Here is a 54,315-nt window from a genome sequence, read left to right as displayed (position 1 = left end):
TCGGTCGCGTCCCACTTCATCTCGTTCTCGGGCACGACACTGTTGAACTCGCGGTTCAGGATCGTCGTGTAGGCGCTGGTGGAGAGCTTGCCCGTCGCGACAGCGGCACCGAAGTAGCGGCCCTTCTCGGCTGCGGCCGCCTTCAGGGTCGTGCCAGCACCGGCTGCGGGAGTCAGCGCCACCGTCATACCAGTGGCGAGGGCGGCGGCGATGGTCGCCGCCGCCAGCATCGTTCTCATGGGTTTCATGGCGTTCCTTTTCAGTGGTTGCATCGGTGGTGGTGATGTGCCACTTCGCTCGGGACCGCTGACCGGGACGGCCGTTCCAGCCATCCGGCCTCAGCACGGGAACTGCCGGGTCCCGAGGTGACGTCCGCTTGCCCTGGAGGACGTCGTGATCGGAGGTACGACCCGTGCGGCTCGCCCGGTGAGCCACGGGGATGCATAGACCTCTATATCGAGAGTGAGCGATAACATGCCGTTCGTCAAGTCGTAACGAGCCGTTCACGCCGATCTCCCGGAACGCCGCGTTTCGCCCGGTACCAACCGCTCACAGCAACCGTGCTCAGCCGATGCGCGACCAGCGGACGAGCCGTACCACCGCGCTGCCGGGTCGTACCGGAGGGCGACCCTGTTATCGCTCACAGTTGTCGGCCGGTGTCGACCGCCGACTCCTCGTGGTTCAGGGCCACCCACACCGGCAACAACGCCCCACCGTCCTCGTGCACCCTCGACGGCGCGTCCTGCACGGTCGCCTGAGACCGATCGACGTCCACGCAAGCGTGCGCCGGTCACCAGGAGATGGTGACCGGCGCACGCTTCGTTCGGGCGCTGCCAGGGTCAGCGGTAACCGGCGGTCACCACGTTGGCCTGCACCGCGTTCTCGGTCGCGTCGGACGGATAGCCGGCGACCATCGCCCCCTCGTAGAAGGTGCCGGCGCTCAGGTTGGCGCCGCCGTCGGGCTTGCAGCAGTCACCGCCGCTGCCGAGGATGATCGCACCCTGCTTCTTCATCGGGCTGTATCCCGGCGGAAGCGAGCCGTCCCACAGCGTGTACAGGCTGCCGGACTGGGCGTCGCTGCCCTTGATGGCGAAGCGGGACGTGCCGTTGTTCTTGAGCGTCGCGGTGACGAACTTGCTGGTGAAGGCGCGCTGGTTCGGGTTCCACGAGCTGCTGCCGCCCGGGAAGAGACCCCATTCGAGGTCCGCCTGCACCCACGGGCCGCTGCCGGAGCAGCCGCCGAACCAGCACTGTTTGCCGAAGTTGATGGCGTCCATCGCCCCGGCGGCGTCGGCCTTCCTGGTCGTCTCACTGTTGCCGTAGTCGAAGCAGCAGCCGCTGTTGACGTGGGTCCCGCTGGTCACCATGTACATGCCCTCGGGAGCCGCACCGGTCGGCACGCCGGTGAGGTGCCCGTCCCGCCAGTAGCTGTTGCCGGGATTGATGTAGAGCGAGTACGCCTTCGCGCCACCGACGGTCAGCGATTCCGTCGTCGCGATCGCCGGCTTGCTCTGCGGTGAACCCGGAACCACGCTCGACCCCTGGTACCAGAGGTCGTTTCCGCGCCCGGACTGGTCGAAGACGACCGTGATCACGCAGGTCGTGCCGGCGCAGAAGGAATCCTGCGTCGCCGCGTTGGCGGTGCCGCCCGTACCCGTGAGCCCGATGTTGCGGGTCGTGTTGTCCGACGAGCGTCGGACCTGGTAGAGGTTGCCGGCGTACGTCGCGGAGAGCGCCCGGGTCGTGCTGTGGGCCGCGATGCACGGGGTGCCGCCGGAGGCGTAGATGTCGCACGGACGCGCGCCGGTCGGCGGGGTGGTCGTAGGCGGCGTGGTCGTTGGCGGCGTGGTCGGCGAGGCCCACTGCTGGTTGGCGCCACCGTTGCAGGCCCAGAGGATGACCTTGGTGCCGTTCGCGGTGGCGGCGCCGTTGGCGTCGAGGCAGAGGCCGGACTGCACGCCGGTGATGGTGCCGTTGCTGTTGACGTTCCACTGCTGGTTGTTCTGGCCGTTGCAGTCCCAGATGATCGCCTGGGTGCCGTTGGTGGTGCCCCGGCCGGAGGCGTCCAGGCACTTGTTGCCGTACACCTGGATTTGCTTGCTCGACGTCCAGGTCCAGGTCTGGCCGGCGGCGCCGTTGCAGTCCCAGAGTTGTGTCTGGGTGCCGTTTGTGGTGCTGGAGTTGGGAACCTCGAGGCAGCGACCGGACGGCGTGCCGACGATCCGGGTGCTCTGCCCCGGCTCGATGGCAGCCGCCGCGGCGGCCTCGGCGGCGAAGGGCGAACTGGCGGGGTTGGTGCCGACGCCGATGCCGACGACGACGAGCACCCCGGCCAGGGCACCAGCCAGGAGGGTCAGACGTCGGACGCGTTGGCGTCTCGGGATGAGGTCGCGGGCTGTTCCTGGCCCGCTGCGGGACGGGGTTCGCACGAGGTGCTCCTCGGAGTCGTGGAAGCGCGGGGGGATCGTCGACGCGCCACGGGCGGGTGGTGGGCGATGGCGAATCGATTCGCAGCGAATCGTAGGACCTTTGTTTTATTCATGTCAATGAATGCGGTTACGGGTGGCGCGCTGGCCGTTGGGCGGACGGCCAGCGCACCACCTCCCCGGGACGCCTACCGTCCCAGGAGCCGCCACGTCTGATTCAACGGGCTGCCCTGGTTGACCGCCTTGCAGGTCCACTGGTGGACCGGCGCGCCGGCCGCCGTGGAGACCGCGTTGACATCGACGCACTTGCCACTGTGGCGAGCGACGAGTTGGTAGTCGTGTGAGTCGTTGCCCGAGTAGGTCACCTTGCGCAGGGTGAACTGCTGGTTGAGGCCGTTCAGGCAGGCCCACTGGTGCACGGCCGCGCCGTCGGCGGTGGAGACGCCGCTGACGTCGAGGCACTTGCCGCTCTGCTGGTTGACCACCGTGTAGGTGTTGGCCACGCCGGCGACCGGGCGGAAGTTCCAGAGCTGCTGGTCACCGCCGTCGCAGTAGTTCTGCTGTTGGACGTTGCCGTCGGCGGTGCTCAGGCCGGGGTTGTTCAGGCACTGCTGGGAGTGCTGGGCCACCGCGACCGACTGGAAGCCGCCGTCCGACGGGGGCAGCAGCGTGACGGTGTAGGTGTCGGTCTGGTTGGTGTACGGAAGGGTCACGGTGGCGTTGTTGTTGGACACCCCGACCACGCTGTTCGAGACCGTGACCGGCCCCGCCACCGCACCGCCACCGTTGTGCGGGATGCGTTGGGTGAGCACCCGCACCTGGTTGTTCTGCACGATGCCGCTAGTGGTGTCCAGGCGTTGCAGGTTGACGGTCAGGTTCCCGGTGGTACGACCGCCACCGACCAGGATCTTCGCCGTGCCGGTCGTCTTCGTGGCGTAGGCGTCGTACGACTGGCTGGGGGTCACCGCCGCGATCTGACCGGTCTGCGAGGCGTAGTAGCGGTAGTTCCACCACTCACCCTTGGGCTGGTGCTGGCCGGCCGAGTTACGGATCAACAGGTTGCCGAGGTCGTTGTGCAGGCTGCCGCCGCTGGCCCAGTTCGCCCGCAGGCCATCGGCCCGGGCCCGCTCCAGACGGGCGATGTACCAGGCGCCGTCGGCCGGGTTCTGCTCGTCGGGGGCGCCGTACTCGTTGATCTGGTACGGCCGCGGGTGCGCGATGCCGCGCGGGTCGAGGGTCGCGTTGGCGGCGGCGACGTTGGCGACCGGGTCGCCCGGCAGCGAGTGCCAGCTGATGATGTCCGGAACCGTGTTGGTCGAGCGGACGAAGTCCAGGTACTGGTTCCAGAAGGCGTGGTTGGTCGACGGGACGCAGGCACAGCTCGGCCCGACGATGAGCTGGTTGGGGAACTCCACCCGGAGGCGCTGGTAGGTGCGGCGCCACAGTTCGAAGTACTGCGAGATCGGGCGGTTCCAGAAGATGGTGATGTTGGGTTCGTTCCAGATGTCCCACTGCACGGACAACCCGGACGCCCGGACGTCGCTGATCAGCCGGGTCAGGAAGTTGTCGTAGTCGGTCCAGTTGCCGTTGTCGCCGGGGAAGCGGGAGATTCCGGCGCCGTCGGCACCCCACAGGTCGTGCGGCAGGATGATGAACTTCCCGCCGAGCGCGGTGGTCCGACGTGCCTGGGCGAGGGTGGAGTTCCACCGGCGGTCGTAGGTGCCGCCGACCCAGCCACTGCCCGGGAGTTGCGCGCCGCCGGCGCGCATGGACTGGAACTTGACGTCTCGGTAGAAGTGGTCGGCCGGGCCGCTGGCGTTCTCGGTCATGCCGTAGATCCAGCCGGACGCGCGGTAGGTCGGCGTGCCGTTGTCCGTGGCGAAGTTGACGCTTATCGACTCGTCGGCCGCCTGGGCCGGAGACGCGACGACGGTTACGGCGGCGGTGGCGGCGAGCAGGCCGACCACGAGTCGGGTGACGAACGCGTGCGCTCGTCGCGACCTGCCGGGGGACGGGGTTTTCACGGGCGGCTCCTTGGTGGGGCGCGGGGGGACGCTCTCCGGAGGGCTGCACTTGCGAATCGATTCGCACGATCGTAGGACCGGGAGCTGAACCATGTCAATGAAGTGACACCGCGGTAAAGCCCGTGTTTCCCAGCAGGACCTTCAGGACGGCCGTCCATCTCTTGACCAGCGGGCACGGACAGACCTATCTTCGTGCGAACCGATTCGTCGAATCGGTTCGCCTCATGGTCGGACCGCGTCCGACCCGCGACGGTCAACCCGCACCGCTCACCTGACAATCGACTTGAAGTGAGGCACCACATGACAGGACTCAGTCGTCGGCGGCGCCTGGCCGCCGTCGCCGTGATAGCGCTCGCCGCAGTGACAGCCAGTGCCTGCTCGTCGTCCGGCGACGACACCTCCGACGGCGGCGGCGGCGCCTACCTCGTCTGGGACCCGTATCCGCAGTTCGCCGCCGAATCCGAATGGGTGTCGCTGCTCAAGAAGTGCGGCACCACCGCGGGGGTGACGGTCGAGCGGACCGGCTACGACACCACCGACCTGACCAACAAGGCGCTGCTCGCCGCCCAGCAGGGAAACTCGCCGGACGTGCTGATCGTGGACAACCCGGTCATCTCGACACTGGCCGAGGCCGGCGCGCTCACCACCACCGACGACAACAAGCTGGACGTCTCCGCCATGGCGGCGAACCTGCTCGGCGCCGGCCAGAGCGAGGGCAAGACGTACGGGGTGCCGATCGGAGCGAACACCCTCGCTCTCTACTACAACAAGGACGTGCTGACCGCCGCCGGCGTCGACCCGGCCACGGTCAAGGACTGGACCTCGCTGACCGCGGCGCTGACCAAGGTCAAAGCCGCCGGGAAGAAGGGCATCACCTTCTCCGCGATCGGAACCGAGGAGGGCAGCTTCCAGTTCCTGCCCTGGTTCTGGGGATCGGGAGCCCAGCTGACCAGTTTGGACTCGCCGCAGGCGGTGTCCGCGCTGACGCTCTGGACGGACTGGCTCAAGCAGGGCCACGCCCCGAACTCGGTCATCAACAACACCCAGACCACGAGTTGGCAGGAGTTCGCCACCGGCGATTACGCGTTCGCCGAGAACGGCACCTGGCAGCTGGCCAACGCCGAGAAACTCGGCTTCTCGTACGGCACCATCCCGATTCCGGCCAACGCGGGCGGCCCCGCACCGGCGCCCACCGGCGGTGAGTTCGTCTCCATCCCGGTGCAGAAGAACACCGGCCGGTACGAGACGTCGCAGAAGCTCGTCGCCTGTCTGACCAACGCCGACAACCTCCTCGCCACGGACACCACGCTGTCCTACGTCGCACCCGTCACCGCCGTTCAGGATCGGCAGGCCACTGCCGATCCGAAGCTCAAGGTCTGGGTGGAGGCGGTCCGGGCAGCCAAGGGCCGCACCGGTGACAACCTCGGCACGAAGTACCCGAAGATCTCCGAATCCCTGTGGACCGCGGTGCAGGCGGCCCTCAGCGGCGGAAAGTCGCCGCAGGAGGCGCTGAAGGCAGCGCAGACCGCGGCGTCGACCAGGTAAGCGCGCCGACCCGACACCATGCTCTCCACGAAACGGACCTCCACCACGACACAGGACCAGGATGGGGCGGCGAAGGCCGCCCCACCCGGGCCTCCACCGTCCCGCGTACGCCGACCCAGCCGATGGCTGGCGTGGGGCTTCCTGGCGCCCGTGACCATCTACCTGGCGGCCTTCTACGCCTACCCGCTCTACCGCAACGTCGAGTTGAGCCTGCGCGAGTACACCGTGCGCTCGTTCGTGCAGGGTGGGGCGCCCTTCGCCGGCCTCGACAACTACCGAACGGTCCTCAGCGACCCGGCCTTCGGGCCGACGCTGTGGCACACCCTGATCTTCACCGGCGCGTCGCTCGTCTTCCAGTTCAGCATCGGCATGGCCCTGGCGCTCTTCTTCCACCAGCACTTCCCGCTGTCGCGCACGTTGCGGGCGTTGATTCTCGTACCGTGGCTGCTGCCACTGATCGTCTCGGCGTCGACCTGGTCGTGGCTGCTCAACAGCGACTCGGGTCTGGTCAACGCGGCACTCGGCGCGGTCGGCATCGACCCGGTCAACTGGCTCACCTCGCCGGGTTGGTCGCTCACCTCGGTGATCATCGCGAACATCTGGATCGGCATTCCGTTCAACCTGGTGGTGCTCTACAGCGGGCTACAGGGCATCCCGGTCGAGATGTACGAGGCGTCCGCGCTCGACGGCGCGTCGAGCTGGCAACGCTTCTGGCGGATCACCTTCCCGCTGCTGCGCCCGGTCTCCACGATCACGCTGCTGCTGGGGCTGATCTACACGCTGAAGGTCTTCGACATCGTCTGGATCATGACCAGGGGTGGCCCGACCGGCTCCTCGGCCACGCTCGCCACCTGGTCGTACCGGCTCGGCTTCGGCAACATGCTGCCCGAATTCGGCCCGGGCGCGGCCATCGGAAACCTGCTCATCGTGATGGCCCTGATCGCCGGGCTCATCTACATCCGGATCGAGCGGAGGCAGCACCTACGATGACCACCTCAACGCCTCGGGCCTGGTGGAAGACCGGCATCGGCCTGGTGCTGACCGGGCTGATGCTCTTCCCCGTCTACTGGATGATCAACGTGTCGTTCACCCGGGACCAGGACATGCGGGCCAATCCCCCGCACCTGTTCCCGATCAACGGCACCCTGGACGGGTACCGCGCGGTGCTCGACCAGCAACTGCCGTACCTCGGCACCAGCTTCCTGGTCGGCCTCGGCACGGTGGTGCTCACCGTGGCGCTGGCCGCCCCCGCCGGATACGCGCTGGCGAAACTCCGGCCGCCCGGCGGCCCGGCGCTGAGCTTCGTGCTGCTGATCGCGCAGATGATCCCGGGGATCATCATGGCAATGGGCTTCTACGCCATCTATCTCACTCTCGGCGTCCTGAACACGCTGCCCGGCCTGATCCTGGCCGACACGACACTGGCGGTGCCGTTCGGCGTTCTGATCTTCACGGCCTTCATGTCCGGGATCCCCGACGAGCTGATCCAGGCCGCCGTGGTCGACGGCGCGAGTCGGCTGCGGACCTTCTGGTCGGTCGTGCTGCCGGTCAGCCGCAACTCGATCGTCACGGTGTCGCTGTTCGCGTTCCTGTGGTCCTGGTCGGACTTCATCTTCGCCTCGACCCTCGCCGGCGGCGGCGACCACCAGCCGATCACCCTCGGCATCTACCACTACATCGGCAACAACAACCAGCAGTGGAACGCCATCATGGCCACCGCTGTCGTCGCCTCCATCCCCGCCGCCGTGCTGTTGATCCTGGCCCAGCGGTACGTCTCGATGGGCGTGACCGCCGGCGCCGTCAAGGACTGACCACCCGCACCACAGAAAGGCACCCGCCACCCATGACCGTCGCCCCGTCCGGTCCGGAGTTTCCCATCCAGGACATCCCGTTCAGCTACCGAGGATCCTGGTTCAACATCTCCCCGGTGGTAGCCGAGAAGACGTACGCCGACGACCTGCACCTGGTCTCCCACCAGACCGGGCTGCACCCCGTACTGCGTCTCGCCCCCGCGGTCACCGGCGCCACGGTCGTCGCCACGCCCGGGCTGCTGACCTGGCGCAGCGGCGCCGACCGGATCGAGGCCGTCTACGACGGGCCGGAGACCCTGCGGATCCGGGGCAGCCGGCTCGGGCTGCGGGTCGCCGCAGCGGCGAGCACCCTCACCCCGTTCAGCGGCACCTACCTGTACCTCGATCCGGTCGACGGGTCACACGTGTTCACCTCGTACGAGACCGGTCGCCGCTACCGGATCACGGTGCTCTCCGGTGCTCTCCAGCGGACCGACGGTGTCGAGGCGCTCGGCAAGGCCGACCGGTCCGTGGACCTCGCCGTCGACCAACCGTGGGAGATCGCGATCGAGGAGTACGCGACCGCCCGCCGCCCGTACACCGCATCCGTCACCTTCGACCAGCTGTGCCGCGACCGGATCGCCGAGTTCACCGCGTTCGTCGACGCGGTCGCACCGTGGCGGAGCGCGGAGACCCCGGCCGCCGAACTGGCCGCGTACGTACTCTGGTCCGCCACCGTCGCTCCGGCGGGCTTCGTCACCCGACCGGCCGTCCTGATGTCCAAGCACTGGATGGACAAGGTGTGGAGCTGGGACCACTGCTTCAACGCGATCGCCCTGGCCGGCGGCGAGCCGGAGCTGGCCTGGCACCAGTTCCAGCTGCCCTTCGACCACCAGGACGAGGCCGGCGCCCTACCCGACTCGGTCACCCACTCCGAGGTCCTGCACAACTACGTCAAGCCCCCCATTCACGGCTGGGCCCTGCGTCACCTGCGCCGGCGCCTTCCCCAGCCGCCGGACCGGGCGGCGCTGACGGAGACGTACCACCGGCTTGCCCGCTGGACCCGGTTCTGGCTCGACGCGCGCCGGGCCCCCGGCCACGATCTGCCCCACTACCAGCACGGCAACGACAGCGGTTGGGACAACGCGACCACCTTCGACGACGGCCGGGTCCTCCAGACGGCCGACCTCGCCGCGTTCCTGGTCTCGCAACTTCGCTGCCTGGCCGACCTCGCCATCGAGCTGGGCGAGCCCGCCGACCAGTGGTCCCGGGAGGCCGACCGGATCCACGGGGCAATGCTGCGGGACCTGTGGGACGGCGAACGCTTCACCGCCCGTAACCCCCACACCGGGAAACAGCGGGCGAGCCGCAGCCTGCTCGACCTGATGCCCGTCGCGCTCGGGGCCGACCTGCCGGCCCCCGTCGCCGCCGCACTGGCGCGGGGCGCCGAAACCCACCTGACCACACACGGACTGGCCACCGAACCGACGGACTCGACCCACTATCTCGCCGATGGCTACTGGCGTGGCCCCATCTGGGCACCGTCCACCGTCCTGGTCGAGGACGGCCTGCGGCGGGCCGGGCAGATCGGGATCGCCGACGAGATCAGTCGACGATTCCTCGCACTGTGTGAGAAGTCCGGGTTCGCGGAGAACTTCGACGCCGAAACCGGGGCCGGGCTCCGGGACCGCGCGTACACCTGGACTGCCAGCAGCTACCTCATCCTCGCCGCCGCTCAGGAGGAACGGCGGGTCACCGCTGGGTAGCCGCGTCGACCGCGCGGGCCCGGACCGGACCGGTGCTGGAGCGCAGTGAGATGGGCGGGCTGTACAGGCGGTGTCGTGGCACCGCCCCGGGGGCCGCGATGCTCTCCAGCAACAGCGACACCGCCTCGGCGCCCATCTCGACCATCGGGACGTCCGCAGCGGTCAACGGCGGGCGGAAGTCCTCCGCCCAGTGCTGGGCGGCGACACCGGTGACGGAGAAGTCGCCCGGCACGGAGAGGCCGGCGCCGGTCAGGGCACGCTGCATTCCGGGCAGCGCCGCCTCGTTGATGGTGGCCACGGCCGTGACGTCCGGGTGGGTCGCGAGCAACTCTTCCACGCACGCCTCCCCGGAGGCCGTGTCGTCGCCGGAGCAGACCTCCACGCCGGTCAGGCCCCGCTCCACCGCCGCCGCCCGGAAACCAGCCAGCGCCCGATGGCTGGGGCCGTAACCGGCGGCCACCAACTCGGCGGAGCGATTGACCAACGCCACGTGCCGATGCCCCAGATCGGCCAGGTGGTGCACGCAGCGGCCGATCAGCCCGGCGTAGTCGATGTCGATCCAGCTCATCCCGTGCGGCTCAGCGGTCCGCCCGATCGTGACGAACGGCAGACCGGCCTTGGTCAGCCGAGTCACCCGGTCGTCGTCCAAGCGGATCTCCATCAGGACCACACCGTCCACCCGACGCCCGGTGACGATCCGCTCGAACGACCGGTCATGATCGCCGCCGGACGGGGACAGCAGCACATCGAGGTCATGCCGGGCGGCCGCCTCGACGACGCTGGCGACGAAACCCAACTGCATGTCGGTCAGCCGCTGGCTCGCCGGAGGGATCACCAGCCCGAGGGTGCGGGTGCGTCCCTCCTTCAGTGCGCGGGCGCTGGCGTTCGGTCGGTAGTCCAGCTCGTCGATGACCGCCTGGATCCGCTGCCGGGTCGTCTCCGACACGGTCCGCTTCCCGCTCAGCACGTAGGACACGGTGCTGCGGGACACCCCGGCCCGGCGGGCGATCTCCCCGATGTTCATACCGCGCCCTCGAATCGATTCTTGCCCCGACACGGGGACGCACACTTCTTCGTTCCCAAGCATATCTGTCCGGACTCTCGGGCCCGAGTCCGAAAAATTCCGGAGCAATCACGGCGGGCAACCGACCATTTCGCATTCCGTCGGCAGGTGGGTGCCGCAGCGCATCCGGCGGTCGGTCGAGTCGGATGCGGTGGCGGGTGACGGTAGCGCAATACATGGACACGCATTAATGTCACAGGTATGACGTCTTACGTCAGTGCGGACCGCACCGCTTTGCCACACCGCCGAAAGGATCCGATGAATGTGAAGAGAAGGTTGAGTCGCCTCATGGCCGCAGTGGGGACCCTCTTGGTCCTCGTCGTCGGCGCCGGCATCTACGTGGTCTCGGACACCCCGGGCGTCGCCCGCGCGGCCGGCACGGGACCGTGTGACATCTACGCCTCGGGTGGCACCCCGTGCGTGGCCGCGCACAGCACCACCCGCGCGCTCTACGGCGCCTACAACGGACCGCTCTACCAGGTCCGTCGCTCGTCGGACAACACCACCCGCGACGTCGGCGTGCTGAGCGCCGGTGGCTACGTCAACGCCGCCACCCAGGACTCGTTCTGCGCCAACACCAACTGCGTGATCACCATCCTGTACGACCAGTCCGGCCGCAACAACCGCCTCACCCAGGCACCCCCCGGCTACTTCGTCGGCCCCGCTGCCGGCGGATGGGACAACCTCGCCGACGCGAAGGCGGCACCGGTAACCGTCGGCGGTCAGAAGGCGTACGGCGTCTACATCGCCCCGGGCACCGGCTACCGCAACAACAACACCAACGGCGTCGCCACCGGCGACCAGCCCGAGGGCATCTACGCCGTCGTCGACGGCACGCACTACAACCAGTGGTGCTGCTTCGACTACGGCAATGCGCAGACGAACAACCTGGCCGACGAACGCGCCATCATGGAGACCGTCTACTTCGGTGCCAACAAACAGTGGGGCTACGGCGCCGGCGCCGGACCCTGGATCATGGCCGACCTGGAGTGGGGGCTGTTCTCCGGGGTGAACGCGGGATACAACAACATCGCCCCCATCAACCACCGCTTCGTCACGGCCATGGTCAAGGGCGAGCCGAACCACTGGGCCATCCGGGGCGGGAACGGGCAGTCGGGCGGCCTGACGACCTACTTCGACGGGCCACGGCCCAACGGCTACCACCCGATGAAGAAGGAGGGGGCCATCCTGCTCGGCATCGGCGGCGACAACAGCATCACGGGTCGGGGCACCTTCTACGAGGGCGTGCTGACCTCCGGCTACCCGACGGCGGCCACCGAGAACGCCGTACAGGCCAACATCGCCGCGGCCGGTTACGCGACGGCTGGTGGCGGTAACCCCCAGCAGAACGTCCAGATCGTCGGCGCACAGTCCAACCGCTGCATCGACGTGCCGAACGGCACCAGCACCAACGGCACCCAGGTACAACTCTGGGACTGCCTCGGCAACACCGCCCAACGCTGGACCTACACCGCCAACAAACAACTACAGGTGCTGGGCAACAAGTGCCTCGACGCCAACGGCCAAGGCACCACCAACGGCACCCAGGCAATCATCTGGGACTGCCACAGCGGCACCAACCAACAGTGGAACATCAACGCCAACGGCACCATCACCGGCGTCCAATCCGGCCTCTGCCTCGACGCCAACGCCGCCGGCACCGCCAACGGCACCAAACTCATCCTCTGGGCCTGCAACGGACAACAGAACCAACGCTGGTCCACCCGCAGCTGAACACCATCACCGAGCCGGTGCCGTCTGCGCGAAATCCGCGGAGGCGGCACCGACCCGGTGAGGCCAGGTGCGGGGCCCGGTGCTGCTGCTACCTTTCATCCGTTCGCGGGGTCGGTCGAGACAACGGGAGTTCACGATGGACGAGACCATCCGCGAACGGACACCCATGATCGGCTCCGACCGGCGACGTGTCTTCGTGGCTGCCGCCGCGACGCTGCTGTGCAACTTCGTGATCGGTGTCCTGGCCGTCGTCCCGCTGGGCATGGTCGTCTCCCTGCTGGCTTACCAGCTCAACGGGCCCTACTCGCTGGGCACGAATCACACCTACGCGAAGATCGTCGGCCGCTATCCACCGTTCGAGGTCGACACGGATGAGGCTTCCCTCGTGGGGATGTTCGTCGTCGTCGCCCTGGTCATCCTCGGTGTGGCCTTCCTGGGGGTGAACGCCCTCCTCGTACGCCGCACGCGGAAGGTGGTTCCGGCCTACGTCGCGTGGCTCGCGGCCGCAGTCCTCGCGTGGTTGCCCGGGTTCTACTTCCTCGCCAACTGGTGGTTCGACAGCGCCCGGTAGGCCGAGTCAGGGGTCGCCCTCTACTCCTTCACCCCGATGTTGTCGATCGCAGAGGCGCTGAGCAGCCGCCGGACGGGCCACACCGTGGTGACGAGGTCCTGTCGATGGTGACACTGCTTCCCGAGGTCCGTGCGACACACAGCGGCGTGGAGATCCGTCCCGTGGTCGACCACGGATGAAGTGGCCGATCACGGATGAACGATGAGGTCGTCGCGGCGGTCGCGCAGGCGCACCGCCGCGACTGGGCACAGGTGTTCAGCACGACCGCCCATCTGACCCGAGACCTAGATCTCGCCGAGGAGTGCGCCCAGGACGCGTTCGCACAGGCCCTGGAGACCTGGCCGGAGACCGGTATCCCGGACCGGCCGGGGGCTTGGCTCACCACCATCGCGCGCAACCGGGCCCGGGATGCCCTGCGGCGTGAGTCGGTTTTCCGCCGCAAGATGCCACTGCTCGTCGCGGACGAGACAGCGCCGGGGCCCGAGGACGGGCTGGTCGACGAGCGGTTGCGACTCATCTTCACCTGCGCACACCCCGCGTTGTCCAGGCAGGCGCAGATCTGCCTGACCCTGCGTCTGGTGTGCGGGCTCTCCACACCCGAGGTGGCTCGCGCGTTCCTGGTGCAGCCGGCCACCATGGCTGCTCGGATCACCCGGGCGAAGAGGAAGATCGCGACGGCACGCATCCCGTACCGGGTACCTGGTCCGGATCAACTCGAGGAACGACTCGGTGCGGTACTCGAGGTCGTCCACCTCATCTTCACCACCGGCCACACCGCACCCGTCGGCACTCAACTGATCCGCCACGACCTGGTCGACAGCGCGATCAGTCTGGCCCGAATGTTGCATCTGCTCATGCCGACCGATACCGAGATCAGCGCGCTTCTCGCGCTGCTGCTACTCACCGGGTCTCGGCAGGGCGCCCGCGTGTCCGCCGACGGTCGTCTGGTGCTTCTGCCCGAACAGAACCGGGCACTCTGGGACAGGCAGCTCATCGCCGAGGGCCAGTCGTTGGTGACCGACGCGCTTCGCCGGCGACCACCGACCCGTTACGCCCTGGAGGCGGCGATAGCTGCCGTGCATGCCGAGGCGCCGACGTGGCACGACACCGACTGGACCCAGGTCGTCGGGCTCTACGACGCCCTGTTCCGACTGTGGCCCTCGCCCGTAGTCGATCTCAATCGCGCGGTCGCGATCGGGCTACGCGACGGCCCCGAAGCCGGACTTCACGCGCTGACGCCACTGCTCGCCGATCCGGCCCTGGCCACCTACGGATATCTCAGCGCCGCCCGCGCCGACTTCCTGCGCCAGTTGAAGCGGTGGCCCCAGGCCGTCACGGCCTACGAAGAGGCCCTGACCCTTACCGACAACGATGTGGAGCGCGCCTTCCTCACCGAGCGACTGACGGACGTCAAGCGGTATCTGTAATCGTCAGCATCAGGGCCAGGGACGGCCTTCAGGCATCCTGGTTCCTTGGTGCCGCCGCGGGCCGGGAAGCCGCGGTGGCTATCGCGGCCATGCCCAGCAGCAGGGCCGGGAGGACGAACCAGAGGCCGATGCCGAGGCCGAGGACGAGCGCCCAGAGCAGCATGACCAACGCCGCGACCGCTGTGGTGATGCCGACGGCGCGGTGGGTCAGGTCTGCGATGAGGGGACAGACGGCCACGACCACCGGCACACCCAGCAGATAGCTGGCGGCAGCGCCACTGTCGTCGATCGTGAAGGGCAGCAGCGCAACGACAATCCAGGCCGTGGCGGCCACCGCGAGCAGTCTCAACACCAGACCGACGGAACCAGGTGTCCCACCCCGCCCGCGTACGCTGACGAACGCCGCGGCAGCAATGAAGAGCGCGACAAGGCCGCCGGCAATGGTAGCCACGTTCATTCGATTCCTCCGTCCAGAAGACGTCGGTGAACTGGCGCAGGTGTTCGTCCCGACGGTACGCGCATCGATGCCGATGTGACACGGTAGGCCACCGCAGCGTCCCGAGCTACTGGCTTGAACGAGATGCGCCCGTCGCATCGCCGGCAGCTTTCGTCCTGCTGCGGGCAGGCACGACGTCAGCGAAGCTCGTCGATGCGAATCGGCCAGAAGCCCTGGCTGCGCCGGTGCTGTCGACGAACGAGGCCTCCTCGGTGGGCACCCAGCGCCGACCCGATCGGTTGAGCCTGTTATCGATAACATGCTATCTTTCGGCGCGGGAGCGAAGGGCACGCTCCCCATCACCTGAGTCGATCGACAAAGGCACACCGAGGGCAGCGCCCTCCCATCGCCCTTGCCTGTCGCGACCAGTCCGGGCAGCTCCGCCGATGCCAGGCGACCGCCGACGGTTGCCGGACGACCTCGGTCCGGCTGCATGCCCCAGCTTCCAATGTCCGTCGCGGACGACCCGGCAGCGACGGTACGGCCCGCACACCACCCGTGCACGCCGTCCCGCTACGGAAGGGGAGCCGTATTCCGGCACCAGGCAGCGCCACAGGCATCCGTGAACACCGCACCGCCCCGTCCTGCGGGCACGGCCGGCGGCCACCGGGCCGGCTTCGCGCACCACCACCGACACCGCACGATCAGTGGCAAGGAGCCAGGCAATGACGAGACACAGACACGTTCTTTCCTTCATCGCGGGTGCGGCGGTCCTCCTCGCAGTGACCGCCGGTAGCGCGCTCGGCGGTGACCTCCGCGGGGCGGCGGTGGCCGCGACGAACGGCACGCTCGCGGCAACCGCGGGCTGCGGTAAGGCACCCACGCTCACCAGTGGGACCCGCACCATTCAGAGCAGCGGACAGAGTCGCACCTACATCTTGCGGATCCCGGACGGTTACGACAGAAACCATCCCTACCGGCTGATCTTCGGCTTCCACTGGCTGAACGGCTCGGCCAACAACGTCGCGTCGGCCGGCTACTACGGGCTCGCGCCGCTGTCCAACAACAGCACGATCTTCGTCGCGCCCCAGGGCCTCAACGCCGGTTGGGCCAACACGAACGGTCGAGACCTGACCCTCTTCGACGACATCTCCCGGCAGATCGAGACCGACCTCTGCGTCGACACCACCCAACGCTTCGCCCTGGGCTGGAGCTACGGCGGCGCGATGAGCTACGCGGTCGCCTGCGCCCGACCAACCGTCATCCGTGCGGTCACCGTCCTGTCCGGTGCCAACCTCAGCGGCTGCAACGGCGGCACCCAACCCGTCGCCTACTTCGGCATCCACGGCATCTACGACAGCGTGCTGAACATCTCCCAGGGCCGGTCACTGCGTGACACGTTCGTGCGCAACAACGGCTGCACCGCGCAGAGCCCACGGGAGCCGAGCCGAGGCAGCCTCACCCACATCACCACCACCTATGCGGGCTGCCGGGCGGGCTATCCCGTGCAGTGGGCCGCGTTCGACGGAGACCACACCCCCAGCCCGGTCGACGGATCGTCCAGCCCGAACGACTCCAGGACCTGGACCTCGGGGGAAATCTGGAGATTCTTCAGCCAGTTCGAGTCGACCACGCCCCCCACGACCGCCCCGCCAACGACCACCCCGCCCACGACCGCCCCGCCGACGACGGCCCCGCCGACGACCGCCCCGCCGACCGGAGAACCGGGCACCTGCACCGCGACCTACAACGCGGTCAACAGTTGGCCCGGCGGCTTCCAGGGTGAGGTGACCGTGGCCAACAGCACCGCCGCCACCATCACCGGCTGGACCGTACGCCTGACTCTGGCCAGTGGCCAGACCATCAGCAGCCTCTGGAGCGGCACCAATACGGGCACCACCGGCAACGTCACCGTCCGGAACGCCGCCTACAACGGCACGTTGGGCCCGAACGCCTCGGCCACCTTCGGGTTCACCGCAACCGGCAACGGCGCGACCCCGCCCAGCAACATCACCTGCACCAGCCCCTGAGCGTGGCAGAACCGGGGCCCGGAGCCACTGGCTCCGGGCCCCTCAACGACGTGCCGTCAGAGGTACGACGATGAGGACGGCAATGCCAAGCGCGGCAGCGCCGACACCCCACCACCAGAAGAACCCGGAGAAGACCGAAGCGATCACGAGCCCCACGCCGAGGCCAGCCAGCAGGCCGAGTGCGAACAACGCCCGTGGGGGCAGGGCGAGGTGCGGCAGGCGTCGTACCACGAGCACTTCCAGCCAGGTCGCGCCCACCGCCAGCAGCGCCGCGCCGACCGCGTCGACGGCGGACAGTCCGTGACCCGCGCTGAGGGGCACGAGAACCCGGCCCTCGCCTCCGGCGGGGATGAAGAGGATGAGTACGCCGGCGACGATGAGCAGAGCGGTGATGGCGACCTGCGTACGCGGCGCATCTGCAGCATCTCGCGACATCGTTACAGTCTCGGCCATCCGCCATGGCCTGCACAGGAGCCGGATCGGTGAACGTTCCCGGAGTCTCGCGGAGGCCGTGCCGCTCACGGCAGGCGTGCTGGCCGTCCATGAAGTGCGGTGGCCCCCCGGTGGAGGGAGTGCGATCCACTCAGCCGGGGAGGATGAGTTGCCCGTCGCCGCAGACCATTGACTCATGGGCGTCGGCGTGGCCCCTTGGGCCTGCCCCGGTATGGCTGCGAGCCCGCTGCGCCGACCTGGCACCGCACGTAGGGGGCGACATGGCAGACCGTTCCGCTTCTCGGCAGCGACCCGCGACGGCCGACCGGGCCAGACCCTGGGCGGTGGCGTGCATCGTCTTCGTCGTCGGTGAGGTGGCTCTGCGCCTGTTCTGGATCGCGGGTGGCCGGTGGGGGTACACCGCCTGCGACCGAACTGATCTGGTCGACCCGGCGGGGGGATGCGGCGCCGACCGCGTCGAGGCGTTGCCGTTCTGGACGGGATGGGGAGCCGTGGGAATCGGCGTCGCCCTCGCCGTGGTCGTCGTGTGCGCGGTCCGGTTCGCCGGCCGCCCCGCCGCGACGGCCAGTTGGTTGGCGGCCGCGTTTCTCCTGCTCGTCGCGTTCCCGCTGCACCTGCTCTTCGAGATCCCGGCGGCGTTGACCGGGCGCCCCTCGGACTGGCGTGACCTGGCCGCCCGGCTCGCCCTGGTGATCGGCGGTGTCCTGTTCGCCGGGCTCGCGAACGCCGTCGGCCCTCGGCACGGACCGGTGACTCCCGGCTACCGGCCGGTGCCTCGGTGGACGCGCCTCTGGGCGTACGTGGCCGTCGCGCTGCCGGTGGTCGGCTGGGCCGTACCGCACGGGCTCTGGGTCCTCGGCGTGCCCTTCGGCATCTCCGCGTCGACACTTGACGACATCCAGCGGAACCTCTCGACGCAGACGGGCGTGGCGATCACTCTCGTCCCGCCGCTCGCCGGTCTGCTCGTTCTCGGTCTGGTGCAGCGGTGGGGGCAGCAGTTCCCGCGCTGGGTGCCGGGACTGCGCGGTCGGCGGGTTCCGCCGCTGCTGGCGGTGCTCCCGGCCGGGCTGGTGGCACTCGCGCTGGTCACCTACGGCGTGCTGAGCGTCGCGGTGTTCGTCGGCCAACTACGCGCCGGTGACCTGCGTTGGTCGGACGTCTGGGACGGGTGGGCGTCAACCGCGACGCTGCTGGTGTTCCTCGGCTGGGGAGTGTCGCTGGGCATCACGACCACCGGCTACACCCTCACCACCCGGCCACGTCAGGAGCAGCCGGCAGACGTCGGCATCTCGTCGTGAGCCACCCGGTTCGTCCACGGCCGAGCCTCTCGACATCTCTCGGCAGTCGAGGACCGAACGCCCCCTGACTGGCTGCGCCTGCTCTGGGTCGTCGGATGTCAGGGCTAGCATCGCCGCATCCGGCGAAGGGATGGGAGTACGCCATGACCCTGGACAAAACAGCCACGTTTGTCGACAAGGACCTGCGGGGTGCGCGGTTCAACAGGTCGACACTGGCCGGCGCGGTGATGCGTGGCGTCGACGTGAGCGGGCTGGACATCGACGCGCCGTGGCTGGCCGAGGGCACTCTCCTGGTCAACGGTGTGGACGTCGTGCCGATCGTCGAAGCCGAGCTGAACCGGCGGTTCCCCGGGCGCGAGCTGAGGCAGGCCCAGGACCCGGACGGGTTACGCACGGCGTGGGCGGCACTCGAACGGGCCTGGGCGGCCGCAGTCGACCAGGTCCTGTCCATGCCCGCGGGCACCGCCGACGTTTCGATCGACGGTGAGTGGTCGTTCGCGCAGACGCTGCGCCACCTCGCGTTCGCCACCGACACCTGGCTCGGGAAGGCGATCCTGCGCCTGCCACAGCCTTTCCACCCGCTCGGCCAGCCGCACGTCGAGTATGCGACCGACGGTTACGACATGTCGATCTTCGCCACCGGCCAGCCAACGTTCGCGGCGGTACGCGAGTTGCGTGCCGAGCGCCAGGCGATGATGCGGGACTTCCTCGCGACCGTCACGCCGGACCTGCTGGCCGAGTCTCGGCCAGCCGCGTGGTCACCTGAACACCAGCAATCCGTCCTGCGCTGCCTGCACGTGATCTTCGATGAAGAGTGGGCGCACCTTCGCTTCGCGCTGCGTGACATCGACGCACAGCGCTGAGGGTCCACCACTGCCGCCTCAACGCCTCGTAGGTGGCTGGAGGATGTGTGGGCCGCCGGTGTGCGGCGTCGGGTGGTAACCGGGGTGCGGCTGCGGCAGCGCCGCCACGCACGCCGCGGAACATGCGTTCACCAACAGGGGCAGCACGTCGGTGGCGACCAGGCCGGAGATCCAGACCTGGTGCAGCTCACCGTCGACCGGGCCGGCGCAGACGCTGCAGGCGCGCACGGTTTCGCAGCCCCACGTGCCTGGGTCGAGTGCGGCGAAGTCGGCCTCGGCCGAGGGGGTCAGCGCCCGTAGCGTCGGAAACGGCGGACGGAACTTGAAGTTCCCGTAGAGGGCGCGGGTGCTCACCGTGCTGTCGACGAGCCTGGCGCATCTGGTCAACTCGTACGGGTACCAGTGCAGCCGGTGGGAGGTGTACGGCTCGAAAGTCTCCAGACTGGTCATTGCCCCGATCTCGGGCGGGATCCGAACCAGGTTCGTGCCATAGAGCACCAGGTGTTTGACAGCGGTCAGCTTCGCGATCGTCGCCGGCAGCGTGACGATCTGCCGCCGCTCGGGAGCGCTCAGTTCGACGAACGGCTTGAACACCGCCCGCCCGTCCGCTGCGGCCTCGTCGATCAGCGCCAGCAGATGCCGCCAGCCGGCCGCCTCGGTGTCCTGGCGGTCCGCGTGGAAAACGACACTGCTCGGCCGGGTCGCCGCCGAGTAGCCGACGCAGTCGCAGTTGTCGCGGGCTGGACCGCCCGCGCTGGGCCCGACCGCATCCGCGAAGCGGTTGGCGATCAACTGCGGTTTGGTGTCGTTCGTGTCCACGGCGAGATGCTACCGAGCCTCGTCAACGGTGTGCGGTGGCTCGCGCCGCTGGTCGGCCGTCTCGTGGCTGCCTTGAAAAGCAGTTTCCGGGATGGTGTCGTATCGAGGCGCAACCGTTCGTGGAACTGGTGGGCGGCGGCTGACCGGGCCGCCGACACGAGGGGTCGGGAAGGTTCATCGTCCGGGCCGAGAGGAGACGATCATGACGGAGTACCTGATCACCTTCAACGATGAGTGGGTGCCTCCGCACACGGCCGAGCAGATCCGCGAGAAGAGCACGGCCGGCCGTGCCGTGATCGAGGAGATGCGGGCCGACGGCGTCCTGATCTTCAGCAACGGTGGGCTCGACCGGTCCACCGCGCTGTGCAGTGTCGAGTCGGTCGACGGCGAGCCCGTGTTCACCGACGGCCCGTACGTCGAGACGAAGGAGCACCTCGGCGGCTTCGCCGTCGTGGACGTGCCCGACGACGCGGCGGCCCGATACTGGGCTGGCAGGCTCGCGACCGCGCTCGACTGGCCGCAGGAGGTGCACCGGTTCCACGGCCCTGGCGAGGCCCGGCGGAACGGCTCTGGGGACGAGTGAGCGCGGTGCCCAGGTATCTGCTGTCCGTCTACGGACCGGCTGAGCGCGTCGAGGGACCGAGAGCGTGCCGCCGCAGCGTCGAGGCACGTCCCTTCCAAACCGAGGAACCCGTCGGAGCGCTGCTGAATCCGTGACCGGTCCCATTGTCGAGCAGACGATCACCCGTGCCCACCACGAGGAGTGGGCGCGGATGGTCGCCAGCCTCACGCGCCGTTTCGGTGACCTCGGCGTCGCCGAGGACGCGACGGCCGAGGCCTTCCTGGCAGCCGCGGAGCGGTGGCCGCGCGAGGGCGTACCCCCCAATCCCGGCGGTTGGCTCGCCACCACCGCGACCCGCAGGGCGATCGATCGACTCCGTCGGGAGTCGCAGCACGACGCCAAACACCAGGCGGCCCGGCTGGTGTACGACGACACCCCTCCCGAGCCGACCGGCCCGGTCGACGACGACCGGCTCCGACTGGTCTTCACCTGCTGCCACCCGGCGCTCGCGTTGGAGGCCCGGGTGGCGCTCACCCTGCGCCTGCTCGGCGGCCTCACCGTCGCCGAGATCGCCCGCGCCTTTCTGGTGCGGGAGACCACGATGGCGCAGCGGATCACCCGCGCCAAGGCAAAGATCAAGGCGGCGCACATCCCCTACCGGGTGCCCAGGGCCGCCGACATCCGCGAGCGCCTCACCGGCGTGCTCGCGGTCGTCTACCTCGTCTTCAACGAGGGCTACCTCGCCAGCGAGGGGGACGACCCGGTGCGCGTCGACCTCACCGACGAGGCGATCCGCCTCGGCCGCCTGCTCCGGACTCTCCTCCCGGACAACGGCGAGGTGGCCGGCCTGCTTGCCCTGATGCTCCTCACCGACGCCCGCCGGGCGGCGCGCGTCTCCCGCACCGGGGAGCTGGTGACCCTCGACCAACAGGACCGCAGCGCATGGGACCGGACCCTCATCGCCGAGGGCAACGCCCTGGTTCGCGAGCGGATCGAGGCGGTGGCGGCCGGCGGTGAACCACCCGGGCGCTACCAGTTGCAGGCCGCGATCAACGTGGTCCACACGGATGCCCCATCCGCCGGAGACACCGACTGGTCCACGATCGTCGCCCTCTACGGACGCCTGGTGCTGCTCGACTCCTCGCCGATCGTGCGGCTCAACCGGGCGGTCGCCGTCGCCGAGGTGGACGGCCCCGGGGCCGGGCTCGCCGAGATCGACCGGCTCGCCGAGGTCCTTGACGGCTATCACGCCTTCCACGCCGCACGCGCCGACCTGCTGCGGCGGCTCGGGCGCGGCGGTGAGTCGCGGACGGCGTACGACCGGGCCCTCGCTCTGGCCGGCAACCCGGCGGAGCGGGCCTTCCTCACCCGCCGCCGCGACCAGCTCGCCGGCTGACCGACACTGGAGCCAGCCGGTTCCCACACCGTTCGAGGCGGATGAGCACGCCCAGCGGCTCAGTCTGACCAGGCCGGCGCGGGGCGCGGCCCGTCCGACGGCGCCTCCGCCGGGGTGCGCCACCAGCGGCGCGACGCGAGCCCGGCCAGCACTGCGCCGGCGGCGTTGACCAGCACGTCGTCGACGGAGGACACCCGGTCCAGCCGCAGCACGTACTGTGCGATCTCGACCAGGGCCGAGCAGCCCGCGCCGAGCGCCAGGATCCGTGGCACGGATGCCAGCACCGCGAACCGCATCGGGGCGAAGAACCCCAGCGCCGCGAAGATCAGCAGATTGCCGCCGATCCCGACGGGCCCCATCGTGAGCAGGTCCCGCAGCGGGACCAGGCTCACCCGGCCGGGGACGATGCCGGCCCCCGGTCCCGGCATCATGGTGATCCACACCAGCGGCACCGTCCCGTAGACCGCGCCCACCTCGGCCAGCGACGTCCGCCATGCCGTCGTACCACCGGTGGCACGGCGAAAGCGCGCCAGAACCCACCCGACCAGTGCGGCAATCGGCAGCCCCACCAGCATCATGAGCAGCACACCGTTCTCCGTGTCGTAGCAGCCGTGCCATCGTCCGGCCAGGCACCTCGGAGCGGACATCAGAAGCGGTCGGCGTACGGCGAACGCGACGATCGCGACGCCGACGACCGCCAGGCTCAGGACCAGGGTCCTGCGCGTGCGACGGGTCGGTGCTGACAAGGATGCGCGGTGGTTCACTCCCCCATCCAAGCCGGGAGGTTGTCGGGGTGGCGTAAGCATCCGAGAACGGCGCGAAAGATTGCCGTCGCCCTACCCTCAGGCCCGGCAGCGGATAGCTAGGCTCTCTGCTCAGCAGGGCGTCCGCGTCAGCTCAGGGACCGCTCTGACGGGCGGAACGAGGGTCGGGGGATGGGCTGCGTCGCCGCGAGAGATTTCTCCGGGGCCGTGTCGATCTGCCGGCCACTCGTTCGACATGAGGGTGCGAGAGCCGAGAGGCGGCCCCGCCGAACGAGGAGAACGCGATGTCGAAGTACATGCTGATCATGCGGGGCACCGACGAGACGAACGCGGCCATGATGGCCAACATCGACGAGGCGATGGCCGCGACCGGCCGGTTCATCGAGGAGATGATGGAGGCCGGTGTTCTCGTCGCGGCCGAAGGGCTGGACGATCCGGGCCGGGGCGTCGTGGTCGACTTCAGCGGCGAGGCCCCGGTGGTCACGGACGGGCCGTACGGCGAGACCAAGGAACTGTTCGGCGGCTACTTCCTGCTCGATGTCGCCACCCAACAGGAGGCGGTCGAGTGGGCCAAGCGGTTTCCGGCGATCGAGTGGGCAAAACGGTTCCCGGCGGCCCGCGGGTCCAAGATCGAGGTCCGGCGGGTGGCCGAGGCCGACGAGGTCCCGCGAAGCAGCGAGAGCAACGGCCAGATCTGATGGGTACGGCCGACGTCGAGGCCGTCTGGCGGATCGAGTCGGCGCGGATCGTGGCCGTGCTGACCCGGTTCACCGGTGATTTCGGGCTGGCCGAGGACGCGGCCCAGGAGGCGGTGGCTGAGGCGCTGGTGGCGTGGCCGCGTGCCTCTCCGGCGAATCCGGCCGGCTGGCTGATGGCCACGGCCCGGCGGCGGGCGATCGACGCGATCCGCCGTCGGGTCGCCCTGCAGCACCGGTACGCCCTGCTGGCGGCCGACCCGACGGTCGACTCGGCCGTCGACGACGACATCGATCCCGACAAGATCGATGACGACGTGTTGGCGCTGATGTTCGTCAGCTGCCACCCGGTGCTCTCCCCCGAGACCCGGGTGGCGCTGACCCTGCGCGTGGTCGGCGGCCTGTCCAGCGAGGAGATCGCCCGTGCGTTCCTCGTACCCGTGCCGACCGTGCAGGCCCGCATCACCCGGGGCAAGAAGACGATCGCGGCGGCCGGGGTGCCGTTCGAGCTGCCGCCAGCCGCCGAGCGTCGGGAGCGGCTGGGGGGCGTGCTCAGCGTCCTCTACGTGATCTTCACGGAGGGGTCGACGGCCACGTCAGGCGACCGGCTGCTGCGCCCCGACGTCGCGTACGAGGCGATCCGCCTGACCCGCACGCTGGCCGCGCTACAGCCGGACCAGCCGGAGGTGCACGGCCTGCTCGCGTTGTGCGAGCTGACGGCCGCGCGCTTCCCGGCCCGGACCGGCCCGGACGGCTCGCCGGTCCTGCTCGAGGACCAGGACCGCCGGTTGTGGGACTTCTCGGCGATCCGCCGCGGGCTGGCCGCGCTGGCCAAGGCGTCGACTCGCGGCCTCGGCCCCTACGGCCTGCAGGCCGCGATCGCCGCCACCCACGCGTCGGCGCCCTCGGTCGAGGCAACCGACTGGGACCGGATCGTGGTGCTCTACGAGGCACTCGGCCGGGTCGCGCCCTCGCCGGTGGTCGAGCTCAACCGGGCCGTCGCCGTCGCCATGGCCTCGGGACCGGCGCAGGCCGTGGCCATCGTGGACGAGCTGATCGCCTCGGACCGGCTCCCCGGTTCGCATCTGGTCCCGACCGTACGCGGTGAGCTGCTGACCCGCCTCGGGCGGCGTCCGGAAGCGCGCGCCGAGCTGGAACTGGCCGCCCGGCTCTGCACCAATCAGCGCGAACGCTCAGTGCTGGTACGCAAAGCGGCCATGCTGAGCTGACTTCTCCAGCTCGGTCAGCCGGGATTCGAGCGCGGCCCGGATGCGGTCGGTCGGATCGGACGCGTGACTACGACGGCGAGGTCGAAGGCTTGGCCTTCTGGGGGTAGATCGTCTCGTGACGGGCCAGCATGGCGACGAACTCGGCGATCTTCCGCTCACGGGTCTGCGCCCGTTTGGCGGCATTGACGCGATGGATGAGACTGAACCGGTTGGTCTTGGTGAGGACGTCGAACATGGCCTGGGCGGCGGGGTCGGCGGCGATGGCGGCGAGCAGGTCGGCCGGCACCTCAGCTTCTGACGACGGCGCGTAGGCGGCCGCCCACCGACCGTCCGCCTGCGCGGCTTCTACCGCGACGCGGCCTGGCGGCAGCATTCGCCCCTGCGTCTCCAGCCGGGCCACGTTGGCGACGTTACGTTGCGACCAGGAGCTGCGGGGTCGGCGCGGGGTGAACCGGATCCAGGAGCTCTCCTCATCCCGTTTTCGGGCCTGCCCGTCGATCCATCCGAAACACAGGGCCTCGTCGACCGCCTGCTGCCAGGTCAGCGTCGTGACTGTGCCGCCCTTCCTGGTCAGGGCGAGCCAGACGCCGGGCGACGTCGCGTGGTTGGCCGTCAACCACGCACGCAGCGCCTCGGCGTCCACGACGACCAACTCATCCAGTTCCGCACTCGCCACCACGGCAGGCTATCCCGCGCCGTTGCCGCAGCCTCCGCCTGTGGGCGTTCCCCAGGAGCGATACCCGGATGACGCGGATCTGCCGGCGCTCCATTCGGCAAGCGAGCGCTCCCGTCCTGGTGGGACCTCCTTGGTACGCCTCGTCGGCGGAGATATCGAAGAAAGGTGTAGTCCCGGTTTCCCACGGGCAATAACCCGCACATGGCGGGAACGGCGGAGGGCGAGGAGCAACTGCTCGGCCGGCGGTACCAAGTCGGTGGATCAGACCGGGCACGACTCGCGACGCGACGGTCGGCAGCCCTCGGGTGATGCGGCTGAGGCATCGCCTGCCCGCGGCGGCGCTCGGTGCGGCTGCGCTCGGCGCGGCCCTGGGCGCTGAACCCACCTGCGCAAACCCGCCGATGCCGCTGCCGATGCCAACCAGCCTCCAACCGGTGGAAGCCGCAACGTCGCCGAAGATCGTTGAGGCTCTGTTGCCCGACGTGGTCGAGACGCCACCGGCCATCCCGCTGCCTCTGCCGTCGGCCAAACCTGTCGTGGCCATACCAACCTCGCTACCCCGACCCCGTACACCTCCGTCGTCCTCGCCGCCCGCCGCACCCGTCGCGTCCGCTTCGGCATCCCCAGCCGCGCGCCTCACCTCGCCGCCGCCATCGCCTCCGCCGTCGCCATCGCCATCGCCGACCGTCGTGACAGCGACGGTGTCCCGTGGCGGCGCCCACGGCGCTGCCGAGGACCGGGCGCCGGCTCGGGGTCCGGCAGCGCTGGCCGTTGTCACAGCGCCGACGCCCAGCCCGCCCGCCCGTCCCGCCTCGGGGCTACCGGCACTCGTGGTGGCGCTCGCGTCCGCACCTGCCGGTGCCGGCACCGGCGTGGTCGATCCACCGACGTCAGCAGCTGAAGGTCCGCCGCCCATCTCCCCGCCGCACCGAGGGCTGACAGTCACCGCCGTCGACATGCACGCTGCCAGCCGTCCCGTGGAGCGGGGCCCTCCGCCGCCACGGCAACTCCTGATCACCCACCCGCGTCCACGACGTTGATCAGGAGAGGTCATGGAGATAGCCGTCATCTGGATCCCCGCCGACATCGAGCCGTCGGAGCCCGCCGTCGCGGTGTGTCTTACGCACCTGCGCCGGCACTCGTACCGCTTGAAGGGGATCATCCGGGAGCCGTGGGAGACCGTCGAGCAGACGATGGTCGACGGGGAGGTGGACGTGATCGTCATCGCCGACCTGGCTCACCTTCCACCGGATCGGTCACCCCGCATCGAGGTAGCCGCCAGCCCCGTATCGCCGGCCGACGAGGACCGACCAGTTCCCGGGTAACTCGACTGACACGACGCAGCGCCCCGTCCGGTGCGAATGGGGCGCTGCGTCCACCAGTGCGTCAACGACGCTGACCCCGGCCTCAGCGGGGCGAGATCCTCAGGTCACGACTCGCCCGGAGCGTTGGCCGGCTGCTGCCCCGGCCAGAACGGCCACTCCTCGAAGGACCGACAGCGTCCGTCCTCGGCGAATCGCATGATCCACAGGTCGCGGTACTCCTGGTCGACCGGGTCGCCGTAGCGGACCTCCTGACGTGACACCGCGGTGTCGCCGTCGACCGCCACGATCTCCCCGGTCATCTGGAACACCTCGTCGGGGCCTTTGCGTTGCTTCTCCCACATCCGGGCGATGGCCGGCAGGCCGACGACCGGCGTCCAGTACGGCCCCTGCTGGTAACGAGCATCCTCGGTGAAGATCGTGACGAGCGCGTCCGTGCCCGGTGTCCGCCAGATGCGCTCGTAGGCGGCAAGCCAATCCGCGACATGCTCCCTGTTCATGACGTCACCCTGCCATTTGGCGGGCGGCAGGCGGCGGAAATCGGCAAGTCGCGGGTATTGGACTCGTCGACCCGACGGCAGCGGTCCACGCCGTGATCCCGGGCGATCTCCGGGCGATCTCCGGGCGCCAGGAAGCCGGACGACCACGCCCTTTGCGGGGACGTGCACGACGCCAACGCAGGGGTTGGATCAGGCAGCCAGGATCGCGGGTCAACAGCTCCGCGAGCAGGCGTTGCGCGTCCTCGGCGACGTCCTGCATGAAGGTCTGCCGGACGAACTCCACCGTCGGCGGGATGGCCCGGTCCGGCGTGGGCTCGATCAGCTCGCGGAGGAACGCCGCGACCTCCGGCGGATTGTCGTCCGCCAGCTACCCGCCGGGCCGCGTACTGCACTGTTTGTCCGTCCCTTCCTTGGAGGGACGGCCGCTTGTATCACGAGCGGCCGACCGGTGCCGGCTCCCACCAGGCGAGCCGATCACACTGTCGGACACAGTGTCCGACGAACTGCTACACGGACTCACGGACGACCCGGCACGACTCGGACGCCGGGTGGCTCACACCGGGACGGCGCCCCTCCCCGCGGCGCCCGCTCTACGAGGTGGGCGTACCCGTCCGGCTGACTGCCCGGGCAAGCAGCCGTCGCCGCCCGCCCCGACCCTCACCCTGGGAGACGTGCGTCATGCCACATCGCTACCTGCAGGAACTGACCACTCCGTCGGTGATCGCCGCCCAACAGCGCTATGGCAGCCGGCCCGCCATCGGACGCATGGTCGTCGGCTGGGACACCGACGCGATGCTCGGCACCGATGAGGCCGCCTTCATCGCCGAGCGGGACAGCTTCCACCTCGCCACGGTCGGCGAGAACGGCTGGCCGTACCTGCAGCATCGCGGTGGCCCACGCGGCTTCCTGCACGTGCTCGATCCGGTCGACGGGCACAGCGTGCTCGCGTGGGCCGACCTGCGCGGCAACCGGCAGTATCTGTCGGTCGGCAACCTCGGCACCTCGCCGCAGGTGTCACTACTCCTCATGGACTACGCCCACCAACGCCGCCTCAAAATCATCGGCACGGCCCAGGTCACCGACGTACGCGAAGCCGAAGGCCTGGTGGAAGGGCTTGGCGTGCCCGGACAACCGGGCAGGGTGGAACGGTTGATAACCGTAGATGTGCATGGCTACGACTGGAACTGCCCCCAACACATCACGCCACGCTTCAGCGAAGCGGAACTGTCGGACGCGCTCGCGCCGATGCGCGACGAACTCGCCCGCCTCCGCGCGGACAACCGCGTCCTACGCGAGCAACTGCACGGTCGCACCCGCCCCGCCCAGAGCCGAGACAGGGACAACCATGAGCACTGATGCCAACGACAGCGCACCGCGGCGACACCCGGTTCCCCCATTCACCGCCGACACCGCTCGGATCAAGGTCCAGGCCGCCGAAGACGCCTGGAACACCCGCGATCCCCAGCGGGTCGCCGCCGCCTACACACCCGACAGCATCTGGCGCAATCGATCCACCTTCCTCACCGGCCGCGACGAGATCGAAGCGTTTCTGACCGAGAAGTGGGAACGCGAACTCGACTACGTCCTGCGTAAACAACTGTGGGCGTTCCACCAGAACCGCATCGCGGTCCGGTTCCAGTACGAGTGGCACGACGCCGGCGGCCAGTGGTGGCGAAGCTACGGCAACGAACAGTGGGAGTTCGACGAGCACGGCTTCATGAGCCGCCGCGAAGCCAGCATCAACGACGTCCCCATCAGCCCGGATCAACGTCGCTTCCACGGCCCGAGGCCCACGGGGGACGACACCGACCTCCCGCTCCGGTGACGGAACTGGACGACCACCGGTAGCCCGGCGAGAACTGACCGGCCCGCACACCCCCGAGGACCTCGGCCAGGTCGATGTGGTGCTCGTGTCGCACGAGCACCACATCGACAACCTCGACATCTCCGGGCGCGAGTACGCGCGCCGTGCCCCACGCGTGCTCACCACCGTGGCGGGAGCCCCGAAGCTCGGTCCCGGCGCCATCGGCCTGCGGCCGTTCGAGCACACCGAAGTCGGCGGTATCCGCGTCACGGCGGTTCCGGCGCTGCACGGCACACCGGAGATCGGCGTGGTCAACGGTCCGGTCATCGGATTCGTGCTGGAGGCGAGCGGCTGGCCGACCTTCTACGTCAGCGGTGACAACGCCTCCGTGGATGTCGTGGCGCTCGTCGCGGAACGGTTTCCGGCGACAGAGATCGCGATTCTCAACCTCGGCGCGGCCTACATCGCGGTACGCGGCGACGGTTTCCTCACCCTGACGGAGGAGTTGGCGGCACGAGCGGCGGCCCTCCTCGGCGTCCGGGCGGTGGTCCCGGTGCACCAGGACGGCTGGGGGCACTACACCGAAGGTGCTGACGACGTGGTCCGTGCCTTCGCGGAGGCGGGCCTGACCGACGTGCTCGTCGACCTGCGGCCCGGCGACTCGGCGACCGTCTGACGAGGGCTCCGCCGGTCACCGCGAGCGTCGACACAGGCGGCGGACAGCATCTCGTCGCCCTGGCCACCGGCCGCCGCGGACCGGTGGCCCTGTCGGCGGGCCCGAGCGCATTGACATCGATGGGGTCGCGTACCGGCTGTCTCCAGCCGATGGCGTTGGCGGCGATCAGAAGGGAGGTGCGTCCTCGCCCATCAACGCCAGCACGACGCCTCCCTTTCCGCTCTTGAGGCTCTGGACCACGACCTTGCCGGTGCTGCCGTCGGGCAACTCCAGGGTGAAGGTCTTCCCGATCGCGTTCTTGGGGCCGTTGCCGGCGCTGTTGGCGGGCCGGAAGTCACCCGCCCACGGCGGGATCCCACCCTTGCGGGCGGGCTCGGCGAAGAGCGCCGCCGTACCCGGGGTCCTGGTGCCGTCGGAGGAGAGAAGCACTGAGGCACTGCGATAGGTAGCCATATACGGCAAGGCTATCCCGGATGGTGCTCGTTCGCGTCACACCAACTGCCGCCAAACACGAACGGTCGCGGTGTCGGCGACGGAGCCGGCCTGTGCAATGCCTTTGCAGTGGCGGGGTGCTCGTGTCAACCGGTCGCGCCGTGCGTGCCGGTGCCGGCGACCGCCATGGTGATCAGCATGCGCCGCCGGCGGCGACTCATCAGTGCGAAACACGCGGTCAGCGTCACCAACTCCAGCTCGGCCCAGACGCCCGTGACGTCGACGTGGATCGTCCCGCCGGGCCGTCCGGGGAGACGCACCGCGAGCCGGTGCTCGTCGCGTACCACCTCGCCACCCCACCGACCGGGCATCCAGCGCGCCACCCCGCCGGGCCCCGGCACGTGCGACCGGAGCAGATCGAGCCGCACCGCCACGCCGTGCTCGGTCTGGGCGGTGGCCCCGATACGCCGACGATCGGTCGGCGCGACCGTCCAGAGGCCCGCGCCGGTGCGGATCTCGCCGCACCGCCAGCTCCAGCCGGTACGCAACGAGGCGCGGCGCCCGGCACCGGAGTCGAGGACGAAGGCCCCATCTTGCTTGCGTACGGTCAGCGTGGTCATCGGCTCAGCCCTTCCCGGCGCGGCCGGGGCAGGCCGAGGATGAGGACGACGCCGACGCTCAGGTGCAGCAGCGTGAGGATCGCCTTCGCTCCTCCACCGATGCCGCTCGGTGGCCCGACCAGGAGCGACAGCAGCAGGACCGTGACCGCGACCGAGGTCCACCACACACGGGCCCGGCTGGTCAGGCGCTCCAGCACCGCGAGCAGCGCGCACCCGGCCAGTGCCGCGACCGCGGTGGCCACGACGACCGCGACCACCGTGATCTGCCGGGTCGAGTTTCCAGAGTTGGCCGCCAGGGCGACGCCGGCCGCCGAGTGCAGGATCGCGAACTCGGCCACCGCCACCAGGATCGCACCGGCCGCCACCGCGGCTCGACGCAGGAGAGGGTTGTTCGTCATGCCCTGAGTCTCCGGGCGCGGCCGGGTCGGGCACGTCGGTCCGGACGCCACGGCGGGTACGTCCGTCGGCGGCACCGGGTACTACCAAAGGAGGTGGCCCGGCCCGTCACGAGCCCAGTAGCCTGCGCTGGTGGATGCGGCGACGTGTGAGGTCAGCCCGCCGCGGGCGTGGCGTTCCGCCCCGGTGGGTGTCTCGACCGTCGCGATCGGTGTGCTCGTCGCGACCGTGCTGTGGTCGGGCAGCCGGTCCAGCTCCACCGTTCTGATCCGCGCCGACGTCGCGCTGGCCTTAACCGCCCTCGCCCTCGTCCCGGTGGTTGTCCGCCGCCCGGAGGTCGGTGGCGTGCTGGCCAGCCTGCTCGTCGCGCTGTCGCCGGTGGCCACCCCGGTGGCGAGCTTCGCGGTGCTCTTCACCGCCCGCAACCGGCCATTCCGGCAGGCTGCGGCGTTGGCGGCGGCCGGCGTGGCAGGCGAGGCGGTGCAGGCGCTCTGGCGGCCGATGCCCAGCCTGCCGTACGGGTGGCGGCTGGCGCTGATGACTGTCGCGTACGCGGCGCTGCTGGGCTGGGGCACCTGGGCGCAGGCCCGGCACGCCCTGCTGGCGGCACTGCGCGACCGGGCCTGGCGGGCCGAGCAGGAGCAGGAAAGGCGGGTCGTGGAGGCGCGGGCGGCTGAGCGCAGCCGGATCGCGCGGGAGATGCACGACGTGCTGGCGCACCGGCTGTCGCTGCTGGCGGCGGCCGCCGGCGCGATGGAGTACCGGCCGGACGCGCCACCCGAGCGGCTCAGCGCCGCCGCCGGGGTGATCCGGGCCAGCGCACACCACGCCCTCGACGAGCTGCGCGAGGTCATCACGCTGCTGCGCAGCGACGACGCCGATTCGCCGGAGGACGCACCACCCGGGCAGACCCTCGCCGACCTGCCGCGCCTGGTCGACGAGGCTCGGGCCGCCGGCCAGCGGGTCGAGGTCGACGATCCGCTCGGCCCGGCGGTCGACCTCCCGGTGACGGTCGGCCGCACCGCCTACCGAATCGCACAGGAGGCGCTGACCAACGCCCGCAAGCACGCCGCCGGGCAGCCGGTGCGGCTCGCTCTCGACGGCATGCCCGGCGCCGGCCTGAGCATCGCGGTAAGCAACCCGACCACCCCCGACAGCGGTGCCACCTCCGACGGCGGCGCCGGTCTGATCGGGCTCGCCGAACGGGCCGCCCTCACCGGCGGTCGCGTCACCCACCACATCGACGCCTCGGGTCGGTTCCAGCTCACCGCATGGCTGCCATGGTCGACGTGACGGGCCCGATCCGGGTCGTCATCGTCGACGACGACCCCCTCGTACGGGGAATGCTGACGATGATGCTCGACGGCGCAGACGGGATCGTCGTCGTGGGCGAGGCCGCCGACGGTGGTGCGGCGATCACCGCGGTGGACCGGCACATGCCCGACGTGGTGCTGATGGACATCCGGATGCCAGGCGTCAACGGCATCACCGCCACCGAGCGCCTGCGCCGCCGCCACCGGCCACCCGAGATCATCGTGCTCACCACGTTCGACACCGACGAACACGTGGTGCGGGCCCTGCGCGCCGGCGCGAGCGGCTTCCTGCTCAAGGACACCCCGCCGGAGCGGATCAGCCAGGCGGTCCGCGCCGTCGCGGCCGGCAACCCGATGCTGTCGCCGGGCGTGACTCGCCGCCTCATGCAACGGGTGGCGTCCGGGGCCGAGTCCTACGAGCAGGCGCGCAACCGGCTGGCCCTGCTCACGCCCCGGGAACGCGACGTCGTGCTGGCCATCGCGCAGGGACGCGCCAACGCCGAGATCGCCACCGAACTGCTGATGAGCGTCACCACGGTGAAAGCTCACGTCTCGCACATCCTGACCAAGCTGGATCTTGACAACCGCACCCAGATCGCCCTGCTCGCCCACGACGCTCGGCTCACCTGACCGGCGCGTCTGCCACGGTCGTGCCCGGACTGGGGGAAATCCCCCAGCGGAAGACGGCTGTCAGCCGGCTCCTGCCCGGGCGACCGCGTGCCTAGCGTGATCTTCCGTAGGTAACAACACGACGGAAGGAGTTCGGGTGATCGAGGCCCGACATCTCACCAGGCGTTACGGATCGACGGTCGCGGTCGACGCGCTCAGCTTCGACGTGCGGCCGGGCAGTGTCACCGGCTTCCTGGGCCCGAACGGGTCGGGCAAGTCCACCACCATGCGGCTGATCCTGGGGCTGGACCGGTGCGACGCCGGCCAGGTGCGAGTCGGCGGCCGCCGCTACCGCGACCTGCGCTGGCCGCTGCGCGAGGTCGGCGCGCTGCTCGAGGCGAGGGCGTTCCACCCGGGCCGTAGCGCCCGCAGCCACCTGGCCGCGCTGGCGGCCAGCAACGCGATTCCGCGGGCCAGGGTCGACGAGGTGCTCGACCTGGTCGGCCTGACCAGTGCGGCCGGGCGGCGGGCCGGGAAGTTCTCCCTCGGTATGGGGCAGCGCCTCGGGGTCGCCGCGGCGCTGCTGGGTGATCCGGCTGTGCTGCTGCTCGACGAGCCGGTGAACGGGCTGGATCCCGAGGGTGTCCGCTGGATCCGGGACCTGCTGAAGTCGCTGGCCGCGCAGGGTCGCACGGTGTTCGTGTCCAGTCACCTCATCAGCGAGATGGCGCTGACCGCCGAGCGGCTGGTGGTGATCGGCCGGGGGCGGCTGCTCGCGGACACGACGGTCGCCGAACTGTCGGCGGGGTCGCCGTCGCTGGAGGACGCGTTCTTCCGGCTCACCAGCGAGGCGGTCGAGTACCAGGGCAACCAGGCGAAGGAGACGGCGTCATGACCACGACCACGGAGGCCCGGGTGCCGAACGGCCACTACGGGCTGGCGCAGGCTGCCCGAATGGAATGGATCAAGCTGCGCAGCCTGCGCTCGACCTGGTGGACCCTGCTCGTCACCGTCGCCGGGACCGTCGGGATCGGAGTCGCCGTGGGCCTGAACACCCGCAGCGCCGCCGGGGACGTGACCAACAACGCGCTCGCCGGAGTGGTCCCCGGCCTGCTGCTGACCGGTGTGCTCGGCGTGCTGACCATGACCAGCGAATACACCTCGGGAACCATCCGGGCCACGGTGGCCGCCGTGCCGCGGCGCCCTCTGCTCCTGGCGGCGAAGGCAGCGGTGTTCGGGGCGGTGACCCTGATCGTCGGGGAGGTCGCGTCGTTCATCGCGTTCTTCGCCGTGGGGGCCACGCTGCGCGACGGCGTCGCGGCACCCACGCTGGGGCAGCCCGGCGTGCTACGGGCGGTCGCGGTGACCGGGGCTGGCTTCTGCCTGATCGGGCTGCTCGGCCTGGGTTTGGGCGCGATCATCCGGCACAGCGCGGCAGCGGTCGGGGTGCTGGTGGCCGGCGTGTACGTGGCCGCGCAGTTCATCGGCTTCATCGCGCATGGCGTGGCGTCGTACATGCCGATCCTGATCGTGGAGAACTCGCTGAGCACGACCAAGCCGGTTACCTGCGGCACGGACGGCGCTGCCTGCCCGGACTTCCTGTCCGCGTGGGCCGGGCTCGGTGTGCTGTCCCTGTACGCCGTGATCGCGCTGACGGTCGGCGGATGGTTGCTGGCCCAGCGGGATGCGTGAATAGGAGGCAGAGCGGTCAGGAAGGAGAATGACGGCATGGGCCTTCCGCTGAGCACGCCGACCGCGGACCTGCCGCCGGGTGGCCAGACGCGGGTCAGGAGTTCGTGGGTGGTCGCCCGCGCGGCGGTCGCGGCGCCGTTCACCCGGCGGATGGGTCGTCAGCTGTTGTTCTGCCTGGCCGGGCTGCCGTTCGTCGTGGTCAACCCGGTGGCGCTCTTCGTCGTCGCGGTGGACCTGATCTGGTTGCTGACCGCTGGCGCGCGGGGCAACCCGTCTCCGGCCAACGTGGTCAGCGCCGCTGCCTGCGTGGGACTGTTGCTCGTACTGCTGGTGTCGACGACGGCGGCCCGGCGGCTCGGCTCGCTGCAGCGCATGCTCGCGACCCGGCTGCTCGGGGCGCGAGTCGGGGCACCGCCGCCGGCGCGCCGGCGCCCCGGTGGCCGGGCCTGGTTCGGCCCGGGCCCTCGCGACGGGGTCGGCTGGCGGGTCGTGGCCTACCAGTTGGCCAAGCTGCCGGTCGGCCTGATCGAGTTGTACGCCGTGTTCTTCTGGGTCGGCGGGCTGGTCAACCTGAGTTACCCGCTCCTGTGGGGGGCGTTCCGTAACCACCCGCCGGGGGCACAGCTGAGCCCGGTGCCGGTGTTCACGCCGTTCGGATTGTTCGGTGCGGGCACGTTTCGCGTCGCGACCCTCGCCGGCACGTTCGCCGCCGCCGCGGCGGGAGCGGCGATGCTGCTAGCCGCCCCGTGGGTCATCAGGGCCGTCACGGCCGCCGACGCCTGGCTGATCCGAGGCCTGCTCGGGCCTGGGCGGCTGGCGCAGCGGGTCCACGACCTGGAGCTGAGTCGGGCGCTGGCCGTGGACGACTCGGCCGCCCTGCTGCGGCGGCTGGAGCGGAACCTGCACGACGGCGCGCAGATCCGGCTGGCCACGCTGGCCATGAACCTCGGCATGGCCCGGGAAAAGCTCGGCGACGACGGCGAGGTCCGGGACGCCGCGGCGGTCCGCGAGTTGGTCGACGCCGCGCTGCGGGGCGCCAAGGACGCGATCGGTGAGCTGCGCGGCCTGGCCCGCGGGATCCACCCGCCGGCGCTAGACAACGGGCTGGCGGACGCCGTCGCCTCGTTGGCCGCCGACAGCGCGATCCCGGTCGAGCTGGAGTTCAGGATCCCGGTCCGGCCCACTCCCGCGATCGAAACCATCGCGTACTTCTGCACCGCCGAACTGCTGGCCAACGCGGCGAAGCACAGCTTCGCGAACAAGATCGCCATCCGGGTGGCCGGAGCGCGGGACGTGCTGTTGCTCAGCGTCGCCGACGACGGCACGGGAGGTGCCGACCCGGCCCGGGGCACCGGCCTGGCCGGGCTGGCGCAGCGGGTCGCCGTGGTGGACGGCGCGCTCACGATCGCGAGCCCGCCCGGTGGCCCAACGAAGATCACCGTCGAGCTCCCGCTGCGCGCATGAGTATGCGGGTGGTGATCGCCGAGGACGCGGCCCTGTTCCGGGCAGGGCTTGCCCGGCTCATCGAGGACCACGGCCACCGGGTGTGCGCGGCCGTGGGCGACGGCGACGCGCTGCTGGCCGCGGTGGCCGAGCATCAGCCCGACGTCGTGGTGGCCGACATCCGGATGCCGCCGACGCACACCGACGAGGGGCTGCGCGCCGCGCTCGAGATCCGCCGCCAGCACCCCCGCACCGGGGTGCTGGTGCTGTCGCAGTACATCGAGACGAAGTACACGGCCCGACTGCTGGAGGGCAATGCGGCGGGTGCGGGCTACCTGCTGAAGGAACGAGTGGCCGACGTCGCCGAGTTCGTCGACGCGCTGGCACGGGTCGCCGCCGGCGGCACGGCGCTCGACCCCGAGGTCGTCGGCCAACTGCTGCGCGTCAGCCGCCGCGCCGACGGCGTGGCGGCGCTGACCGCACGCGAACGCCACGTGCTCGCGCTGATGGCGGAGGGCCGTTCGAACGCCGGCATCGCCGGCGCGCTCGTGGTGACCGGCGGAACCGTGGAGAAGCACGTCGCGAGCATCTTCGACAAGCTGGGGCTGCCCCCTGACGAGGCCGACAACCGCCGTGTCCTCGCGGTCCTGCGCTACCTGAGCTCGTAAATCCGAGCCCGGGTGGGGGTTAGCCCCCAGGTCAGGTTTCGGGCTTTCCGGTTGGTGCCGACATAGAGGCTCTTCATACGGTTTGTGCACAGTCGCTTTCCGAGAGGAGCCCAGGTGTGAGTACACGTTCGGCAGTCCACAGGACGGTGCGGTGGCGCAGATTCGTGGCGGCCGCGACGGCTGGCACGGTGCTGGCCGCGACAATTGGCGCTGGGGTCGGGTCGGCCGCGCCTGGCGCCCCGGAGCACCGTTCCACGGCGACGGTGCTGCAGCACGGCCTCGACGATCTGCACGGCCTCGGCGTATCCGGGGCGCAGGGCCTGGTCCGCGACGAGGGCCGGGTGACCGCGGCCCGCAGCGGCGTGGCCGACCGGGACACCGGTGCACCGATGCCGATCGACGGGTACTTCCGGATCGGCAGCACCACGAAGACCTTCGTGTCGGTGGTGCTGCTCCAACTCGTCGGCGAGGGCCGGATCGGGCTGGACGACCCGATCGAACGCTGGCTGCCCGGTGTCGTCGACGGCAACGGCAACGACGGCCGGCACGTCACCGTACGGCAGGTCCTGCAACACACCAGCGGCCTCTACGACTCCACCGGTGACCTCGCCGCGCTGCAGTCGGCCGACGAGTTCCTGGCGCACCGCTTCGACCATTACACCGAAGCGCAGTTGGTGACGACCGCGATGCAGCACCCACCGCTGTTCGCCGCCGGCACACAGTGGAGCTACTCGAACACCAACTACCTGGTGGCCGGGATGCTCGTCGAACGGGTCACCGGACACCGTTGGCCCACCGAGGTGCGTTCCCGGATCCTGCTGCCGCTGCACCTGACCCACACGTTCTACCCCGGCGACCGGCCGACCCTGCCGCAGCCGCACGGCCAGGGGTACCGGCAGTTCGCGCCGGGCGGGCCGCTGGTCGACACGACCGTCTTCAATCCGACCGTGACGGCGTCGGCCGGCGGCCTGGTCAGCACCACCACCGACCTGACCCGCTTCTGGCAGGCAATCGGGAGCGGCCAGCTTCTGCGGCCCGGGCAGATGGCCGAGCTGCGCCAGACCGTGCTGGCCGACGGGTTCCAGGGCATCCGACCAGGCATCCGCTACGGGCTGGGCATCATGTGGATACCCAACCGGTGCGGCGGTTCCTGGGCGCACGTCGGCTCCATGCCCGGGATGAGCACCCTCGCCGCGGTCACCCCGGACGGACACCGCTCGACGGTCTTGTACCTGGCCACCGAGCTGGCCGACCCGGGCCCGGCAACGGCGGTCATCGAGCGGGAGATGGCACTGCTCGACGACCTGATCTGCGGCTGACGGTCGGTTCGACCTGCACCGGTCGGCGGCGAGGACCTTCGCGGCGTCGTCGTCCGGTGCAGGTGTGTGGGATCGATGCCCGCTATCGAGGCGTGGCACGCGGCATGATGTGCCGTTCCCCGGTGTCGGCCATCGAGTGCAACATTCCTGCGGCGAGCGGGATGAGCCGGGCAAGGCCGGGTTGACGGTTACGCCTGGCCAACTCCGGTCCGAGTCTGGTCATGAGCCGGGTCAGCGCCGGTAGCGGGCGGACGAAGAGCGTGATCTCGCTGATCAGGCCGTCCTCGTGCAAGCGTAGACGCTGCGCTTCATACAGGCGCCGGCCGTCGACGTTGGCTTCATAGAACAGCGCCACCGTACGGCCCTCGGCGACCTGGTCGGTATAGGTGATGCCGTCGATCGCCGCCAGGGCCACCTCGAGTAGATCGCGTACCTGTTGGCGACCCTGGAAGGTGAACTGCTCGGTGATCGGCGAGACCAGTGTGACCTCGGGGCTGAGAGCGGCGACCGCTGCCGCGGCGTCACCTGCCTCGCCTGCGGCACGCCATGCGGCGACGGCGTGATACGGCTGATCCACCGGTACTCCTTTCGGACCACGGCCCGGGTTTCGGCACCGAGCAGGTCTTCGTCGTCGCACGGTAGGCGTTCCTGCAACAGGGTATGACACTCCTTCGATCCCGCGGACGACTCGACTGATCGGGCATCGCCATCGATCAAGGCAGATCGGCGGGCGGCCCGCTGGCGGCGGAGCAATCGGTCAGGCGCGGGGTCGGCTGGTGATGCCGTCCAGGACGAGGGCCAGGTTGTGGTTGAAGGTCTCCTCGGCATTGAGGTGGGCGCCGTCGATGACGAGCCGCGCGATGGTCGGGTACCTGCCGGTTTTCAACATGCGTGTGAGGTAGGGACCGCGGCTGGCTTGGAAGGCGGCCTCGTCGGTGCCGGTGGATCGGGCGGTGCGCCGCTCGGTGACCTCTCTGCGGACCGCTCCGATGATGAAGGCGTTGAGGGCGCCCAGAGCCCGTTGCAGATCGTCGATGCCGCGCACACCGGGGGCCTCGCTCAGCGCGGCGGCGTTCGCTTCGCCCACGGCGAGCGCGTGAGGTCCCAAGTGTGGCCGTCCGCCGAGCAGGTCGGCAAACCACTCGTGCTCAAGGGCGGCTTCGCGGGTCGCCTGGGCGATGGTCAGCACCGTGGAGCGCCACTCGGAGTGCTGGCCGACGTCGGCGATCCGGGCATAAACAACGTCGACCATCAGATCAAGTAGTTCGGATCTGTTGGTCACGTAGTCGTAGAGCCGCATCGGACCGACGCCGAGCTCTTTGGCGATCTTGCGAAGTGACAGGCCGTCGAGGCCGTGGGCGTCGGCAAGCCGGATCGCCGTGGCGGCGATCTTCTCGCGACTCAACGGCACCGGTGCCGCCCGCGGCTGAGGTTCGGGCCGCTCCCAGACGGGCAACGGGTCACTACCGTACGGTGTATCCACGAAGACAGTGTACGGTAACGGGGTGAGTATGCGAATTGCGATCGCTGGTGGCGGTCTCGGCGGGCTGACGTTGGCACGGGTCCTGCATCGGCACGGCATCGACGCGGTGGTGTACGAGCGCGAGGCGAGCCGATCCGCTCGACAGCAGGGCGGCTCACTCGACCTGCACCCGGAGTCGGGGCAGCAGGCCCTGGCCGACGCGGGTCTCGCCGGCCGGTTCCGGTCTGCGGCGCGGCCCGAGGGCGAGGAACATCGCATCGTCGACCCGACCGGACGCACCCTGGTACACCACGAGCCGCAACCTGGCTCATTCTCCGGACGTCCCGAGATCGACCGGGGCGTACTGCGTGACCTTCTGCTCGATTCCCTCCCCGACGACACGGTGGTCCGGGATCGCCGGCTTGTCGCGGCGACCCCGCGACCTGAAGAGGGCTGGGACCTGACGTTCCAGGGCGGCCACCGAACCACCTGCGACATCCTCGTTGGCGCGGACGGCGCCCGCTCAGTCGTCCGGTCGCTGCTCACCGACGTCCGACTGTCCTATGTGGCCACCCTGGTGGAGCTGCACATCGAAGACGTCGACCGACGCCACCCCGACCTCGCCGAGCTGGTCGGCCCGGGCAACCTGTGGTGCGTGGGCGTGAACCAGATCCTGGCAGCGCAACGCCTTGGCGACGGCAGCCTACGTGTCGGGGTCTCGCTGCGCGCGGAAAATCGCCCCATCGACACGTACCGCAGCAAGCGCGCGCTGCTGGACATCTTCGGTGGCTGGGACCCGCGCCTCACCGCACTCATCGAGGCCGGCGACAGCGCGCCGAGGCCGCGTCTGATCGAGGCCATGCCCATCGGTACGCGCTGGGCCACCCGGCCGGGCGTCACCTTGATCGGCGACGCCGCGCACCTCATGCCGCCGGTCGGCGAGGGCGCCAACCAGGCCATGCTCGACGGCGCCGAACTCGCCAGCCGACTCGCCGCCAATCCCACCGACCCGGAGTCGGCAATCCGGGCGTACGAGGAGGGGATGTTCACCAGGATCCACCCGATCGCCGAAATGTCCACACGAGTCCAGGCGATGATGCTGTCCCCGACCGCGGCGGACGACATCGTCCGCTTCTTCACGCCCCAGCCCGCCGAACCGTCGACCGCAGGCTGACAGTCGCCGGGGTTTCGCCGGCTGTCGCTTCCGGGTAGCGGATGGCTCATGAACCGCAATCTGGTGCAGGGTCTGCAGGTTGCGTGGGGGCTGCCGGAGTTCCGCACCGGCCTGCGACACCTCATCGATCTCGACGAGGTCGCCGCGCTGCTCGCCACGCTGTCCGTGCCGGACCACGACCGCGAGGTGGAACGCAGCCTGTTGGGTCTGCTGCGGTCCGGCCTGGACACGGTCGAGATTCGGGAAGCGGTGTTGCTGCTGCTGGAGCAGGACGAGGTGCGCCGGCCGCTCGTCGCGGCGGCGGTGGAGCCGCTTGCGGACCGGCCGGGTCAGGTAGCCGCCATCACGTCGGCGGCCGAGGATCCCGCGGTACGCCGTGAGATCCGGGCGGTGCTGGACAGCGCCAAGGTGCGCGAGCTGATCTGGCAGGCGATCGAGAACCAGGTGAGCGACAACCGGTTCGGCCTGATCCGCCGGGCGGCGGTGCTGTTCGTGCGGCACCCGAGCGTCCGGCGTCTCGCATGGGCCATGCGCCGCCACGGCGTGTTGCGCGAGCTACGCCGCAAGCAGTGACCGACGCCGTGCCCTCGATTACGGTGGCGATGAATGGGGGTGGGCCATGGCGCCGGAGGTGTCGCCGCGAAGGGCCAAGGCCGTGCTCGTCGCGCTCTCCTTCGCCGCGTTCGCGTTCATCACGACCGAGCTGCTGCCCGTCGGGCTGCTGACCCACATCGCACCCGATCTCGACAGGTCCCGCTCTCAGGTGGGTCTGCTGGTCAGCGGTTACGCCGTCGTGGTCGTGGTGGCGTCGGTGCCGCTGGCCCGGCTGACCCAGCGGATCCCCCGGCGTCACCTGCTCGGCGTCACGATGCTCCTGTTCGCCGCCGCGAACGGCATCGCCGCGCTCGCGCCGACGTACGCCGTGCTGGCCGGCTCCCGCCTCGTGACCGCCCTCGCCCAGGCGCTGTTCTGGTCCATCGCCACGGCGACCGTGGTCGGGCCTTTTCCGGTCGCGGTGCGCGGCCGGGTGGTGGCGCTGTTCGGAGCCGGGGCGACGCTCTCCCCGGTGCTCGGCGTACCCCTCTGCACCTGGCTCGGGCAGCAAGCCGGTTGGCGCGCGGCGTTCGCGGTGCTGGCCGGGGTCGGTCTGGCGATCGCCGCCGCGGTCCTCGTCCTGCTCCCCTCCTATCCCCCGGCAGCCGGCGGCGGCGCCCGGGGCACCGCGCCGGACGGGCGACGCTTCGCCGTGTTGCTGCTCGCGACCGCCCTCGGCATCGGCGGCTTCATGACCCTGCAGACCTACATCACACCGTTCCTGCTCGACGTCAGCGGCTTCGCCGACGCGGTCCTCGCGCCGCTGCTGTTCGTCGCCGGCACCGCCGGCGTCGTCGGCACCCTGGCTGCCGCCCGGACCCTGGACACCCGGCCGATCGCCTCCCTGCTGACGCCGCTGAGCATCGGCACCGCCGCGCTGTGCGGCATGTACGCGCTCGGCGCACTCCGGCCCGGCGCGGTCGCATTCATCGCCGGGATCGGTCTCGCCTACGCGGCGTTCGGCTGCGCCGTGCAGAACCGGATGCTGCAACTGGCCCCGGGCAGCACCGACATCGCGTCGGCCGGCGTCAGCACCGCCTTCAACGCCGGCATTGCCGGCGGGTCACTGCTCGGCGGCGCCCTCCTGTCCACCTCGGGGGCACGCCCGCTGGCACTCGTCGGCGGACTGCTGACACTGGCCGCCCTCACGCTGCTCGCCGTGGACGCGCGGTGGGGCCGCGCCACCCGGCCAGCGTCGACCGTCGCCCGTCCCCCCGCCAACACCGCGGCCATGCGGCAGGTCACACCCGCCCGGACGGCATCGCCATCTCACGACAGGCAGAGTGCGTTCGGGGAGTGGCTGGCGCGAGAGGCTGGCGCATAGGGTCGGCTCGACACGGCGGCCTTCAGGACCAGGACGGGCAGGACATGGACCAGGGCACCCGCGACGAGATGATCGGCCGTCTGGCTGAGGCAGTCGGGTCCGTCACCGTCACGCACCCGACCCGGGTCGCCATCGACGGACCACCCGCCGCAGGCAAGACCACCCTGGCCGACGAGCTGGCCGACGTTCTGCGCAGACAGGGCCGCGACGTCATCCGCGCGACGATCGACGATTTCCTCTTCCCTCGGGCACAGCGCTATCCGCGCGGCGAGTACTCGGCCGAAGGCTGCTACTTCGACACCCACGACAACGACGCGCTGACCCGGGTTCTGCTCGATCCGCTCGGCCCAGGCGGAGATCGACGCTTCCAACACGCGGTCTACGACCACGCCACGGACACGGCGGTGTCCCCGGCGGTCACGTCCGCCCCCGCCGACGCGGTGCTGCTCTTCGACGGCGTCTTCCTCCTGCGCCCGGAGTTGATTGATCGCTGGGACCTGCGCATCTTCGTGTCGACCGCGCTGGATAAGACCGTGGGTCGTGCCGTGATCCGCGAGGGTCGGGTGTCATCTCGGGCCGAAGTCGAACGCCGCTGGCGCGAGCGTTACATCCCCTCCCAACAGTTCTACTTTGCCACCGTCCGCCCCACCGATCACGCCGAGATCATCGTGCACAACGACGAGCCCCAGCATCCCGTCTGGGAGACCCACACACACCGTGGGTAGAGACGACCGATCTGGCCGAGCCGCGCGATCCGCGGCCATGAGCCGACGCGTCCGGCCCGCCCACTAACGTACGTGTGGTGGCAGCAGAGGCAGCGGGAGCCTTTCGTCGGACAGCGATCGAGCGGTCAGATCAGCGCGTCGCCTGGGAGCGGACGGACCAGGCCTTCTTCGCTGCCGGTGCCTGTCACATCCTCGCCTGGACCTGTCGAGAGTTGTACCCGGAACGATCGATCGAGGTGGTGGCGGTTCGCCCGGCGGCCGAGCTACAGGTCTTCCATGCCTACGCGCTCTGGAATGGCTGGGCGTTCGACCATTCCGGTTGGAATCCGGAGCCGCAGTTGCTGGCTGTCAACGCGGACTTCGAGGGGCACCCGCTGGAACGCGTCCGGATCACCGTCGATCTCGCTCAGTTCTGTGCGGAGCACCACCACCGCAGGCCAGACCAGTACTGGCGTGACCCGCTCCCACGCGCTCGTGAGTATGTGGGCCGATACCACCCGCCTTGGACACAGCACCCGACGGGCGAGAATGACCTGCGGGCCCGAGTACTGCCCTGACGACTGGTCGGAACAGCAGCGCCACGTCGGCGGTGAACTGCACCGGCGACAGCGCGAGCCAGCGGAGCGCGCCAGCGTGACCGACTGCAACCACCAGCGTCGCGCCCAGCATCAGCACCCACCACGCGCTCGCCACCACGACCCGCACGGCCCAGGGCAGCCGTCCGAGTCCCTGCCGTAGACGCGCGACGTGGAACGGCACGTGCCGCTCTTCGTCGTTGAGGATCCGTGCTGCCACATCGCGCAGCAACGAATGCGGCGCGCCGTCCCGCAGTGCCCGGTAGTACCGCAACGCGACCACCTCGGCCACCATCAACGTCATCAGCTCCAGTCGCAGACCGAACGCCCGACGCACGAAGACGAACACGCTGTCGGTCCAATGGCCGGCGATGGTCGTGGCTCCTGCCTCGGCCAGCACCCGCTCCAGCAGCCTGGCATGGCGCTGCTCCTCGGCCACGAACATCCGCACCGCGGCCAGGTAATGCGCGTCACCAGCCCGGGCGCTCTTGCCGAGGAGACTGGCGCCGTCGCCGTCCTCACCGGTCTGGAAACGTTGCAGGCTCGCGACCAGGGCCACCGGCAGAGGTCCGCCGCTACCCCACGCCGGTTCTGGTGTACGGGCCCGATCGGCTTCCGCCTCCTCGAACCGCCGTACCCAATACGCGAAGTCCACGGCCATCCTCCTGTCACCGGCTGCCAGTCTGCCGGCCGGCTCGCGCCGGGAGAACGGCCTACACCAAACCTCCACAGCCGTGCCGAGGGCTCCGTCCGATGTTCGAGGTTGACCAACGGGCCGGACCGCGTGCCGCCGGTCAGGGAGCCGGTACGGCGGACGCGCGCAGTGCCGGATCAACGTCGCCAGGGTTTTCGGACGTCGGCCCTGGGCCACCGGGGCGACGGCCTCCGCCCCGCGCAGCCTGCCGCTAAGGGTGCCTTCATCTGATGCCCGACATCGATGCGTGGGCTGTTGAGATGGGCGCCGGCGTTAGAACGTCACCCCTGCTGCCATCCTAATTGTACCAATGAACCCGCTCGGCCGAATCACCTCGAGTGATGATTTCTATCCCCTGACCTGTGCATATTCTCTTCGGGACCCACGCTCGTACTCACCCGGGGAGCACTGTGCCCGACGTCAGAACGCAGGAAATCGCCGCCGAGCAGCAGGTCGTCGACCGGGTGTACGAGCAGCTCGAAGGAATGCGAGCGCAGGCGAACGCGCTTGCCAGCGAGGGGCACCGAAGGGCGAGGGCCAGCTCGATCGCCGGTTTGGTGGAGCGCGACGCGTTGGTCCACCGCGCGGCCGCGCAGTTGCGGGCGCTGGACGCCGAAGCGGAAGGCCTGGTGTTCGGCCGGCTTGACTTCGATGACGGCGAGACGTACCACATCGGGCGGCTGGGCGTGCGTGACAATCAGGAACCACTCCTGGTCGACTGGCGGGCGCCTGCCGCCGAGCCCTTCTACCGGGCCACCTCCGGAGACCCGCTCGGCGTGGTGCGTCGCCGGGTCATCATCTGCCGGGGCCCGAAGGTCGTGGCCCTCGACGACGACGTGCTGTCTCCTGACCACGTCGGCGACTTGCGCGTGCTCGGTGAGGGGGCGCTGCTGGCCGCGCTCCGTCGTTCTCGTGGTCCCCACATGCGCGACATCGTCACGACCATTCAACGCGAACAAGACGCGGCCATTCGGGCGCCGGCGCGGGGCGTCACCGTCATCACCGGAGGGCCGGGGACCGGCAAGACCCAGGTCGCGCTGCATCGGGCGGCATACCTGCTCTACACCGATCGGACCCGGTTCACTGGCGGGCGCATCCTGGTGGTTGGCCCCTCGAACGTGTTCACCGACTACATCAGCAGGGTCCTTCCCTCGCTCGGTGAGGACAGCGTGCACCTGCGCGCGCTCGGCGAACTGGTCGAGGGGGTGACCGCGACCCGCCGCGACTCGCCGGAGGTCGCTCAGATCAAGGGTCGCGACAGCATGCGGCAGGTACTGGTCGAGCTGATGTGGCAGGCGCCCCCAACTGCGCCGGATCGGCTGCGACTCGTATATGCCGGGCAGGTACTCACACTCGACGTGGACGACCTGGCAAAGGCGCGCCGTCGGGTACGCGACAAGTGCGAAGCAACCGGCACCATGCCAAACGCCGCACGCCCGGCTGCCGCCGCGGTCCTCCTGGACACACTGTGGACCAAGACGGACGGTCCGCATTTCGACAGGCACCTGTTCGCCGACGATGTCGCTGACCGCGGCGAGTTCCATCGATTCCTGCAGGCGTGGTGGCCCGCGTTGACCCCGACAAAGGTGCTGTCGTGGCTCGCCGAGACCGCACGGGTGGTCGGCCTCGACGCTCGGGCGGCCGAAGTGCTGGCCGGCTCGTATCACGGTCGGCCCGACTGGTCCGTGGACGACGTGCCGCTGCTCGACGAACTGGCCGAGCTGCTCGGCGAACTGCCCGCGGCCCCGAAGGCACCCGAGCCCGAGTGGCGACTGCGCGAGTTGACCTCTGGCACCCGGCGGGTGGCCACCTTCGTCCTCAGCTGCGGTCTGCGCGACGGGTGGGAGCTGTACGCGCCCGGACATCCGACCCCGATCGCCCTCGCGGGACCAACGATCGACAACGACGCGATCGCCGCCGCTCAGCGCTGGGCCGAAACTGTCATCCTCCGGGAAGGACACCGGGTGATCAGTTGGGCCGACGGCTTCGACCCTCACGGCGAGGAGGGTTACGTGCCCGTGCTGGCCGAGCCGCTGCCGGTCGAGGAAGCCGACGACGATTCACCGGCCGAGGAGCCATACCTACATGTGATTCTCGACGAGGCCCAGGATCTGTCACCCATGGAGGGTCGAATGATCGCACGCCGCGCCGAGTTCGCCTCGATGACCGTCGTCGGCGATTTCGGGCAGGCGACGCATCCGCTGGCAGCTGGTTCGTGGCCGCAGTTGCTCAACCGGCTGGGCAAGCGCGAGGCCCGCACCCTGGAACTGCCCACCGGATACCGACTGCCCAAGGCCATCGCGGACTACGCGACGCGGGTCCTCGCGCCCGGAATCGCGCCGACGCGCTCGTATCGGTCTGGCGGTACGTTGTCCGTGCGGCAGGTCGACGATATGCACGCCGCGGTTCAGGAAGCGGTCCGGCAGACGCCGGGCGAGACGAGCATCGCTGTCATCGCCACCGACAGCGCCGCGGAAGAACTCGCCCCGTTGGTCGACGTCGCCGTCGTGCCAGCGAGTCTGGTCAAGGGCCTGGAGTACGACCATGTCATCGTCGTGGAACCAGCCGACATCGTGGCCGCCGAACCTCGTGGCCTGAACCGGCTGTACGTCGCGCTTACCCGAGCCGTCGCGGGTTTGGTCATCCTGCACCAGAAGGCCCTGCCCGCCGCCTTGCGCGACTGACAGATCGTTGCCACACGCGATCGAATCGACGTGGTCCGCAATGAGTCTTCCGGCGTTGACTCGGAGCCAGGAAAGCGCAACGCTGTGGAAGCGCTCCCATCGTCGAGCTTCTATCGGAGAGGAATGCTCGTGCGTCCCACCACAGCTCTACTTCCGGTCGTGCTCGCCACGGCCCTCGGTGGTCTGGCCCTGCCGGAGCCCGCCCTGGCCGCGGCCGGCCCGGCGCTGGCCGTGGACACCACCGCCGCCCGGCACCAGATCAGCCCGTACGTCTATGGCATGAACTTCGCCGATGAGGCCCTCGCCCGCGACCTGCGGCTGCCGGTGCACCGCTACGGCGGCAACGCCACCACCCGCTACAACTTCCGTGCCGACACCACCAACCGCGCGTCGGACTGGTACTTCGAGAACATCCCCAACGACAACACGAGCCCGGCCGACCTCCCGAAGGGCTCGGAGACCGACCGGTTCGTGCAGCAGAACAAGGCCACCGGCGCTGCCACGGTCATGACGATGCCGATGCTCGGCTGGATCGCCAAGGACCGGTCGCGGACGTGTGGCTTCAGCGTCGCCAAGTACGGCCCACAGCAGTCCACCGACACCTGGGCACCAGACTGTGGCAACGGCATCAAGCCGGACGGGTCACCGATCACCGGCAACGATCCGGAGGACACCAGCGTCGCCGTCGGTCCGGAGTACGCCACCGACTTCGTCAACCACCTCAAGGGGCAGTTTGGCGCTGCCGCCGACGGCGGCGTCCAGTTCTACAACCTGGACAACGAGCCGGACCTGTGGCATTCCACCCACCGCGACGTCCGCCCGACCGGGCTGGGCTACGACGAGCTACGCGACCGCACCTACGAGTACGCCGCCGCGATCAAGGCTGCCGACCCCGGCGCGAAGACACTCGGTCCCGTCGGCTGGGGCCTGAACTCGATCATCTATTCGGGCCTCGACCAGGACACCTGCTCGCGTACCGGCTGCTGGTCGAATCCGCCGGACAAGGCCGCGCACGGCGGCCAGGACCTCGGCCCGTGGTACCTGGACCGGATGCGCGAGTACGAGCAGCAGCACGGCACACGCATCCTCGACTACTTCGACGTCCACCTCTACCCGCAGCAGGCCGGCGTGTTGGGCGAGGCGGCCGGCGACGCCAACACCCAGGCGCTGCGACTGCGCTCGACCCGCCAGCTCTGGGATCCGACCTACGTGGACGAGAGCTGGATCAACAGTCCGGTCCGGTACATCCCGCGCCTGCGCGAGCTGGTCGACAAGCACTACCCGGGCACGAAGATCGCGATGACCGAGTACAACTGGGGCGCATACGGGTCGCTCAACGGCGCGCTCGCCCAGGCTGACGTTCTCGGCATCTTCGGTCGCGAAGGGCTCGACCTGGCCACCCTCTGGACCGCACCCACGGCCGACCAGCCGGTGGCCAACGCCTTCCGCGTCTACCGCAACTACGACGGCAAGGGCGGCGCGTTCGGCGACACCTCCGTCCAGGCGACCAGCGCCGACCAGGGCAAGCTGGCCGTGTACGCCGCCGAGCGGAGCGCCGACAAGGCGCTCACCCTGGTCGTCGTCAACAAGACCAGCGACGACCTGACCAGCCCGGTCGCCCTCACCGGCGTCTCCGCCAGTACCGCTCAGGTCTACCGCTACAGCGGGGCGAACCTCGCCGGCGTCGTCCGGGAGGCCGACCAGCCGGTGACCGCCGGCGGCTTCACGGCCACCTTCCCGGCCAACTCGATCACCCACCTGGTGCTGCCGCGCGGCACCACGCCCGGCGACACCCAGGCGCCGACCGCCCCGGGCAAGCCGACCGCCGGCACGATCACCGGCGACAGCGTCGCGCTGGCCTGGACGCCGTCCACCGATGACACCGCCGTCACCGGCTACGACGTGCACCGGGTCGACACCACCGGCACCGTGAAGGTGGGCAGCGCCACCGGCACCACGTACACCGTGACCGGGCTGACGCCGGACACCCCGTACACCTTCGTGGTGACCGCCCGCGACGCGGCGGGCAACGTCTCGGCGGCCTCGCCCGGCCTGACCGTGCGGACCGCGCCCACCGCACCGACCGTCGGCTGCACGGTCGCCTACACGGCGACCAGTTGGCCGGGCGGCTTCACCGCGAGCGTGACCATCAAGAACACCGGCACCACCGCGATCGACGGCTGGAAACTCACCTTCGACTTCCCCACCACCGGCCAGAAGGTCGGCCAGGGCTGGTCGGCCACCTGGAAACAGAACGGAACGAGCGTCACCGCGGACAGCATGAGTTGGAACGGCAAACTCGCCCCCGGCGCGTCCACCAGCACCGGCTTCAACGGCACGTGGAGCGGCACCAATCCGGCGCCAACCGCCTTCAACCTCAACGGTCAACGCTGCGGGTGATCTGAGAGATCCCTACTCCCACTCAAGCGGAGCAGGCCGGAGGGGTCAGCGGCATGTGCGATCGGATCTGGACGAGGTTCAGATTGCTGAACCGCCATCGCCGAGCCACACCCCTCCGGCCTCTCCTACATCCGCTGCGATCACGCTGCGATGCCACGCCGGACCACCGCCGTACCCGGACCCGGTTCCCGCCGATCCTGGTATCCCACCGTCGCGCTGCTGCGGTGGGCTCGGTCTGTGGGGCGCAACATCGTCGGTGGCTCAGAGTCGCCAGATCACGGTTACCGCTCTTGTGACGGCCGCTCGGGTGGAGCGACCGAGACGTCCGCGGGCTCGGTGCGTCGCGGATGCGCTGAGGAACGCGGTCAGCGTGGCGACGGACAGAACCGCCTGGATGGCCACCGCGACACCCCCGAAGTCGTCAGCGGCGATCCCGGCCAGGGCCGGGATCGTGCCGATCAGCGCTACGTCAAAAGCCTGAGCGACCCAGAGCAGCGGCCCGCTCGGCACGACGCCCTGGGGCGTGACGATCAGAGGGTAGTCATGGCGGACGAGTGATCGACGCCCGGACCGGAGCGCCCCCGCCGCGAGCGCCGGGCCCGTCGCCGCGCCTAGCGCTGCGCCCCACGCCGGTTCCCCACCCATGTGCCAGACCACCACCGCCACCGAGGCGGCGCCCCAGATCACCGCGACGCCCACTGGTACGACGGCGCGCAGACGCAGCAGTGCACCGTCGGTGCGGCCGAGCAGCCGGCCCAGTCCGGAACGGTCGGCGTCGTAGCGGACATTGCCGGTGACCTGGGCTACGGCGAACAGGCCACACGCGAGCCAGAGCATGGCCCGGATCGCGGGCGCGACGTCGATCAGGGCGGGAACGGGCGCGACGGCCGCGATCAGGAGGGCCCGGGACGGCATGCGCAGCAGTGTGATCACGTCGTGGGCCGGAATCGCGCTGGGGCCGGCGGGCAGCCGGAACCGTCCGCGTAGCCGGTGCCGCTGCCAGCGGTGGTCCTCGGACACCCGGGACAGCAACCCGGGATCCGCCGCGGCGACGCCGCCGGTCACCGCGAGAACTGATGATGCCGCGGCCCGCAGGGTAGCTGTCCGCACCGCGTCGAGCTGCCGCGCGGCGAGGAATGCCAACACCCCGGCGATCAGTACGGCGATCACCGCGACCGGTACGGCAGGAAGAGTCACCGCCGGGGCCACGCCGAGCAGGCCGACCGCGACCGCAGCGACTCCGCAGACCGCCGCCGACATCCTCAGCACCCGAGCCGGATCACGGACCGAGGTCTGCACCAGCACCGCCGCGGCAGCTGTCGCCACGCCAAGGGCGAGCGCCGGAGCGACGATCACCGGCCGGGCCGCGAGGACGGCCATCGGCAGCCCGCCGACGAGGCCGGCGCCGAGCACGGCGACGAAACGAGGGCGGAGCATCTCGGCGCGCCGCATCGGGCTGGTGGCGAGCCAGCTGAGCGCGGCGGCCCCGGCTCCGAGCGGCCCCGCCACCGCCGCGGCCGCGAGCAGCACCGCGACACTGCCCAGGGCCACGGCCAGGACAGCCCCGGTGGTTGCCGGGCCGGTCTCGTCGGCGTGCAGCAGATAGCCGCGTACCGCCGCCCCGATCGTGACGAGAAGGAAGACGACCGCCAGCCCGACCGTGTAGAGCCCGTCGGAGCTCCACTGCTCCCGGGCCTGACGCACCTGCCTGGTCCGCAGCCACCGCCGAACCGCACGCGCGGAGAGCGGAACCGCCGGTGCCGCGCTCACCCCGTTTCCCGAGCACGCTTGGAGGCGGTGACCTCGACGACGCGGCAGGCCTCGGCGAGGTCCGGGTCGTGCGTGGCGAGCAGAGCCGCACCGTTCCGACCGAGATAGATCCGGAGAAGGTCGATCACGATCTGCCGACCCGCCGTGTCCAGGTGGCGTTCCGGCTCGTCCAGCAGAAGGACCCGGCTGGGGCGCGCAAAGGCCATGGCCAGCGTCAGACGCTGCCGCTGGCCCGAGGAAAGCCGCGCCGGGGAGTCGTCGGCGACGGTATCCAAGGCGAGCAGCTCCAGCAGGTCCGGCGGATCCCACCAGGAATCGGCCAGCGGCCGGTTGAGCATCTGAACCAGATCGACATGCTCACGGACGGTCAACGACGGATACCAGGCGACGTCGTCGAGCATCGCCACCACGGCACGTCGAAACCCCACGGCCCGCTCGTCCACCGGGGAACCGGCCACCGTCACGGTCCCCTCACGCGGTGCGTGCAGGCCGGCCACGCACCGCAGCAGAGTGGATTTTCCCGCGCCGTTGGGACCGCGCAGGGCCACCGCCTCCCCCGGCCGGACCTCGAGCGAGAAGCCGGCCAGCACGATGTGGTCACCGTATCCCAGGGTGAGCCCGGCGATGCTGATGGCCAAATCGGTTCTCCATCCAGGCTCGACGTGAAGCCCCTGACTGCTGGCGTCGAAGTTGTAGTGTCCGCTGCCTGCCTCGCATCGTCCGCCGCACCGCCAGTCTGGTCATCATCCTCTCGGGCGTGCTCATGGGCACCTGTTGGCGCGCAGGCGTTCGTGACTGCCGTGCGCCTTACCGAGGACCGCCACTAGACCTGGCGGTGCTGGTGCCTGGACCTCCACAGGGTCCTAGCTGTAGCTGGCCACAATGCCGGTCGCATCGTCCGGGTAGGGCAATGTTCACGAACCCGGCTTGACTCTCCGGGGCATCTATGGAATGCCGGCGTTCGCGACGATTCCCACGAGCGATCTGGCGGCGTCGGTGGACATCTGGGCTCGTGGGCTCGGGTTCTTCGAGCTGTTCAGCATCCCCGGCACGCTTGTGCATCTGCGCCGGTGGGCGTTCCAGGACGTACTCCTCGTCTCGGCGGCGAGCGTTCCGGCGCGGACACCGGCGATGAGTATCAGTTTCGTGTGCGTGCTCAGCCAGATCGATTCTATTGTCGCGGCCTGACATGATCGTGGCCATGCGGTTGGAGTCGCGGTGACGGCTACGGCAAAACGTGGAGTGCTGCCGGCACACGGATCGTCGACGGTCCATCCCGGTACGTTCACCCTCGGGCGCCGCGACTTGGCGGCCCGTGCTCGGGTGATGTTCGACTGGGTCATCGTGTTGCTGGCGGTGAACGCCGACAGCAACCAACCACCGAGGCCACGGATAAGAGCCGCCTGGCTACCCACAATGCTCGTCCGGGTAGTGATGTGAGGCGCCGTGTGGTGGGCACTCTTGCCCTGGTCGCACTATCGATGTCCCAGGGTGGCTGTTCTCTGCCGTTCAGCTGCGCGGAGCCGGAAGTGACGGTCGACGCATCCGTGCACACCGAGACCGCGCCGATCGAGCCGGAGCTGCAGCCGCTGGGTCGAATCCTGGAGCTCCACTGGTGGGAGTGGACAGAGAACAGCCGCTGCGACTTCAACGTTGGCGACCTCTTCCTGGTGCGTGAGGGCGCGGTCCGGGTTGCGCCGACGGACGTTGCCAGGCTGACCGAATTGACGACAGCCTTGGACGTGGACATCCCCGACGATGTCGCGCCACACCCGCGGCTGTCGTCCTGGCTGCCCGCCGAACCGGAGTGGCGCGGCGGGACCGGCCTCGATTGGAGCGACGGCGAGGAAGGTTCGGCCGTGTCAGTTTCATACTTGCTGGACTCGGCGAGCGGCGTTGTCTTATTCCGATCCGACGCCAACTACGACCCGGCGTCGACTCCGACCGCCGCACCCTCCTGACGCGGTACTCGACGACCGACCCCACCGATTGCAGCCGGCATCGCTCCGGAACCCGCCAGTCGAAATTCGGGCCTGCTGCCTGCGCTGCTTGCCAATGACTCAACCGTTGTCCGTCGGGACCGAAGTGGAGCTACCGGGCGCCCTCGGTGTAAAGGAACCACCAGCCGGCTCTGCGCTGCACCAGCAGCAGGGGCGAACAGTCCGCAGGAGTCCACGGACGTCCGGCGTCGCTCGCGCCCGTCGTCACCCAGCTGGTCACCCATGCCGAGCGTAAGGTGTGGCGAGCGGGTCTAAGACGTCGTCTGCGGCTTGTCTGAGAGGCCCCACAGCTCCACGATGCGATCGTTCTCGAAGGTGAACATCTCCAGCATCGTTGCCGTCGAGCCATCGGCGAAGCCGACCATCTCGGTCCGAGTTGCCACACGTTGGTTGTCCGCGACCAGGTCTTTGAGGGTTACCTTCAGGGCGGGATGTTGGTCCCACATACGCTGCCAGGCCCGCTGCACGCACTCCCAGCCGCTGGCCTTCAACGGATGGCTGTAGAAGGTGCTGGCGAAGATGTCTCGGGCGGGGTTGCGTCCACGGGAGTGG

Annotated in this window: 53 protein-coding genes; 33 read left to right on the top strand and 20 right to left on the bottom strand. The window is 69.8% G+C overall.

Translation table 11 applies throughout. The annotated features are described in order from the left end of the window. The 4 genes from C7C45_RS24095 to C7C45_RS24085 form a co-directional block, all read right to left on the bottom strand. Positions 1–248, bottom strand: a 248-nt coding sequence (locus C7C45_RS24095) for an endo-1,4-beta-xylanase (RefSeq protein ID WP_167454817.1), incomplete at its 3' end; no start/stop codon positions are given. A gap of 392 nt (positions 249–640) precedes the next feature. Then, on the bottom strand, positions 641–775 hold the full coding sequence (locus tag C7C45_RS35560; RefSeq protein WP_280101392.1) for a hypothetical protein: 135 nt from the start codon (positions 773–775) through the stop codon (positions 641–643). Positions 776–839: 64 nt separating this feature from the next. Then, complete coding sequence (locus C7C45_RS24090) at positions 840–2,429, bottom strand: arabinofuranosidase catalytic domain-containing protein (protein WP_208641291.1); 1,590 nt, start codon at positions 2,427–2,429, stop codon at positions 840–842. 185 nt (positions 2,430–2,614) lie between these two features. After that, entirely contained in the window at positions 2,615–4,450 is a 1,836-nt protein-coding gene (locus C7C45_RS24085; protein ID WP_110565979.1) for an RICIN domain-containing protein, read from the bottom strand. 300 nt (positions 4,451–4,750) lie between these two features. On the opposite strand from C7C45_RS24085, the gene C7C45_RS24080 reads away from it, so the two are divergent. From C7C45_RS24080 to C7C45_RS24065, 4 genes are all read left to right on the top strand, one after another. Next, entirely contained in the window at positions 4,751–5,995 is a 1,245-nt protein-coding gene (locus tag C7C45_RS24080) for a sugar ABC transporter substrate-binding protein (RefSeq protein ID WP_110565978.1), read from the top strand. Positions 5,996–6,145: 150 nt separating this feature from the next. Next, entirely contained in the window at positions 6,146–6,985 is an 840-nt protein-coding gene (locus tag C7C45_RS24075) for a carbohydrate ABC transporter permease (protein ID WP_244200537.1), read from the top strand. Further along, positions 6,982–7,806 (top strand): carbohydrate ABC transporter permease, encoded by an 825-nt coding sequence (locus C7C45_RS24070; protein WP_110565976.1) that lies wholly within the window; start codon positions 6,982–6,984, stop codon positions 7,804–7,806. Before C7C45_RS24075 ends, C7C45_RS24070 begins: the two co-directional genes overlap by 4 nt. A gap of 32 nt (positions 7,807–7,838) precedes the next feature. After that, entirely contained in the window at positions 7,839–9,551 is a 1,713-nt protein-coding gene (locus C7C45_RS24065) for an amylo-alpha-1,6-glucosidase (protein WP_110565975.1), read from the top strand. Here C7C45_RS24065 and C7C45_RS24060 read toward each other — a convergent pair. Then, positions 9,538–10,575, bottom strand: coding sequence for a LacI family DNA-binding transcriptional regulator (locus C7C45_RS24060; RefSeq protein ID WP_110565974.1), 1,038 nt, complete (start codon positions 10,573–10,575; stop codon positions 9,538–9,540). The two genes, C7C45_RS24065 and C7C45_RS24060, sit on opposite strands and share 14 nt — an antisense overlap. A gap of 297 nt (positions 10,576–10,872) precedes the next feature. On the opposite strand from C7C45_RS24060, the gene C7C45_RS24055 reads away from it, so the two are divergent. The 3 genes from C7C45_RS24055 (at position 10,873) to C7C45_RS24040 (ending at position 14,346) form a co-directional block, all read left to right on the top strand. Continuing rightward, positions 10,873–12,348 (top strand): arabinofuranosidase catalytic domain-containing protein, encoded by a 1,476-nt coding sequence (locus C7C45_RS24055; protein WP_110565973.1) that lies wholly within the window; start codon positions 10,873–10,875, stop codon positions 12,346–12,348. A gap of 136 nt (positions 12,349–12,484) precedes the next feature. Then, entirely contained in the window at positions 12,485–12,919 is a 435-nt protein-coding gene (locus C7C45_RS24050) for a hypothetical protein (protein ID WP_146247398.1), read from the top strand. 194 nt (positions 12,920–13,113) lie between these two features. Then, on the top strand, positions 13,114–14,346 hold the full coding sequence (locus tag C7C45_RS24040; protein WP_110565970.1) for an RNA polymerase sigma factor: 1,233 nt from the start codon (positions 13,114–13,116) through the stop codon (positions 14,344–14,346). Positions 14,347–14,374: 28 nt separating this feature from the next. Here the strand turns inward: C7C45_RS24040 and C7C45_RS24035 are convergent, their stop codons facing one another. Beyond that, positions 14,375–14,803, bottom strand: a complete 429-nt coding sequence (locus tag C7C45_RS24035) for a hypothetical protein (protein WP_110565969.1) — start codon at positions 14,801–14,803, stop codon at positions 14,375–14,377. A 704-nt stretch (positions 14,804–15,507) separates the two neighbouring features. On the opposite strand from C7C45_RS24035, the gene C7C45_RS24030 reads away from it, so the two are divergent. After that, a complete protein-coding gene (locus tag C7C45_RS24030; protein WP_110565968.1) occupies positions 15,508–16,812 on the top strand; it encodes a CE1 family esterase in 1,305 nt (434 codons plus the stop codon). Between the two features lie 42 nt (positions 16,813–16,854). Here C7C45_RS24030 and C7C45_RS24025 read toward each other — a convergent pair whose 3' ends face one another. Further along, positions 16,855–17,247, bottom strand: a complete 393-nt coding sequence (locus C7C45_RS24025) for a hypothetical protein (RefSeq protein WP_146247397.1) — start codon at positions 17,245–17,247, stop codon at positions 16,855–16,857. Between the two features lie 278 nt (positions 17,248–17,525). Between C7C45_RS24025 and C7C45_RS24020 the strand changes: the two genes are divergently transcribed. Further along, a complete protein-coding gene (locus tag C7C45_RS24020) occupies positions 17,526–18,563 on the top strand; it encodes a hypothetical protein (RefSeq protein ID WP_146247396.1) in 1,038 nt (345 codons plus the stop codon). Between the two features lie 143 nt (positions 18,564–18,706). Next, positions 18,707–19,426, top strand: a complete 720-nt coding sequence (locus C7C45_RS24015; protein ID WP_110565965.1) for a DinB family protein — start codon at positions 18,707–18,709, stop codon at positions 19,424–19,426. 18 nt (positions 19,427–19,444) lie between these two features. Here C7C45_RS24015 and C7C45_RS24010 read toward each other — a convergent pair whose 3' ends face one another. Continuing rightward, on the bottom strand, positions 19,445–20,245 hold the full coding sequence (locus tag C7C45_RS24010; RefSeq protein WP_110565964.1) for a leucine-rich repeat domain-containing protein: 801 nt from the start codon (positions 20,243–20,245) through the stop codon (positions 19,445–19,447). 202 nt (positions 20,246–20,447) lie between these two features. On the opposite strand from C7C45_RS24010, the gene C7C45_RS24005 reads away from it, so the two are divergent. Beyond that, a complete protein-coding gene (locus tag C7C45_RS24005; protein ID WP_110565963.1) occupies positions 20,448–20,828 on the top strand; it encodes a YciI family protein in 381 nt (126 codons plus the stop codon). Positions 20,829–21,018: 190 nt separating this feature from the next. Further along, complete coding sequence (locus C7C45_RS24000) at positions 21,019–22,203, top strand: RNA polymerase sigma factor (protein WP_110565986.1); 1,185 nt, start codon at positions 21,019–21,021, stop codon at positions 22,201–22,203. Between the two features lie 59 nt (positions 22,204–22,262). On the opposite strand, the gene C7C45_RS23995 is transcribed toward C7C45_RS24000, so the two are convergent. Then, positions 22,263–22,949 carry a VanZ family protein gene (locus tag C7C45_RS23995; RefSeq protein WP_244200536.1) on the bottom strand — a complete coding sequence of 229 codons (687 nt, stop codon included), beginning with the start codon at positions 22,947–22,949 and terminating at the stop codon, positions 22,263–22,265. 302 nt (positions 22,950–23,251) lie between these two features. Here C7C45_RS23995 and C7C45_RS23990 point away from each other — a divergent pair, with 302 nt between their 5' ends. Continuing rightward, on the top strand, positions 23,252–23,665 hold the full coding sequence (locus C7C45_RS23990; RefSeq protein WP_110565961.1) for a YciI family protein: 414 nt from the start codon (positions 23,252–23,254) through the stop codon (positions 23,663–23,665). Continuing rightward, a complete protein-coding gene (locus C7C45_RS23985; RefSeq protein WP_110565960.1) occupies positions 23,665–24,891 on the top strand; it encodes an RNA polymerase sigma factor in 1,227 nt (408 codons plus the stop codon). Before C7C45_RS23990 ends, C7C45_RS23985 begins: the two co-directional genes overlap by 1 nt. Before the next feature lie 67 nt (positions 24,892–24,958). Here the strand turns inward: C7C45_RS23985 and C7C45_RS23980 are convergent, their stop codons facing one another. Beyond that, a complete protein-coding gene (locus tag C7C45_RS23980) occupies positions 24,959–25,567 on the bottom strand; it encodes a YdeI/OmpD-associated family protein (protein WP_110565985.1) in 609 nt (202 codons plus the stop codon). Positions 25,568–26,619: 1,052 nt separating this feature from the next. Between C7C45_RS23980 and C7C45_RS23975 the strand changes: the two genes are divergently transcribed. Further along, the gene (locus tag C7C45_RS23975; RefSeq protein ID WP_110565959.1) at positions 26,620–26,892 is read left to right on the top strand and encodes a hypothetical protein; all 273 of its coding nucleotides are present in this window, start codon (positions 26,620–26,622) and stop codon (positions 26,890–26,892) included. Between the two features lie 104 nt (positions 26,893–26,996). Here the strand turns inward: C7C45_RS23975 and C7C45_RS23970 are convergent, their stop codons facing one another. Beyond that, positions 26,997–27,389 carry a nuclear transport factor 2 family protein gene (locus C7C45_RS23970; RefSeq protein WP_110565958.1) on the bottom strand — a complete coding sequence of 131 codons (393 nt, stop codon included), beginning with the start codon at positions 27,387–27,389 and terminating at the stop codon, positions 26,997–26,999. A gap of 717 nt (positions 27,390–28,106) precedes the next feature. On the opposite strand from C7C45_RS23970, the gene C7C45_RS23965 reads away from it, so the two are divergent. From C7C45_RS23965 to C7C45_RS23955, 3 genes are read left to right on the top strand one after another with little or no spacing between them, the layout of a single operon-like run. Continuing rightward, positions 28,107–28,745 carry a pyridoxamine 5'-phosphate oxidase family protein gene (locus C7C45_RS23965; protein ID WP_244200535.1) on the top strand — a complete coding sequence of 213 codons (639 nt, stop codon included), beginning with the start codon at positions 28,107–28,109 and terminating at the stop codon, positions 28,743–28,745. Beyond that, positions 28,735–29,214, top strand: coding sequence for a nuclear transport factor 2 family protein (locus tag C7C45_RS23960; protein WP_110565956.1), 480 nt, complete (start codon positions 28,735–28,737; stop codon positions 29,212–29,214). The genes C7C45_RS23965 and C7C45_RS23960 overlap by 11 nt, the downstream gene beginning before the upstream one ends. Then, positions 29,153–29,869 carry an MBL fold metallo-hydrolase gene (locus tag C7C45_RS23955; protein ID WP_110565955.1) on the top strand — a complete coding sequence of 239 codons (717 nt, stop codon included), beginning with the start codon at positions 29,153–29,155 and terminating at the stop codon, positions 29,867–29,869. The genes C7C45_RS23960 and C7C45_RS23955 overlap by 62 nt, the downstream gene beginning before the upstream one ends. A gap of 165 nt (positions 29,870–30,034) precedes the next feature. Here the strand turns inward: C7C45_RS23955 and C7C45_RS23950 are convergent, their stop codons facing one another. The 3 genes from C7C45_RS23950 to C7C45_RS35175 all read right to left on the bottom strand — a co-directional run bounded on the left by C7C45_RS23950 (position 30,035) and on the right by C7C45_RS35175 (position 31,319). Then, a complete protein-coding gene (locus C7C45_RS23950) occupies positions 30,035–30,322 on the bottom strand; it encodes a hypothetical protein (RefSeq protein ID WP_244200533.1) in 288 nt (95 codons plus the stop codon). Between the two features lie 125 nt (positions 30,323–30,447). Next, entirely contained in the window at positions 30,448–30,921 is a 474-nt protein-coding gene (locus C7C45_RS23945) for a hypothetical protein (RefSeq protein WP_110565953.1), read from the bottom strand. After that, positions 30,918–31,319 (bottom strand): DUF6069 family protein, encoded by a 402-nt coding sequence (locus C7C45_RS35175; RefSeq protein ID WP_110565952.1) that lies wholly within the window; start codon positions 31,317–31,319, stop codon positions 30,918–30,920. Before C7C45_RS35175 ends, C7C45_RS23945 begins: the two co-directional genes overlap by 4 nt. A 130-nt stretch (positions 31,320–31,449) precedes the next feature. Between C7C45_RS35175 and C7C45_RS23935 the strand changes: the two genes are divergently transcribed. The 7 genes from C7C45_RS23935 (at position 31,450) to C7C45_RS23905 (ending at position 38,361) form a co-directional block, all read left to right on the top strand. Next, positions 31,450–32,610, top strand: a complete 1,161-nt coding sequence (locus C7C45_RS23935) for a sensor histidine kinase (protein WP_110565951.1) — start codon at positions 31,450–31,452, stop codon at positions 32,608–32,610. Then, positions 32,598–33,260 (top strand): response regulator, encoded by a 663-nt coding sequence (locus C7C45_RS23930; RefSeq protein ID WP_110565984.1) that lies wholly within the window; start codon positions 32,598–32,600, stop codon positions 33,258–33,260. The genes C7C45_RS23935 and C7C45_RS23930 overlap by 13 nt, the downstream gene beginning before the upstream one ends. A gap of 136 nt (positions 33,261–33,396) precedes the next feature. Next, positions 33,397–34,134 carry an ABC transporter ATP-binding protein gene (locus C7C45_RS23925; RefSeq protein WP_110565950.1) on the top strand — a complete coding sequence of 246 codons (738 nt, stop codon included), beginning with the start codon at positions 33,397–33,399 and terminating at the stop codon, positions 34,132–34,134. Next, complete coding sequence (locus C7C45_RS23920; RefSeq protein WP_110565949.1) at positions 34,131–34,931, top strand: ABC transporter permease; 801 nt, start codon at positions 34,131–34,133, stop codon at positions 34,929–34,931. The genes C7C45_RS23925 and C7C45_RS23920 overlap by 4 nt, the downstream gene beginning before the upstream one ends. 36 nt (positions 34,932–34,967) lie before the next feature. After that, positions 34,968–36,395 carry a sensor histidine kinase gene (locus C7C45_RS23915; protein ID WP_110565948.1) on the top strand — a complete coding sequence of 476 codons (1,428 nt, stop codon included), beginning with the start codon at positions 34,968–34,970 and terminating at the stop codon, positions 36,393–36,395. Positions 36,396–36,397: 2 nt separating this feature from the next. Continuing rightward, positions 36,398–37,042, top strand: a complete 645-nt coding sequence (locus tag C7C45_RS23910) for a response regulator transcription factor (protein ID WP_110565947.1) — start codon at positions 36,398–36,400, stop codon at positions 37,040–37,042. Positions 37,043–37,158: 116 nt separating this feature from the next. After that, complete coding sequence (locus C7C45_RS23905) at positions 37,159–38,361, top strand: serine hydrolase domain-containing protein (RefSeq protein WP_244200532.1); 1,203 nt, start codon at positions 37,159–37,161, stop codon at positions 38,359–38,361. Between the two features lie 82 nt (positions 38,362–38,443). On the opposite strand, the gene C7C45_RS23900 is transcribed toward C7C45_RS23905, so the two are convergent. Together C7C45_RS23900 and C7C45_RS23895 are read right to left on the bottom strand one after the other, a co-directional pair. Next, entirely contained in the window at positions 38,444–38,938 is a 495-nt protein-coding gene (locus tag C7C45_RS23900) for a nuclear transport factor 2 family protein (RefSeq protein WP_167454814.1), read from the bottom strand. A 180-nt stretch (positions 38,939–39,118) separates the two neighbouring features. Further along, positions 39,119–39,817 carry a TetR/AcrR family transcriptional regulator C-terminal domain-containing protein gene (locus C7C45_RS23895; protein ID WP_167454813.1) on the bottom strand — a complete coding sequence of 233 codons (699 nt, stop codon included), beginning with the start codon at positions 39,815–39,817 and terminating at the stop codon, positions 39,119–39,121. Positions 39,818–39,872: 55 nt separating this feature from the next. Between C7C45_RS23895 and C7C45_RS23890 the strand changes: the two genes are divergently transcribed. The 4 genes from C7C45_RS23890 to C7C45_RS23875 are packed head-to-tail and all read left to right on the top strand — an operon-like array spanning position 39,873 to position 43,640. Then, complete coding sequence (locus C7C45_RS23890) at positions 39,873–40,997, top strand: FAD-dependent oxidoreductase (RefSeq protein ID WP_110565944.1); 1,125 nt, start codon at positions 39,873–39,875, stop codon at positions 40,995–40,997. A gap of 48 nt (positions 40,998–41,045) precedes the next feature. Then, positions 41,046–41,570 carry a hypothetical protein gene (locus tag C7C45_RS23885; RefSeq protein ID WP_110565943.1) on the top strand — a complete coding sequence of 175 codons (525 nt, stop codon included), beginning with the start codon at positions 41,046–41,048 and terminating at the stop codon, positions 41,568–41,570. A 46-nt stretch (positions 41,571–41,616) separates the two neighbouring features. Next, a complete protein-coding gene (locus C7C45_RS23880) occupies positions 41,617–42,915 on the top strand; it encodes an MFS transporter (protein WP_110565942.1) in 1,299 nt (432 codons plus the stop codon). 44 nt (positions 42,916–42,959) lie between these two features. After that, entirely contained in the window at positions 42,960–43,640 is a 681-nt protein-coding gene (locus tag C7C45_RS23875; protein ID WP_110565941.1) for a cytidylate kinase family protein, read from the top strand. A gap of 390 nt (positions 43,641–44,030) precedes the next feature. Here C7C45_RS23875 and C7C45_RS23865 read toward each other — a convergent pair whose 3' ends face one another. Beyond that, positions 44,031–44,870, bottom strand: coding sequence for a ferritin-like domain-containing protein (locus tag C7C45_RS23865; protein WP_208641289.1), 840 nt, complete (start codon positions 44,868–44,870; stop codon positions 44,031–44,033). A gap of 449 nt (positions 44,871–45,319) precedes the next feature. Here C7C45_RS23865 and C7C45_RS23860 point away from each other — a divergent pair, with 449 nt between their 5' ends. Further along, positions 45,320–47,593: a HelD family protein gene (locus C7C45_RS23860; RefSeq protein ID WP_244200531.1), complete on the top strand. Its 2,274-nt coding sequence runs from the start codon at positions 45,320–45,322 to the stop codon at positions 47,591–47,593. A 129-nt stretch (positions 47,594–47,722) separates the two neighbouring features. Continuing rightward, positions 47,723–49,993, top strand: a complete 2,271-nt coding sequence (locus C7C45_RS23855) for a glycoside hydrolase family 44 protein (protein WP_110565980.1) — start codon at positions 47,723–47,725, stop codon at positions 49,991–49,993. A gap of 261 nt (positions 49,994–50,254) precedes the next feature. On the opposite strand, the gene C7C45_RS23850 is transcribed toward C7C45_RS23855, so the two are convergent. After that, on the bottom strand, positions 50,255–51,763 hold the full coding sequence (locus C7C45_RS23850) for a DUF6297 family protein (protein ID WP_110565940.1): 1,509 nt from the start codon (positions 51,761–51,763) through the stop codon (positions 50,255–50,257). Then, complete coding sequence (locus C7C45_RS23845) at positions 51,760–52,401, bottom strand: ABC transporter ATP-binding protein (RefSeq protein ID WP_110565939.1); 642 nt, start codon at positions 52,399–52,401, stop codon at positions 51,760–51,762. The genes C7C45_RS23850 and C7C45_RS23845 overlap by 4 nt, the downstream gene beginning before the upstream one ends. Before the next feature lie 289 nt (positions 52,402–52,690). Here C7C45_RS23845 and C7C45_RS23840 point away from each other — a divergent pair, with 289 nt between their 5' ends. Further along, entirely contained in the window at positions 52,691–52,951 is a 261-nt protein-coding gene (locus C7C45_RS23840; RefSeq protein WP_208641288.1) for a hypothetical protein, read from the top strand. A 341-nt stretch (positions 52,952–53,292) separates the two neighbouring features. Further along, positions 53,293–53,724, top strand: coding sequence for a hypothetical protein (locus tag C7C45_RS23830; protein ID WP_146247395.1), 432 nt, complete (start codon positions 53,293–53,295; stop codon positions 53,722–53,724). 290 nt (positions 53,725–54,014) lie between these two features. On the opposite strand, the gene C7C45_RS23825 is transcribed toward C7C45_RS23830, so the two are convergent. Further along, positions 54,015–54,315, bottom strand: a 301-nt coding sequence (locus C7C45_RS23825; protein WP_146247394.1) for a nuclear transport factor 2 family protein, incomplete at its 5' end; no start/stop codon positions are given.

Origin of the sequence: Micromonospora arborensis, from assembly GCF_003205615.1 — a bacterium.
Taxonomy (GTDB): Bacteria; Actinomycetota; Actinomycetes; order Mycobacteriales; family Micromonosporaceae; genus Micromonospora; species Micromonospora arborensis.
This window is presented reverse-complemented; position numbering and strand designations above follow the sequence as displayed.

Excerpts from the sequence above, each read along its gene's own strand:
- C7C45_RS24080 (WP_110565978.1), top strand. The coding sequence starts at position 4,751 with ATGACAGGACTCAGTCGTCGGCGGCGCCTGGCCGCCGTCGCCGTGATA.
- C7C45_RS24070 (WP_110565976.1), top strand. The coding sequence starts at position 6,982 with ATGACCACCTCAACGCCTCGGGCCTGGTGGAAGACCGGCATCGGCCTG.
- C7C45_RS24065 (WP_110565975.1), top strand. The coding sequence starts at position 7,839 with ATGACCGTCGCCCCGTCCGGTCCGGAGTTTCCCATCCAGGACATCCCG.
- C7C45_RS24060 (WP_110565974.1), bottom strand. The coding sequence starts at position 10,575 with ATGAACATCGGGGAGATCGCCCGCCGGGCCGGGGTGTCCCGCAGCACC.
- C7C45_RS24055 (WP_110565973.1), top strand. The coding sequence starts at position 10,873 with ATGAATGTGAAGAGAAGGTTGAGTCGCCTCATGGCCGCAGTGGGGACC.
- C7C45_RS24050 (WP_146247398.1), top strand. The coding sequence starts at position 12,485 with ATGGACGAGACCATCCGCGAACGGACACCCATGATCGGCTCCGACCGG.
- C7C45_RS24040 (WP_110565970.1), top strand. The coding sequence starts at position 13,114 with ATGAACGATGAGGTCGTCGCGGCGGTCGCGCAGGCGCACCGCCGCGAC.
- C7C45_RS24035 (WP_110565969.1), bottom strand. The coding sequence starts at position 14,803 with ATGAACGTGGCTACCATTGCCGGCGGCCTTGTCGCGCTCTTCATTGCT.
- C7C45_RS24030 (WP_110565968.1), top strand. The coding sequence starts at position 15,508 with ATGACGAGACACAGACACGTTCTTTCCTTCATCGCGGGTGCGGCGGTC.
- C7C45_RS24025 (WP_146247397.1), bottom strand. The coding sequence starts at position 17,247 with ATGTCGCGAGATGCTGCAGATGCGCCGCGTACGCAGGTCGCCATCACC.
- C7C45_RS24020 (WP_146247396.1), top strand. The coding sequence starts at position 17,526 with ATGGCAGACCGTTCCGCTTCTCGGCAGCGACCCGCGACGGCCGACCGG.
- C7C45_RS24015 (WP_110565965.1), top strand. The coding sequence starts at position 18,707 with ATGACCCTGGACAAAACAGCCACGTTTGTCGACAAGGACCTGCGGGGT.
- C7C45_RS24005 (WP_110565963.1), top strand. The coding sequence starts at position 20,448 with ATGACGGAGTACCTGATCACCTTCAACGATGAGTGGGTGCCTCCGCAC.
- C7C45_RS24000 (WP_110565986.1), top strand. The coding sequence starts at position 21,019 with ATGGTCGCCAGCCTCACGCGCCGTTTCGGTGACCTCGGCGTCGCCGAG.
- C7C45_RS23990 (WP_110565961.1), top strand. The coding sequence starts at position 23,252 with ATGTCGAAGTACATGCTGATCATGCGGGGCACCGACGAGACGAACGCG.
- C7C45_RS23985 (WP_110565960.1), top strand. The coding sequence starts at position 23,665 with ATGGGTACGGCCGACGTCGAGGCCGTCTGGCGGATCGAGTCGGCGCGG.
- C7C45_RS23975 (WP_110565959.1), top strand. The coding sequence starts at position 26,620 with ATGGAGATAGCCGTCATCTGGATCCCCGCCGACATCGAGCCGTCGGAG.
- C7C45_RS23970 (WP_110565958.1), bottom strand. The coding sequence starts at position 27,389 with ATGAACAGGGAGCATGTCGCGGATTGGCTTGCCGCCTACGAGCGCATC.
- C7C45_RS23960 (WP_110565956.1), top strand. The coding sequence starts at position 28,735 with ATGAGCACTGATGCCAACGACAGCGCACCGCGGCGACACCCGGTTCCC.
- C7C45_RS23950 (WP_244200533.1), bottom strand. The coding sequence starts at position 30,322 with ATGGCTACCTATCGCAGTGCCTCAGTGCTTCTCTCCTCCGACGGCACC.
- C7C45_RS23945 (WP_110565953.1), bottom strand. The coding sequence starts at position 30,921 with ATGACCACGCTGACCGTACGCAAGCAAGATGGGGCCTTCGTCCTCGAC.
- C7C45_RS35175 (WP_110565952.1), bottom strand. The coding sequence starts at position 31,319 with ATGACGAACAACCCTCTCCTGCGTCGAGCCGCGGTGGCGGCCGGTGCG.
- C7C45_RS23930 (WP_110565984.1), top strand. The coding sequence starts at position 32,598 with ATGGTCGACGTGACGGGCCCGATCCGGGTCGTCATCGTCGACGACGAC.
- C7C45_RS23920 (WP_110565949.1), top strand. The coding sequence starts at position 34,131 with ATGACCACGACCACGGAGGCCCGGGTGCCGAACGGCCACTACGGGCTG.
- C7C45_RS23915 (WP_110565948.1), top strand. The coding sequence starts at position 34,968 with ATGGGCCTTCCGCTGAGCACGCCGACCGCGGACCTGCCGCCGGGTGGC.
- C7C45_RS23910 (WP_110565947.1), top strand. The coding sequence starts at position 36,398 with ATGCGGGTGGTGATCGCCGAGGACGCGGCCCTGTTCCGGGCAGGGCTT.
- C7C45_RS23890 (WP_110565944.1), top strand. The coding sequence starts at position 39,873 with ATGCGAATTGCGATCGCTGGTGGCGGTCTCGGCGGGCTGACGTTGGCA.
- C7C45_RS23885 (WP_110565943.1), top strand. The coding sequence starts at position 41,046 with ATGAACCGCAATCTGGTGCAGGGTCTGCAGGTTGCGTGGGGGCTGCCG.
- C7C45_RS23880 (WP_110565942.1), top strand. The coding sequence starts at position 41,617 with ATGGCGCCGGAGGTGTCGCCGCGAAGGGCCAAGGCCGTGCTCGTCGCG.
- C7C45_RS23875 (WP_110565941.1), top strand. The coding sequence starts at position 42,960 with ATGGACCAGGGCACCCGCGACGAGATGATCGGCCGTCTGGCTGAGGCA.